Here is a 53,704-nt window from a genome sequence, read left to right on the forward strand (position 1 = left end):
GGTCTTGGCCGGGTTCCAGGTGACGGTGCACGTGTAGTCGGGGGTGGCGTCGCCGGAGACGAGGTCGTCGGCCTGGTCGCCGAGGGACCGGGATTCCCACCACAGCGACTTGTGGGGTTCGGTGGGGGTTCCGACGGTGGACGTGGAGGTGGTGGCGTCGACGGTGACTCCGAGGTCACCGTCCGGGATGGTCTGGGCGTAGGCCCAGATGTCGCGTAGGATCTTGCAGCGGTCGGTGTAGGTGTAGGGTCCTCGGCCGCCGAGGTTTCCGTCGAGGTCGTAGCGTTTTTGCAGGTAGGACGACCAGGAAGCTGCTTCGAGGGTCAGGTCGCTTCCCTTGGTGCGAACGTCCCAGACGATGCCGCCCCAGCGGAGTTCGCCGGCCGATTCGACGTAGATCAGGGTGGTGCCGGGGTCGATGAGGTCCGGGTTCTGGGACAGGAGTCGGGGTGAGAGCTTGCCCGTCAGGCTGCCGGGCCCGTTGAGTTCGGGCCCGTATTGGACGTCCGCGAGGGGCAGGGCGAGGGACAGCCACTGGCCGGTCAGGGCGTGCTGGGTGAGGATCCGGTCCGGCACGGCTGTCATCGGGGTGCCTCGGTGAACTCGACGTCGGCGATGAGAGTGGTGGAGGAGTCGACGCCTACGCGGCCGGTGGTGTTGGAGGGGTACCCGGCGGCCTGGAGGCGCAGGGTCTGGCTGGTGCCGCGGTAGGAGCTGGGGACGGTGAGGGTGTCAGCGGCGGCGACGGTGCCGCGCCGGATGCCGGTCTGGTTGTCGTCAAGATTGACGGGCTGCACGGTCAGGGATGATCCGAAGGTGGCTCGGAGCCCACCGTAGAACGTGTTCGTGGAGTAGCGGATCTGGGCAACGGTGAGGACGATCCGTACGGTGGAGGCCCAGGAGGGGACGGCGATGGTCCAGCCGGCCGCGGTGGAGAAGTTCGTGAAGGTGCCGGAGCTGCCGGTGATCTCCGTGGACAGGGCGGTCGGGGACTGGGTGGACAGGGTGCGGTCGCGGCGCGGGTTGGCTATCTGCCGAATGTCTTTGATCATTGCGTCGGTGATGGTCGACGTGGAGGCGGGGATGTCAATCCTGGCGAGAGGGATCCCGGTGCGGCCGTCGGGGATAGTCGTCGCGGAGCTGGACACGTTGGAGATGACCTGGAAGTAGGCGACCTGGTCGACGGCCGGGTTGAGGGATCCCTCGTATTCGGGGTCTTCGACGCGCAGGATCACCATGTCGGAGCGGGCCGTGCCGCCGGTGGCCGCGATGGGCACGGTGTCGGCGCCGATGTTGCACACCGAGTACGTGCCCTGGAAGGCGGAGACGCGGCCGCGGACAACGCCGGATCCGTCGCTGATCTGCACGCTGGTGCCGGGCGTGGACAGTTGGGTGACCTTCAGGTCGGTGCCCTGGGTGATGCCTTCTGCGCCGCGCGCGAGGTCGCGGACGAGCATGCGGAACTGCTGGGCGGAGTGGGTGGCGCCGTCGGTGAGGATCGGCGCTGGGAATAGGGCCATCGGTCGTCTCCTCAGAGGGCGGTGTAGGCGTCGCGCCAGGTCAGGCGCATGCGGGCGGTGTTGGTGTTGTCGAACGCGGTCCAGCGCATCTCGGACTGTCCGGGCGGCAGGGAGAACAGGTCGATGCGGGAGGACGCGGCCAGGTAGGCGGAGGCGTTGCCGCCGTTCTCGCGGGTGATGGTGCGGTAGCCGGGCCGGGTGTCGATGTCGATCCACTGGCTGGCGTTGAGGTTGAGGGTGGGGAAGGCGAGCTGGCGGCCGGATTCGGCGTGCGTGATGGTGACGGTGGCGCACGGGCCGGTGATACGGATGATCGGCCATGCGTCGGTATCGCCCTGGTTGTAGGCCCAGCCGGGCCGGTCCGCGGCCACCGTCCCGGACTGTACGTAGATCGGTGCGGTGACGGGGGCGGCGAATCCGCCGCCGGTGAGCCAGCCGAGGGGGATCTCGGTGGTGGTTTCGGTGTCGGCGTAGAAGGTGGGGTCCTGCGCGGTGAACTCGACGTCGAGGGGCACGTAGCCGTGGATGACTTGGCTGTACTCGGGGTCCAGGCGGCGCAGGCGGCCGGTGAGGCGTTTCACGGGCCGTCCGGGCCGTTTGATCCGCAGCACCATGCCGACGCCGCCGGTGAGGCGTACGGCCGGGTTGGCGGCGGCCTGCTGGAGAACGGAGACCATGTCGTGGCAGGCGTTCGGGTCGCCCGGGATTCGGATCGCGGCATCGATCTGGACCTGCCGGGCCGACCAGTAGTCGGGGCCGGCGAACATGCCGTCCATGGACGGCTGGTCGACGTCGCTGTCGCGGACCGGTGGCCGGCCCAGGCCGGAGGTTTCGATGACGTCGACCGGGGTTCCGGCGCCGATGAGGACACCGCCGAGGTCGTACTGCCAGTCGGCCAGGTCAAGCTCTGGCACGGGCTGCCACCCCTCCCCTGTTGGCGCGCCGTACGGAGCGGCCGACCTGCGCGGCGATGTCCGTGGCGGATGCTTCGGTACGGACCGGGTTGAGGGTGACGTGGGTGTCGCCGCTCTGCCGGATGATGACGACGGGTCGGCCTGTGGAGGCGTCGGTCAGGCCGACGCCGAACCGGCTGGCCACATCGGCGAGGACCCGGGTAGCCGGGCCTCGCTTGTTGCGGCCGAGCGGGATGAGCGCTTCTCCGTGCGTCTCGGGTTCGGCGAAGCGGATGATGCCGCCCTGCGTGGCGTACATGCCGGCGCGGATGCCGCCGTCCGCGTACGACATGCCTTTCTGGCCGCGCGCCAGGTCGGCCAGGAATTTCGTGGCGCGGGAGCCGAGGGCGGACTTGATCTGCGCGGTGGCCTTGGAGGCGACGGCGATGATGACGTCCTCACCGAGACCGGTCGTGCCGGCGACGTCGTGGATGCCGGTCTTCGACGTTTTCACGGCGGCGATGATGGCCACCAGGTCCTGCACTTGGTCGTTGGTGAGTGCGTTGTTGGCCTTGCTCGCGGCGCTGTTCGCGGAGGCGGCCTTCTTCTTGTCCTTGACGGCCGCGGCGGCGAGCTGCTGGGCGGCGGTGTCATTCTGCGCGGCCAGCTGCTTGGCGAGTTCCCCGTAGCCCTGCCCGGCGAGCTTGGCCAGGTTTGCGGCGAAGGCGTTGTCGGTGGCGGTGGCCTTGGTGACCTGCCGGGTGTAGTCCGACAGGGACGCTTTCGCGGTGGTGGCCAGGTTACGCAGGGCGGCGGCCATGTCGTTGATGTACTTCGTGGAGCCGTTGGCCATCTTCTTGGTGAGCGCGACACCGTCCTTGCCCATCGCGGCGAGGGCATCAGCGACGTCACCGCCAACCCGGTCGGCGACCTTCTCGAGGTCTCTGTTCCACGCGCGGGTCGCGGCCGACGTCGACTTCAGTTTCTTCTCGACCGCCGCCAGGTCGAAGTAGGAGACGTCCTTGCCCTTCACCTTCTTCGTCTTGTTGCCCGCCGCGCCGGCGTCGCTGGGGCTGTAGAGGGAGCCGGTGGTGGGGTCGTAGCGCCAGTCCGTGACGGATCCGGCGGCGTTCCACTGGATGCCGTCGGGGTCTCCTCCGAGGCGGCGGACGATCTCCTCGGTGATGGCGCGGGACCGGGTGCGCTTCGACCGGGCGAACGGCACGTAGCCTTCGCCGTCGGTTTCGGGCTCGGCCCACACCCGCCAGGCGCCGGCGGGGGCGATCTGCGCGACGTGGTTCTCGCGCCGCCCGGCGCGGTTGGTGCCGCCGGCGGCGTAGAAGTCGAGGATGCTGCCGCGGGCGTTCTTCCGGGGGGCCTGCACCATGTCGGGGACGCCGTTGGCGTCCGTGTCGTACACGGTGCGCTTGACGTAGGTGGTGGTGATGGTGATGCTGCGGTCGCTGAGCCGGTCGCGGGCCGCTTGCACGGCGCCGATCCCGGCCAGGGCGCTGCCGGTCTTCGCGGTGACCACGACTCGCCCGTCGGGCAGGGTTTTCGTCTTGTAGCCGAGGCTGTTCAGCAGGGATATCGCGTCGGCGGTGAGGGCTTTCACGGTGACGGACTTCGCACCCGGCGTCGCCTTGATCTTCGCGATGACCGCGTCCAGACCGGCGATGGCGTCCTCGCGGCGCATCTCGATCGTGGTGGTCTTCTTCTCCGGCACCTGGAGAAGCTCTTCGGTCAGGGCCTGGGCCTGGCCGCGGGTGAGGCCCATCTGGACGGCGGTGTCGACGAGCTTTTGCCGGCCGCGTTCGTAGATGCCGTTGACGGACTCCCATGACTGGCCGGACTCCCGGGCCGAGGTCGCCGCCTCGTCCGTCTTCGTCGCGAGGTCTTGGAGGGCGGTCGCGGCGTTGCGGGACTTTTCCGAGTTCAGGTCGAGTTCGCCGTGCGACATGCGCAGCGAGCCCGCGTTCTCCTGGGCGGCTTTCGCCGCGTCGTCGATTGCCTGCTCGAAAGCGATCATCCCGCCGAGGCTGGCCCGGTTCGCCTCGTTCAGGGCGACGATGGCCTGCCGGAGCCCGTCGGCGGACGCCTTCTGTGCGTCCAGTTTCGCTTTCGTCGCCTGGGCCTGCTCGCCGAACACGCCCATGCTGCGGGCGGCGAGTTCGTTCTCCGCTTTCAGTGAGGTGACCGCGGCTTGGTACTCGGGGAACATCTTGTTGATGTCCTTCGTGGACCAGCCGGCCGCCCGCAGCGCGTCGGCGAACCTTCTGAACTGCTCGGCGGCCAGGTCCGCGTGCCCGCCCGACACCAGCGACGCGAAGCTTTCGTCGAACGCCTTGAAGTCTTCCTTGGTGGCGCTGAGGCTCTTGGTGCCGCGGGTGAGTTCGTCCAGCTTCTGTGTGACCTTTGCGACGCCGTCACCGACTCCGGTGAACTTCAGCAGGTCCTGGGCCTTGCCGAGCGCTTCGGTTTCTCCGCGCATCCGGCTGGCCTTCTCGACGAAGCCGTCCATGTCACCGAACGTCTTCTTGAGTTCGCCGCCGAACTTTCCGGCCGACTCGAGGTTCTTCAGTGACGTGGCCAGCTTGTCGATGTCCGGCGGGGCGCCCTTGGCCTTGTCGGCGAGCTTGCTGATGCCCATTGCCACCAGGGCGAGCGCTGCGAGGACGATACTGGCCTTCTGCATCGCGGTCAGGCTGGCGGTCACGCTCGAGATCGCGGTGGCGACGCCTCCGAATCGGGCGGAGCGGATGAACCGGGTGGTGTTGGTGGCGGCGGTGGCCATCACGGGGCCGACGATGGCGAAGCCCGCCATCGCGAGATTCACGGCCTTGACGGCGACAGCTACTTGCAGGAGGGCGGAGATGAGGCTGGTGGGGACGGCGTCCACGAGCTTCGCGAACACGTTGACGGCCTGGAGCATGCCGACCCCTACGTCGGAGGCGGCAACCAGCAGGTGCACCAGGGCCTGGGAGAGTGCCGTGAGGGTGTCCCCGACGAGCGGACCGTTCTCCTTGGCGTAGCGCATGAACTCAGCGACCGAGCCGCCGATCTCCCCCGTGTCCAGGGACTGCGTGAAGCGGACGAGGCCGCTGTTCGCTTTCGCCAAAGATTCTTCGGAGAACTCGGCGAAGCTGGCCATGAACCGGTCGAAGCTGTCGGTGTTCATCCCGCCGGCGACGATGTTCAGGAACCGGTCCAGTTCGCGGGAGGTGCCCTTGACCAGGGGGGTCATCTTCGGGAACAGGGCGGCGAGGATGGAAAACGACTTGTTGGCCAGCGGCATGGTGTCCCCGGCCAGCGCGTTCGACCAGCCCGTGTACTCGTCCTTGAGGACGGACAGGCCTGCTGCGGCCCGGCGGGTCGCCGGAGGCATCTCCTGCATCTGCCGGACGAGTTCCTTCTCGGCTTTCGCCGCTTCCGGGGATGCTTTGCCGTGCTCCCGTACCGCCTTGTCGTAGGCGTCTTGGGCGTCGGTGGCCTCACTGAGTGCGTTGATCTGACCCGCGACCGCTACGCCGAACGCGACCGCGCCCGCACCGGCGGCGGTCAGGCCGGCGGCGAGCGGCGCGATCGACGCGGCGACCGGGATCAGGGCGGTCGCCAGGGCGATCACTCCGGCGGCCAGGTTTCGGGTGCCGCTGCTGGCGCTGGAGGTTGAGGAGCCGAGGCCGCTGACGGTGCCGCGCAGGCCGCCCATACGCCCGTGCACGCGGGTCAGTGCACCGTCCAAGTCGTCCATGTCGGAGCGCAGTGTCCGCGTGCGCCCGGACAGCGTGTTGAGGTGGCCGTCGGCGCTGCGGGCCGCAGTGTTCAGGGACCGCAGCCCAGTGGCGGCCAACAGTGCACGGTTACGCAGGTCGTCCAGGGCGTCGGCGGTTGCGGCGGCTCGCCCTCGGAGGGTGCGGAGCGCACGGGAGGTGTCCTGGGCTGCGTCCGTGACCTGACGCAGCGCTGCCGCGGCCGCAGCAGCGTGACCGGTGAGGGTGGCGAGGGCGGTTCCGGCGCGTTCGGAGTCGCTGTGCAGGTCCCGCATGGCCGTGGCTGTGGCAGTAATCTGCGCGGGATCGCCGTCGAACGCGACCGAGAGGCGTACGGGGCTGAGGCGCTGGAGGTCGTTGACGGCGGCACGTACGGCTGCCGTGCCGGGCCCGGTCCGGTCCTCGAGCCGGGCCGTGATCCGTACGTCGCTTCCGGCCGCACGCAGCTGCGCCTCGGCGAGGGCCGCCGCGGCGGCGAGGTCGCGCATGTCGCGGGCTGCGTCACGGGCCTGACCGGCCATCCGGATCAGCCGGGCCCGCGCCATGTCGGCGGCACCCCCGACTCGGGTGATATCGCCGGTGGTGGAGCGGGCGGTGGAGCCGAGCCGACCGACGTCGCGGCGTGCGGCGGAGGCCGCCGTGCCCAGGGACCGGACGGTTCCGGCGGCGCTGCTGGTGGTGCGGCTGAGGGTGCGGACTTCGCCAGTTGCGGCGCGGGTCGCGGCGGCGAGGGTACGAGCGTGCGTGGCGTTCTGCCGCAGGGTGCGCGCCAGGCTGGCCCCCTGGCCGCGCAGGTCCACGCTCAGGTTCCACTGCGCCACCGGACCGCCCTCCTCTCATCGGCTTGAGTTTGTTCTGCTGGTCAGGTCAGGGATTGCTGCACGTCCAGGGCCGCAGCCACCGACGCCGGAAGCAGCACGACCTTCAGCCCGGCGCCCGCCGCGCCCTCCGGGATCTCCTTCTGCCGGGCCTGGAGTTCTTCGCAGCCCCAGCACTTGTGGACTTGGGCGACGTAGGCGTAGGGGTCGCCGCCGAGGTCGGGGTCCCAGTCGGATTCGCGGGTGCCGCACTGCGGGCACACGGTGCGCTGGTAGGCGCGGTAGGCGAGGGCCTTCTCGCGGTCGCGGGCCGTCCACCGGCCGGTGCCGGCGCCTTTGAACTGGGAGTGGGGGATGCCCCACCGGTCGCACAGTTCGAGTTCGGCGCGGAGCCGCTCATCCGCGATCAGCCTTTTCCCACGTCGAACCGCACCTCGGACTGCACGTCCCACGCGGTCTGGAACAGGCGGGCGGCCTCGCCGGCGGACCAGGTGTTGAGGAAGTGGCGGGCGTCGTCCTCGGTGATGCCGTCGAGAGAGGAGCGGGAGATGAGGACGGGGCCGAGGGTTTCCGCGTTCGCGGTCGCGCCGTCGTCGGCCTGCGTCTCGGTCGGCGGATGCGCCGCTTTGAGGTCTTCGAACTCGGTCCGCTCGAGTGCCTGAAAGACCAGCACGTCGGCCACAGCGTCGAATGCTGCCTGCGCTGCTTCGGCCTCCGCGTCGGCGTGCTCGGCGGCTTCGGTGAGGTCCTTGTTGGTGGGGTCGGCGGCCAGGCGTTCCCGGAGGCGGGTCTGGGTGTACAGGACGGCGTTCAGTGCGTCCTTGACCTGGTGGTCGTCGCAGATGGTCATCTTCGCGGTGGGCCGCTGCCGGGCCCGGAGCCGTTCGCGTTTCGCGGCCCAGTGCGCGTCCTGCGCGACCGCGGCGGCGGGCGGGGCCGGCTTGGCCGGAGCGGTCTTTTTCGCGGTGCTGCTCATGGGATGTCTCTGTCTCCGTCAGGGGAAGGGGGACCCGGCCGGGCACCGTGGCGGCGCCCCTTCCCAGTGCGTGCCGGGGGCCCGGCCGGGAGCTGCGGGCGGAAGGGGTGTCAGGTGGCGGCCGGGACGGCGGCGCCCTGCACAGGGCGGGAGGTGATGGAGCAGGTCACCATGAACTTTGCGGCTTCGTTGTCCGCGGTGTACTGGGGTGACTGCGATGCGACCCGGATCGGGAAGATGTCCATCGACTTGTTCGTCGGGACGTCCCCCTTGCGGAAGATGGCGATGTAGCCGACGGTGCCCTTCGCGAGGAGTTCCTCGACCTCGGACTCTTCCTCGTCCTCGTAGAACGTGAAGCTGGAGGACTCGGCCTTGTCGCTGCCGGGGATCGTTCCGTCGTAGGTGTCCGCCATGTTCGGGGTTTCGATCTCGTTGTTGGAGACCGTCCATCCGTCCATCGCGGCGATGAACTCGGAGAACTCCGTGCCGCTGGTGATCTCGGCCCGGGTCGGAATCATGGTGGTCGCGGCGATCGTCGGGAGGAAGAAGAACTTCGACGTTCCTCGCCGCATGTACTTCTTGACAGGCATCGGGGCCCCTTGTCCCGGGGCTGCCCCGCGCGGCGCGGAACGAGTCCCCTTTTTACACGGTGGGTGTGTGGGTGCGGCCACCTGCGTGGTGGCGTCCGCGTGGGGTCCCGCCGCGGTGCGGTACTACAACCGGCCCCAGGGGCTGGTCAGGAGGTCAGGTCCAGCCTGATCCTCAGCGCGTAACTCATGATTCCATCGGATGCGTCCGATGCTGCCCCCGCTTCGACGTCGAGGTTTCGGCCGATGACGCGGGCGCCGGGCACGGTCAGGTCGTGCAGCCAGCGGCCTGTCGTCGGGTCGCGGCCGAGGATCGCGGTGCGGGCCCGGTCGGCCATCAGCTCGGCCTGGTCGGCGACTCCGTAGGAGCCGGGCCGGGCCGGATCGGGCCCGGACACGGCGGTCAGCTGGTAGACGAGCGAGGAGTCCTCGCCCCGGTCGGCGAATGGTGCCCCGGAGACCTGCGCGTGGATGGAGTGCAGCAGGTAGTACGGCGGGTCCTGGCTCGGCTTCTGCCCGCGGCCCACGGGGAAGCCGGTGGCTGTGGTGACGAGTTCGGCCAGTGCTGTGGTCACCGGAAGCCGGGCGATCACGAGAGCACCTCGCTCACTGCGCTCAGCATGCCTGCACGGAGCGCACTCTGGATGGCGGGGACGGCGGGCCCGACGTGCGGGAAGGGCGGCTGGTAGTAGTGGCGGCCGAGGCTGTCGGTCATGTCGAAGAATCCGAACTCCAGGCGCCGGCCCTGCGGACGGTCGGTGCCGATGGTGCACTGCGCGCCGTGGGGGATGGCCCGGGTCTGGGTCTGCCAGGACGCCCAGTACTGGCCGGTGATGATATTCGGTCCGGGCCGGCCGGAGGCGTTCGCGCGGATCAGAGCACGGCCGAGCTCACCGGCATGCTGCACGGCCCGTTCGATGGCGGGGCCAAGGTCGGTAGCGGCGCGGTCGAGGCGCGAGGCGAGTTCGTCCGGGGTCACGGGGCGTCCGCCGAGACACGGTCTTGGTCGAGGACGGTTTTGCGGACGACTTCGACGGTGCTGACCATGCCGGGAGCCGCGCACGTCCAGGTCCGGCCGAGGAGCGAGGTCCGCTTCGGGTCGTGCACGGCGGTCACCGTGACGACCGCGTGTTCTGGGGGAATCGGCGCGGTCAGGGGGGTGAGGAGGAAGTAGGTGAGCTTGGTCTGCTGCACCCACTGCTGGACCGCGTCGGGGATCGCGGCGTGCTCGGTGGTGCCGCTGGCAGAGACGACCGCGCCCGGCCCGTCGTACAGCACCGTGCCCAGCGGGTACTCGAGCTCACCGGTGTCGGTGTTCAGGACCGGTGCGCCGACGCCGGGCAGGGTGACGCGGACGGTGTCGATGAGCAGGTTGCCCTCAAGCCATTGGGTGACGCCTGCGAGCGCGCCATCGAGACCGGCCATCAGCTGCTCCCCTGCGCCCAGTCGGCGAGCTGCGCCAGGATCGCCCGGGTGACCTCGTGCTTGCCGCCGCCGAGGTCCGGCCGGTCGAGGGCTGCGCGCTCGAGCTGGGCAGGGTCGATGCTGGCGAGGAAGTCGGCGACAGTCTGCCCCGAGTCCCTGTCTTGAAATTGGCCGACAGCGACGTGCGCGAGGCCGTCGAATACGGTTGCGGCGTTGGGGTGCGCGTAGAGAACGACGACGGGCGGCTGCATGGCCCGGTGCTCGATTGTGTAGCCCTGAAGGTGGCGGCTGACGTCGACCTCGTCAAGGAGGAATCGAGTACTGACCGGGTCACTGGTGATGGAGATTCGGTGCTGCCCGTCGCTCATGCTCGGCTCGGTCATGCTTCCGCCCTCTCCCGTACCTGCCCGACCGCTGCCCGGACAAAGCTCCAGTCCAGCCGGGCTGGCTCACGAACGCTGGTGTCTACACCGTTCTCCTTGGCCAGCGCTTCGCACCTCTGAAGCTCGCGGAGCGTGTGGTGCGCGTTAGCGAACGCATGATGCCGACGCGACTGCTGCGCCCCGTACCCGGCCTCACCCGTTGCTCGTAGCTGGTGAAACAGATCAGGATCCCGATACCCAATGGCGTCTATGACTCGGGCGAGCTGTTCTCGCGCGCTGGAGATCCAACGGGGAAACCCTGGTGGGTAGAGGCAGTCGGTGTAGTAGCCGAATACGTCACGCAGGTCCCGGAGGTCACCGTTGCCGTAGGCGGACCAAAACTGAGGGTTGTCCGTTCTGGCGATGAAGGCTTCGAACAACTCTTTGATCTTCTCCATGGTCATCACTTCGGAGTCGTCCCAGTCAAGTCTGAGAGGGTCCTTGGCGACAGGAAGGGCCTCGATGGCCTCCCAGGGGAGAGATGCCGACGCCTGATGGAAATCCAACTCTCGGTTCACCGCGTAGAAGCAGCGCCCGTCATCAGCGGCGATCCCGACGCTGACCAGAGCAGTTCGACCCCCTTTACTAGTTTTTGTGATCTTTTCGGCACGCTGTGAAAAAGTCTTCAGCTCAAGGCAAAGCAGAGTCATGCGAGGGCTCCAGGGGTGAGCGTGGGGCGTGCGAAGTGGGGCAGGAACTCGCGGACACAGTGCGCGTGGGCCGTGGGGTGTGTGAGCGCGTCGTGGATGTCGCGGATGGTGCCGTCGGCCCGGTCCGGGTCCCGGTGGGAGGTCCATCCGCAGTCGGCGCCGTCCCGGACCTTGACCTGGGTACAGGCGAGCTGTTCGTAGGCGGTGGCGACCGCACCCGCATTGGCGGTGGTGACGGCCTGCCAGGACAGGGCGGCGCCCGCCCACGCGTCGACCGGGTGGCGGGCGTTGTTGGCGTAGATGACGGTGTCGAGTGGGTGTTCGCGGCGCAGTGCGGCCCGGTTGAAGGCGCCGTAGGTGTAGCGGTCAACGCGGTTGCGGGAGGCGGTCATGGCGGCCCGGAGGAACGCCTGCGCGCGCCGTACGGCCTCTTGGAGGCGGCCCATCAGGTCGGCGTAGTACTGGGCGGTGATGCTGGTGATGGATGCTTGGTGCCGGGTGGTCCAGGACCAGAGGCGGTGGGGCCGGTCCGCGCGGTCGAGCATGGCCAGGGATCCTTCCCGGTAGGCGAGGGGGAGGTCGGTGGCGGCCCATCGTTCAGCGAACGCTCCGACGGTCCGGTTGAAGTCGGCGATGCTGCGCTGGAACGCGGTCTGGGCGGCGCGGATGCGGGCGGCGGCGTTGCGGCCGGGCCGGATCGCGGCGAGCGTGTCGAGGAGCCGGTTCTGGGCGGTAGTGAGGATCCGCCAGGCGGCCGTGAGGCGGCGGGTAGCGTCGGTGATGAACGTCAGGAGGCGGGAGCGGAGGGTGCGGCGGCCGCGTACGGGGGTGGTCATCGGCGGGGCCGTTCGACGAGTTGGATCACGCCGGGGCCGCTCGTGGGGCTGTCGGTGTCCGGGTCGTCGGGTGCTGACGGGATCCCTTCCTCAAGGAGGGCGATCTGCCTCTCGAGGGCGGCAATGTTCCCGGTGAAGTTGACGGAGACGACGCTGGTCACGGTGACGCTGCTGGGCTGCCCGATCAGAGCGGCCTTGCGCTCATAGAGGACTTCGAGGGCGACCGCGCGGGCGTTGCCGAGGCGCTGGTAGCGGGCGGCCAGGTCGACGAGGTCGGTGCTGGGGCCGAGCTGCGAGACGAGCCAGGCGCGTACGGCGGCGTCCATGCGGCTCCTCCAAGGGTGGGGGTCGGGGTGGGAAGGGGAGGTGAGCGGGTGCGGGCCCGGCCTGGCGCCCCCACCAGGGGGTTCCGGGCCCGCACGCCGCTACTGGCCGCCGGTGCCCTCGTCGGCGGCCGTCCGGCCCCTCGCCGGTTTCTTGGCCGCGGTCTTCCGCGCGGCCGGCTTGGTGTCCCCGGTCTCGGGGGTCGGGTTGTCGGGGTCAGCGGAAGCGCCGGAGACGTCGCCAGAGGCGCCGTCCGGGCCGTTTCCGGTAGGGCCCGGCGGGTCGTCCTGCTTCGGCTTCGGCAGGCGCGGCAGCTTCCCGTCGACCCACGCGGCCGGGTTCGTCACCAGTGCCGCCAGGCGCGGCTCCGGGCTGGTCCCCGGGGCCAGTTCCACGGTCTGGTGCGTGTCCGGGTCCGTGACGTACACGGTTGCTGCGAGCTGGGCGGTCATGGGTCACCACACCGTCGCGGCGATGTGGATGTCCGGGACGTACATGACCGGCAGCGCGGCGGCGGATCCCTTGGTCCACACCTGCGGCGGGTCGTCCTGGTAGCCGCGGGTGACGACGATGCCGGGTGCCTCCTCACGCACGATGGCGGGGTTGCCGCCGCTGGAGAGGATGAGGCCGTCCGCGGTGAGTCCGTACTGGGTCTCGGCCCACTGGGTCGGGTTGGGCGGCAGCAGGAAGAACATGTTCTCGGGCAGGGCCCGCACGTCGGTGCCGTTGTCCAGCTCGATCTTCACGTCGTACGGGGTGATCGGCGGGAGGCCGTAGCGGGAGCGGACGACGTTGACCTCGTTGGGTGCGAGGACTGCGGTGGGGATGGTCGAAGCGGAGTTCACCGAGCCGTAGTAGGCGGCACGGTAGGAGTCGTTGCCCATGGCCAGGGCCATCGTCTTGTACGAGGTAAGCCCGCGGGCCGGGGCGGGTGCGCCGCTGGCGCGCAGGACCTCGATCCACCGCATCTCGTCGCCGAGCATGTCGGCGGTCGGGTCGGTCCAGGGGATGGGGGCGGTCGGCATGTTCGCGGCCGGCACCTTGTAGTCGGCCTCCAGTGTGAGGCCGTTCTCGCCGGTGAGGCTGAACTTGCCGTCGGTCAGGAGGTCTCCGACGGCGAGCTCGAGCCGCTTCTTGACGGACAGGAAGTGCGCGGCGACGTCGTCGTAGACGGCGTTGACCAGGTCGCGACTGTCCATGCCGCGGTCGAGGTTCTCGAGGATGGTTTCGAACTCGCCGACGATGTACTTCTGGCCGAGCGGGAGGAGCTTGCCGGAGGTCGCGAACTGCGTGATCTCGCGGGTGGCGACCTTCGTCTGCGCGTCCCACGCCCGGTAGGAGGCGGCGGCGACCCGCCGGCGGGTGCCGTGGGTCTCCCACTTGACGGAGTCGATGGTGCGTTCGGGCATGACCGACAGGGTCAGGGCGTAGTCGGCGGGGGTCTGGAGGGCCCGGACGAACGCCTGGATCTCGGTCGGGCTGATGTCGCGGAGCAGGAGCTCCAGCATGTCGTTCGGCATGGTGGCGTCTCCTGGTCAGATCTTGTAGACGAACTGGGTGTTGGATCCGGCCGGGACGTCGGCCGGGTCGAAGGCCACGGGGAGCTTCGGCACGTCGATCTGGCCGTGGACCATGAGCGGCGCGGCGACCTTCGTGGAGCCGGGGTAGAAGGACACCTCGGTGAAGAGGAATCCGGCGAACTTCTGGGTGCCGTCGGACGCGGTGGGGGTGCCGCCGGCGGTGGTGGTGGCGACGGTGACGCCCGGGGTGGTACCGCCGGTGAGGGAGGCGGTGGCGGTCATCTGGGCGACGTTGTCGCCAAGGTAGGCGCCGCCGAAGGTGACCGCGTACGGTCCGCCGGCGTTGCCGGTGACCGCCAGGTCGCCCGGGTTGATGTTCGACAGGGCCTCGAGGGCGGTCTGCACCGTGGCGGCGGTCGCGTTGTAGGCGATCGCGCCGGTGGTCTGCCCGGAGAACGTGAGCGTGAACGTTCCGCCGGTCGGGCCGCCGGTGATCGTGACGGACTGAACTTCGTTGGTGACGGCGGCGTACGGCTCGTACAGCTTGGTCGTGGCGTTCTGCCCGAGGGGGATCCCGGACTTGAGCTTCCGCTCGGGCTGGTACTTCGACGCCTCGGTCCAGTGGAGGTTCTCGTCGAACGCGGTGAGGTCGAGGGTGACGCTGATGTTGGCTTCGATGCCGAGCATGCTCATCAGCCACGGGCGGCCGACGGCGAGGGTCTCGGTGGTGGTGTACGGCTGGATGTCCACGCCGTAGCCCCTTTCGCGAGTACGCGGTATGTGAGGGCACCTGCGTGGTGCCGTCCACGGGGGTTCGGGGCGTGGTCCCAATGGTGGTGCGGGTGGAGCGTGGTCGGTCAGGCTGCGTCGTTGGTGCGCAGGCCCATGGCGATGGCTCGCTGGCGGGCGGCTTGGGTGATGGCGTCCTTGCCGCCTGCGGGGGTGCGCTGCGGCGGTCCGCCGGCCGGGGCCCCGCCGGGGGCGGGCGGCAGCGCGGGCGGCGCGGCGGGCGTACCGAAGAGGACGGGGCGTCGTTCCTTCAGTTTCTCGGCGGCTTCGGTGATGGCCGTCGAGTCGGCGTCGTCGGCGACGCGGAGGAGTGCGGCGGCGTCGTCGAGGTCGTCTCCGGTGGCGCCGAGGCGCACGAGGGCGGCGCGGATGAGGCTGTCGCGGTCCCGGCGGGCGGCTGCTGCTTCGCGTTCGGCGGCGGCGGCCTCGCGGGCTTCGGCGGCCTTCTCCCGTTCGGCGGCGGCTTCGGTGCGGCGCTGCTCCTCGCTGAGCTGCGCCTGGCGGGCCTGTTCCGCGTCCTTGAACATTTGGCCGAACTTGCCGGCGTCGAAGCTGTCGGGGTCGAAGGGGATGCCGGCGGCTTCGGCGAGTTCCCGGTAGGCGGCGTTGCGGCCCTTGGCGTTCTCCCGCGTCATGATTTTGCTGAAGCGGGCTTGGGTCATGGCGAGGCCGGTTTCGCGGTCGATCAGCGGTTCCGGGCCTCCGCTCGGCGGGGCGGGTGCGGGGGGTGTGGTGCGTGCGGCGAGGTCGGCGGGGCTCGGCACCTGGGGCGTGTCGCCGGAGTTGTAGAACACGGCGAGGCCGGTGATGCCGGTGTAGGGGCGGGTCCAGGCCGGGTGTGCGGGGGTGGTGCGGTGGTGCTGCGCGGGGCGACGCATGAGGGCAGATCCTCCCAAGGAGAGTTCAGGCCCCGCGCCTGAGGTCAAGGAAAGCACGGATCGTCTCACTCGTTGCCCCCGCTCCCCTGCCCGGCGGATTCCAGGGGTCGTTGCAACACCGGTGGTGAACTGGCTGGTTCGCCAACATATCGAGGCCCTGGCCGGGAATCCCGGCCAGGGCCTCGATTGTGTCGGCTCAGATCTTGGTGAGCATGGTGCGCTGGATGCCGGTGTGGGAGCCGCGCGCCCATCGGACGGCCTGGAAACCCTGCTTGCGGAGCCAGGCGGTGACGTCGGCGCCGGTCATAGCCGGGGTGATCGGGAGGCGGGCGGCGGTGGCGTGCTCGGGGTAGCCGCAGTTCACCCGGGTCTCAGTCGTGATCTTGGCGACCCGCTTGCCCCACTCGGTGACGATCTCGGCGCGGTAGGTGATCTCAGTCATTTCCGTCTCCCCTGCTTGCGTCCCGTTTCGGTGCGGGTTTCCCGCTCCCTCGTGACTTCAGTATGCCTAGACAGTCTTGACATTGTCAAGCCCGTCTAGGCCAAGACTGGGTGGTAGCCTCTGGGTATGCCTATGAGCGATGACGAGATCCTGAAGATCCTCACCGACTACGACGCCGAGCTCGCCGAGGCGACCGCCGGGCTGCGCAAGCGCCGAGCCGAGCGGCTCCAAGCGGCCCTGGACTCCGGCCGGAGCCAGGCCGACATCATCCGAGTCACCGGCAAAAGCCGCGAAGCGGTCCGCCAGTTCCTCGATCCGGCGGCAGCGGATGCAGCAGCCGCGGCCAAGAGGAACGCCCGAGCGGCCAGCCGCGCCTCCTAGTCCGGCGAAGCCGCCGAAGCCAGAAGCGCGGCCGAGCTCGGCGGCGATAGCGCGGACCGTGGCTTTCTCCCGCAGCCGGTCGGCTATGTGGATCCGATCGGCCTCTGACAGGAAACGCGATGAAGCGCCCGAGGGCACCTGCGCGATGTGCGCTGGCCTCGGGCGCTTCTTGCGTCCCTCGGGCCGGCCGTTGCGCCACTCACGACCGGTCCGAGGGTTGATGCCGACGAGCTTGCTCGCCTCTTTGTTGCCATAGCCCAGCTGCATGAGCCGGAAGTATTCCTGCCGCTCCCGGCTCAGCTTGCTCCCGGAGTGCTGCTTGGCGGGTCGGATCTCGAAGGACATCGCATCCCCTGAACAGGGGTGTTGCGACGACCGCTAGAACGGAAGGGGCGGTCCGGCGGGGTCGTCTTCGGTCTGGCCGGCCTGCCCGGGTAGGCCGGGGAGCTGGACGACGGGCGGTTCGGGGTCGGGGGTGATGTCGATGCCGAGGAAGTCGCCGACGGCGTCGCTCGAGCCGGTGGCGTCCGCGAGGTCCTTGGCGTCGGCGAACGCGCGGGACTGAATGCGTTTGATCTCCTCGTCGATGTCGTCAACGGGGTAGCCGGCGTCGGCGAGCATCCGTACTGCGGTTTCGAGGGAGAGGACCCCGGCTTCGACGCCCTTGACGGCCTGGTCGAGGATCGCGGCCCGGTCTGTGGGGGTGTAGGGGCCGCGGACGAGTTCGGCGGGCAGTGGGGTGATGCCGGCCCAGTCGGGGTGCTGGCCGGCGAGGTTCAGGCGCTGCACGAACTTCAGGAGCAGGGCTTCCTTGTCGGCGCGGGCGAGACGCATTCCGGCGATGAGGGAGTCGAGGGGGCCGAGGGAGAGGGCGAGGGCGTAGCCGGAGGGCACCTTGGACGGGTCGACGGTGCCGAGGGAGACGGGCGGGAGGCGTACGACGTTCGCGGCCTGGTCGGCGAGGTCGTGGCGCTGGTTTCGGAGTTCGGCGAGCTGCGGGGCCGTGTTGAGGGTGTCCATGCGGCCGCCCTCCCCGAGTTCGAAGACCATGCCGGGGCTGACGGACAGTTCCCGCTTCCCGGAGGTCTCGAAGCGTTTCCCGGCCAGACCGAGGATCGGAGAGCCGGTCGTGGCGGACGCGCGGCTGCTGTCGGTGTCGGTGCCCTGAAGGTCGTCGAACACCTGCAACGCCTTGGCAAGGGAGGACTGCCCCCAGTGTTCCTCGGCGGGCGGCACGGTGTTGGGGATGTGGACGACCGGCAGGAAGTCGATGTACAGGTCGAGGCGGTCGAGGACTTCGCCATCGGCGCGGGTGGCGTAGCGGGCCTTGTCCAGCGGGAGGGAGTCGACGTCGACCGGGCCCTTGAGGTCGCCGAGGTCCCAGGTGGCATCGGTGAGGTAGCAGGTCTGCGCGGACGGGCCGTCGTTCCACGCGTACTGGCGGGTGATGACGCCAGTGTCCGGGTCCGGGGTGTCGCCGAGGCCCAGGAGCGGGGCGGGCGGTTCGCCGTTCTCGCCGGGGTCGGACATGAGGGGCGCGCGGACCGCGCGTCCCGTGCGGTCGACGCCGGGCGCGGTCGCGGGCCGGATCCAGTCCAGCTCGTAGGTGATGCGTCGTAGCCGCGGCTTGAGGCCGCGCTTGGGGTCCTCGGGGAGTTCCCACGCGAAGTGGACGCGGTCGGGGAACTCGCCTCCGTCAGCATCTTCGCCGAGGACGGGGAAGTAGAAGCCGGGGTCGGTGACCCGGACCGTGACGCGCTGCTTGGCCGGGTCCCAGGCGAGGCGGTAGACGCCGTCTCCGAGCGCGACGGCCTTGCGTTCGCACTGGAGCATGCGCATGGCCAGCCGTTCGGTGGTGGCCCAGTCCCGCAGGAGGTCCTGGACGCGCGCGGCGGTGGCCTGGTCGACGGTCGAGTCGCCGGTGCCGGTCTGCTCGGCGCCGGGGACAACGATGGTCTGTCCCTCCCCCAGCACCTTGGACACCAGGGTGTCGATGAACATGGAGGGGTCGCCGAACTCGCGGCGTTCCCGGGCGGTCGCGCCGTCGCGGATCTCGGCAAGCTCGGCGGCCTGGTTGTTGTCGTAGGCGGCCAGGAGTTTGTACGCGGCGAGGCGGCGTTCGTCGGCGGCCGGCACCCAGGAGGCGTGTGCTTCGGGGAACGCGCGGCGGTACGGCATGCCGAGGGTGGGGTCGCTGTAGATCGGCTTGTAGTTCAGCCACGACCAGGCGTCCACGATGACGGACTTGAGGCCCACCAGGGATCCCTTCGGAGTAGGCCCCGCGCCTGTTGATCAGGGTACGTGCTTGGTCCGGTGGGGATGCCTCCGGCTTTTCCTTGGTGACCCTCCTTGTTTGATCCGAATGGAAGATCGAAGAATCTCCTTCGGTTCTCGTTCGAGGCGTTTTCGGAACGTTTCCGCAGGTCAGCCACATCCGAATTCACCCCAACGGGTGAAATTGATATCAAGAACAACGAGTTGGTCGCGAATCGTCGTTCCAAGGGGGTGTCTGACGCGCCGTAGAGTGTCCCCCACGGACGTCTCACTCAGTCTCACCAGTCCGCTCACTCCGGTGCACGTGCCCGGATGGGGCAGCTCCTCGCGTCGTCCGGCGCGAGGGGTACGACGGACTGGAGGAGGTGTGATGGAAGACGATGAACGGCCGGACTGGGCGTTCTGGGCCCTCGTCATCGCGGTGATCGAGTTGCTGCTCGACATCGCGAGTCGCTGACGAGGCCCGGCCCCCAGCCGGCCGTCCGTACCTGGGCCGTCCCCGTGAGGGGGCGGCCCACCCTTATGTACAACCTGATACATGTACCTTTGGTTGCGCTAGCCAATGTCTCATGCTTATAGCGATGCAATCCACTTTGCTCCAAGCATTTCGCGGGCCCTGGCATAGTCGGCCTAGGATCCTCGAACCTGCCTCAGCAGCGGGAACGTTGAACTCATCCGTCATCATCTGCGTCCTGAAAGTCTCAGATCCTGGTACGGACTGGAAGCGACAGATGCCGCTGCTGGATCTGCCAGTTCGGTGAGTCCGTGTACGCAGGCGTCCATGCGGTCTGGGGAGTCCATGCCGGGGATCCAGGTGACAAGCTGTCCCTCCAGGCGGGGGAACTCGCCCACATGGTGGACGAGGCCCTGGGCGTAGAGCTGTGCGATCGGTTCGGCGCGGAGGCGTTTTCCCTGCTTAGCGTGCACTTCGATGATGGCAGGCATCAGCATGCCGCCGGTCTCACCTGCTTCGGAGAGTTCCTTCCATGCTTGCCGGAGGATCTGCTTGGCCATGTCGCCGCCGAAGTTCGACTCCACAACGATGGCGTCTGCACGTAGCTCGATGGCGAGGCGGCAGGCCGCGTGGCCCCAGGTGTCTGCGCCCATCCGGTCGGACCTGTCTGCAAGGACGTACAGCTGTCCTGCGTGGTCGCGTCCGCCGGCCCACAGGCCGGTTTCGTCGTTGACGTCGTCTGCTCCGCCTGCCGTGTCGACGGCGACGATGACGCGGGTCAGGTCGACGCCACGGAACTGCATGGGGGTGAGGCGGTTGTCGGTGATCCATGGCCACTCCCAGATGCCGCCCTCGAGGGGGCGTGGCTTCTGCATGTAGAGGGACCACCAGACGCGTTCTCCGACCGCGCGGCGGATCTTCTCGAGGGCTTTGCGGGCGTAGCGTACGGGCCAGAGGGGTTCGCCGATCTTCCGGCCGAGTGGGTCGTCTTCGGTGTCGCAGATGGCGGGCAGGTCGAGGATGGTCCAGTCGGAGGCGTCTTCGCCTTCGAGGATCCGTCCGGCGAGGTCCTGTTCGTGCCACCTGGTTTGGATGACGATGATCGAGCCGCCGGGTTCGATGCGCGTGTTGAGGACGGATGTCCACCAGTCCCAGAGTCGGCGGCGCATGGTTGGGGATTCGGCATCGGCTGCGTCCTTGATGGGGTCGTCCACGACTGCCAGGTGGGCGCCTTTGCCGGTAAGGCCGCCTCCGACGCCTGCGGTGACGAGCCCGCCTTCGAGGCGGTCGCCGGTGTCGGGGGCGGCGAGGTCGAAGCGGTTGGCGGCTTTGGAGCCGGCGTGGAGGGCGAGGCTGAGCTGGGTGCCGTAGGTGTTGATGGCGTCGCGGATCCACCGGCCGTGGTCGTCGGCGAGGTCGGCGGAGTAGGAGGCGATCATCACTCGGTGGTCGGGGTGCCGGGATAGGTACCACAGGGGTGCCCAGCGTGCGGCGCGGCGGGACTTCCCGTGCCGCGGGGGCATGGTGATGAGGACCTTGCGGGGGCGGCCGGCGGCGATGTCGCGGAACACCTGGTCGATGAGGTCCAGGTGCCGGGCTTGTTTCTCCTTGCCGTCGGTGAGGATCGCGGACATGGCGCCCGGGGACCGCTTGAGGGCCATGTCCCGTTCGACGCCGGCGAGCAGGGTCCGTATTTGGGGGCTGGCGGCGATTGCGATACGGCGTCGCTGGGCACGGTTCAGACGCCGGTACTGCGTAACCAGTTCGAGGAATTCCTCCGCCTCGTCTACGACGTCGGCGTCGGCGTCGGCGTCGGGCTGGTGTTTTGCCGCGTCGTGGGCCAGGGGCGGGTCAGTCGTCTTCATCGGTGGTGTCGCCGTCATCAGCGTCGTACGGGTCCTCGAGGACGTCGTCCTCGAGGTCGGGTTCACCGGCGGTGCGGATGAGGTTGCGCAGCTCGGCGATCGCGACCGGGCCGACAGGGACCGCTCCCCCGTCGGGCCCGGACAACTCGGTCCTGGCGGGCATGTCGAGGCCGTTCAGCTTGGCCTGCCGGTCCATGAGCTTGAGGACGAGCTCGGCGGCCTTGGTGTCGCCGCCGGCGGTGGCGTCCTCCCAGTGGGCTTCGAGGAGCGCTTCGAGGCGTTCGTTCGCCTCCTGCCGGTACACGCTGGCTTCGGCGGCCTGCTCGTCTCGGCGTTCCTCGATGGCACGGATGAAGTCTTTGCTGGCGGCGCCGCGGCTGGTGTAGCCGAGGCCGAGGATGCGGGGGTCTTCAAATCGGACGCCGGCGCGGCGCAGGCGAATCAGTTCTGCGCGGCGGGCGGCGACTTCGGCTTGTTCGGATTTGGAGGCTGGCATGGCGGTGGGGGCTCCCGCTCGATATTGGTGTGGCCCCGCGCCTGTAACCGATGATCCACGATGCGGGCGGGATTCTTCCCCCGGCGGTGGGCGGGCTGTCACGATGCGCGGCATGAGACATGTGAGCGGGGTGGGGGCCGTCGTGGTGGCGGCGGTGTTGTTGGTGTCGGGCTGCGGGGGCTCGAGCGGGGGTTCGGAGGGGCCGGGGCCGGCCGGGGAGGAGAGTTCGCCGGCGGCGGTGCCGGAGTCGTCGGGGCCGGCGGCCGAGGAGTCGGAGGAGGAGTCGTTCCCGGCGACGCCGGAGGGGGATGTGGACCGGCTGGCCGCCGAGAAGGGCTGGGTGGTGGACGACCTGTATCCGGCGGCGTCGGACTTCGTGGCAGATATATGCGAGTCGCTGCCGGAGAGCGCGGCGGACAGTTCGTCTCGGCCTCAGTGGCTGGCGGAGAGCGGCGTGCTGGACGGCGACGGGGAGGCGGTGCTGCTGGCGGGGGTTCCGAAGCTGTGCCCGGAGTGGGAGGCCGTGGTGAAGGAGGCGGTGTCGGGTGACTACGAACGCTGGGTGGGGTCCGGGGAGTACGAGGTGAAGGGGAAGCCGGGCCCGGCGGACGCCGAGTCGGATGTGCTGGTGATGCCGGCGGGCACGTACCGGACGGTGGGTGCGCTCGCGGACTGCTACTGGGAGCGGACATCGGAGGACGGGCAGATTATCGACAATCAGTTCGCGACACAGGCGCGGCGGATCACGGTGACGGTCCGGGCGGGTGAGCTGTTCAAGTCGGAGCAGTGCGGGACGTGGAAGCCGGTGAAGAAGCAGTAGCCGCGGGTCCCGGTGGGGGCCGGTCCGCTGGTGCTGGGGTGCTCGGCGGTCGTGCACCTCTGGCACTTTTGACGCGGCCGGCTGGTCGGAGGCGGGTTTCCCGTACGGCGGGACACGACGGGCGCAGTCGCGGGGGTTCTTCGGACGGGTCGGCCCCGCCAGCTCGGGGGATCTGGCGGGGCCGAGGGAACCCCGTACGGCCGGGGGTGCCGTGTGGGGCTCGGGTGGTGGTCTTGTTGCACGGCCCGGGGTTCTTGCTGGCGCGGGGACGCAGGAAGAGTCGGAGTACTCGGAGTAGAACACCGGTCCCGGGCCGTGCTCTTCCATAGTGGTACAGGATCGGGGGTTTGTCCGGGCTGCCTTGCCCCGGCCCCAGGGTTACTCGTTGGGCGCTGGTGTCGGGCCCAGTCCGTATGTGCCGCGGGTCCCGTCCTGCGGCCGGTGGATCTTCTGCTCCTTGACGAGGCGGGCGAGGGTGTTGGACAGCGTCGTCTCCTTGAGTCCGGTCTGCTGGAGCAGCGTGGTCTTGTCCATGTACTGGATCTCGTAGTCGTCCGGCTCCAGGTCGGCGCCGTCGAGCGCCTCGAGGTGCATGGGGTCGGAGTTCTCCCGGAGGGCCTGGATGACCTTGTCTTCCGCGCTGGGCTCTTTCTTGGGCAGGTCGATCCCGTTGATGTACTTCGGCGCGGAAGAGTCGTCCGGGTCGTCTCCGTTGCCGTCTTCATCGAAGCCGGGGACTGGGGTGTTGGCGATCTCCTCGAGGGTGGCGTCGTCCCAGTTGGGAAAGTCTTCGGGGACGGCGATCTGGTCGGTGTCGATGTGCGGGGTGGCGTCCTCGAGGGTGAAGATGCGCTGCATGGCGGGCCGGCCGCCGGGGGCGGCCATGAAGCCGAGGCCGAAGGTGCGGCGCGGGTCGTGTTCGGGGATGTCCGGGTCGTAGATCAGGGAGTCGTTGTCGGACTTCCATACGGCGGGGATGTCGGCGGGGTTGATGCCTTCGAAGCCGGTGGGTAGATCGGCGAGGTTGGTCTGTCCGGAGTCGGTGCGGAGGATGAGCCAGGCTCCGCCGTTGATGAGGTTGGCGCGGATGGCCTGCTCGCTGCCGATCTGGTCGAGGTTGACGACCTGGTTGATCAGGACGAACGGCATGCCGATGAAGCGTCCCTCGCCGGTGAGTTTCTTGACGATGTGGACGGACTCCTTGCGGTTGGGCACGTTGGGGCCGAGCAGTTGGTTCGCCTCGTCCAGGATCGTCGGGCACCAGGGGCGCATCTTGGAGGGCTGGAAGTTCTTCAGCTCGTACTTCGCGGCTTCGTGCTTGCGGTGCTGGTAGACGGCGTAGGAGACGCGGAGCGCGCCCAGGGCGCCGTACTCCTGGAGGCCGGAGTATGCGGCCATCTTGGGGATCGCGGGGTTGGAGGCACCCTTCGGGTCGCCGTAGATCATCGCGGCGCCGTTCGCGTGGTAGCCGAGCGCGACGACCTGGACTGCGCCGCCTTTTCCGGAGCCGGTGGTCCCGGCGATGACGAGGTGTAGGGCGCCGAGGACGGGGTCGAACATCGGGAAGTAGGAGGGGTGCCCGGAGATGATCTTACCGATGGGGACGCGGCCGCCCTTGGTGGCCTTCAGCGCGTCCAGGCCGGGGAAGTCGAATCCCTTCTCGAGAGGGTTCTCCTTCATGGTGCGGATGATGGCCTTGCGGGGGTTGGTGGAGAGCGGCTCGTAGGAGATCAGCAGGGGCGAGGTGCGCATGGCGCCGGCCAGTTCGTTCCGGTCTGGGGCTTTGAGAATGTCGAGGTCTTCGTCGGCAACGATGTACGCGGCTTGGCCACCGGTGTTCGGGTCGTCGGTGATGTTCTCCAGGTGGGTCTTCGCCATCAGGCCGCCAGGGCGGGCCACGTACTTCATCCAGGAGCCCTCCAGGGTGGAGGGGTCCAGCTTCGCGGGGGCCTTCATGCTGACCTCGATGCGGGCTTCTCCCGCATGGTCGCCGGGGATGATGTCGACCCATCCGGGCTGGACCTTGTACACGGAGGAGACGGTGTCTTTGGAGACGGAGACGCTGCGGCTTGCCGGGGCCAGGATGGTGCCGGTCCAGCGGACGGTGTTGCCGGTCGCGGGGTCGGTGTAGGCGAGGACGTTCGCGAGGACCTGGTGTTTGTGGGCTCCGTTGGTGGGGTTGGAGATGTGCCGTCCCCATGCCATGACGATGGCGTCAGCGATGGTCGCGGGCTTGCCGGGCGTGTCGGCTGTGCCGGCGTGGGGGTGGGTGGTGCGGCGGGTCTGGGTTTTGCGGGCCAGGACCTTGCGTAGCTTCCAGGGGACGAGGGCGACGGCGGCCCACCAGCCGATGGAGACGATGCCGGGGATGGATGCCGGGTTGAGGATGCCGGCCATGAGGGCGTCCGTCCCTTCGAGGCCTCGGAGGGTGCCGAGGCCGAGGGACATGCCGGTGGTGAGGGTGGAGATGAACATCGGGGAGCGGTGGGCGTGGACGATGTCGCCGGCCGGGAGGTTGTCGGTGAGGCCGGGCGGGAGGCGGTTCATGTAGTTCGCGGCCATGAAGCCGGCGGCTCCGCCGTAGGCGATGGCCGCGGTGAACGCGGCGCCGCCGTCGAGGAACGGGGCGATGATGCCGGTGGCGATGGGGGCGGCGGAGGTGACGAACGCGATGCCGCGTTCGGTGCTTGCCGCGCGGCGGGTGGTGGTCGTGGGCGTGGTCATGGGGATACTCCTGGGCGGGTTGTGTATGGCCTGCGGATAAGAAGGGCGGGGCCGGGGTGCCTCCTGGCCCCGCCCTGCGAGGGGCTATGCCTGCTCGAACCAGTCGCGGGAGACGTTTTCCAGGCCGTCGACGGTGGACCGGTCGAAGGCTTCCTGGAAGCCGCCGTGGGTGGACTTGGCCTGGTCTCCTGCTGCTTTGGCCTGCTTGGCGGTGTCCAGTGCCTTGGCGGCGTAGGTCAGGATCCCGTCGGACAATCCCTTGATGACCTTGGAAAGTTCGTGGGAGTCGGCCACCGTGTCCCTGTCGACGGACTTCGCGGCCATCTGGTCGGACTCCCGGCTGGACTCTGTGGCCTCCGCGTCGATGACCTTTGCTGCCGTCTTGATGTCGTCGGCGTTTCGGGAGACCTTCTTCTCTAGCGTGGTCACCTTCGCTTGGAGGGCCTTGTACGTGAGGTCGCTGCTCATGGTGATCGGGTTCCTTCGGGTCAGGCCGCGAGCGCGGTGCTGGTCGGGGTGACGCCTCGGTCGGCGTAGAACTTCAGCTCGGCCGGCTTGGTCTCGTCGGAGTCGACGACTGCCTGGTACAGCGGGGCGTAGCGGGTCTGGACGTTGGACAGGACGGCTTTCGCGAAGTCGTGGGCCTTGGCGGCGCGCTTGTGGACTTCGTTCGCCTCGTCGGCCTGGGCTTTCGCCTGGTCGGCCAGCTTCTGGAGCTGGCCGACGACTTTCTCTCCGCCCTTGACTCCCTTGGCTTCCTCTGCGAGCTTCTGGCAGTCGCCGGCCTGCTCGCGGGCCTGGGCGGCCAGGGTCTTGGTCGCTTCCGCGGTCCTGGACAGGCCGTCGATCCGGGCCTCCAGTCGGCCTTCGTAGTCCTTGAAGCGGCGAAGCTCTCCGCGCGTGACGGACGGCTTCAGGAAGCCCTCCCCCAGGGTGATCTTTTTCGCGTCGATGCCTTGCGCCTGGATCGGTGTCGCCTGCGACATGAACGGGTCCTCCATCGGTTCGTTGTCGTCTTCGATCTGGACCGCCTGGCCCTGGGTGCTTCCCTGGAGTTCGGCCTTGCGCGTTGCGTGGGCCTTGTCGAGGCGGTCCTTGTCCCGTTCGGCGGCCTCGCTGGTGTCGTCCCAGCCGTCCTTGACGCCGTCCTTGTACGCCTTGACGTGGGCGACCGCGCGGGCGGCGCGTGTCCCGTCGCGGTATCCGGCTTCGCGGGACTCGCGGGTGGAGAACGGCTTTCCCTTGTGCTCCTTGGCGTGCTCTCCGGTCGGCGGCCGCGTCCCGGGCGGGTCCGGCTTGCCGGTCTTGCTGTCCTTGCTGCTGCCGGACGGGCCCGTGCCGGTTCCTCCCGGGCCTGCGGCGCTGGCCTTGCCGGGCGATCCGTCCGCGCCGGGGCCGCCCTTCGCCCCGGGGGTCTTCCCGGACGGGCCGTCAGACGGCTTGCTGTCCTTGCCGGTGCCGCCCTTCGCGAGGGGCCCGTTGCCGCTCTTCCCGTCCTTTCCGTCAGAGGCCGAGCCGGAACCGGATCCCTTGCCGCCCGCACCGGCACCGTCCTTTCCTGCGGCCCCGGACGGCCCCGCAGCACCGTTCTTCCCGCTCCCGGAACCGCCGCCGGACGAGCCGCTCGCCCCGGCCTTGCCGTCGTTCCCCTTGGACAGCTTCGGAGACCCCCCGTCGCCGCCATTCTTGGGGTTCTTCGGGCGCGGAGATCCGTTGCTGTTTCCGCTGCTGGATCCGCCCCCTCCAGACCCACGGCCGTTTCCGCCTCCCGAGCCTGACGCCCCGTTGGCCCCGGACCGTCCTGACGAGCCCTTTTGCTGGTTCCCGTTGGAATTGCGCGGCTCTTTCACAGGCCCAATTCCGGCGCTTTTGCTGCCCAGGGATTTTCCGCCCGCTCCGTTCGCTGCTGACGGCTTCCCCGGCAGTCCGCCGGAGCGGTTTACCGTGACCTGCCGGGTCTCTTTCACCTGCCGCGCCTGGGCTTTCGCTTTCGCCAGGTCGAGACGCTTGTTATGGGCTCCTCCGCCTTTCCCCCAGCGGGCGGCCCCGGCCAGCAGCCACGCCCGCCAAATCCCTTTCTTCTCGATGGTTCGCGCGCCAGTTCCGTCATTTGCCGTTGCTTCGCTGTCGCCGTGGTAGGCCGCGCTGGAGGCGTCGGAAGTGCTCGGCGTGGAAGCGTCCCCGCCCGTGGTGCCAGCGGTGGGGGCGGAGAGGTCGAAGGCCGGCCGGGCGGGGTCGACGGGGGCGAGCATGGAGGCCAGCAGACCGGGCTGGGGGCTGCTGGGCATGTTCGGGTTGGGTGGGTCTTCCGGGGCCGGAACGGCCGCGGGGATCGTATCGGTCGCCATCAACGCTCCTCACTGTGTGGAGTTACCTACTACTCACCTCCCAGCCCGAACGCGCCGTTCAGGCGGCGCCTGGGGGTCAAGATCGGGCTCTGTTGAGCTGGGAGGTGAGTGGTAGGTAACTACGCAGGGTTACTGCGGGTGGCCTTCTTCGCAGCGATGACGAGGCCGGCCGCGAGGACCGCGCCGCCGAGCAGGAGGCCGTTGTTGACGCCTCCGCTGTCGGCACCGGTGGTGGCGGTCTGGGTGGAGGCTGCGGCCTGCATGCTGCTGTTCTCGGTGGTGCCGTACTGGGTCTGGCAGTCGTCGACAACGCTCCGGTAGGTGACGCCGGGCTGGTTGTTGACCAGGGGTTTGTTGGATTTCACGCACGCGTCGATCTGCTGCTGGCGCGTGTTATCGGCGGTGTGCCGGGCTTTCTGGCTGGCCGCGTTGACGCGGTTCATTTCCTTGAGTTCCTCGAGGCGCAGTTCCTGCTGCTTGAGGGCGATTTCCTGCGCCTTCGCTTCGCTGGCGGCCTGCTGGGTGGTGTAGTGCTGCCAGCCGAGGAGTCCGCCTCCGGCGATGACGGTGGCGCCGATCGCGAGGGCGGCCTTTCCGCGTTTGGTGAGGCCCGGGTTTATGGGCTGCTGGGGGGCGCCGTACGGGTAGGGGTCGATGGTTTCCGCAGGCTGCGTATGGAATTCGCGGGCCATGAGACGGTCGAATTCGTCGTCGTGGGCGGGCATTTGCTTATTCTCCGTTCTTCTGTGCTTTGCGTGCGGCGACGTTGAGGAAGGCGCGCACGTTGGTGAATTCCTGGTCGGGGAGGTCGTTCCACACGTAGAACGGCAGGGTGATGTCGTGTTCGGCGAGCGTGTCCTGCATGTAGCGGACGGCTCGGGCTCGGGCGTCGGGGGTGACGTGGCCGGTTGCTTCGAGGAGGGCCTGGGCGCCGCGGATGCACATGCGGCCGGTGGGTGAGAAGTCGCTGATCCGGCACCAGCCGTAGTGGTTGAGGACGGCGATGGTCTGTTCGAGGTGCGCGGACGGTGCGCGGGGTACGGGTTCGTGCCACCAGCCGAGGCCGGTCATGAGGGTGCGGAGGGTGCGGGGCAGGAGGCGGTGGCTGCGCGGGGGCATGTCGGGCACCGGCACCGGCGCCACGACCGGGCGGGGGGCCGGTGCCGGGCGCTGTACGGGGTGGGGGCGGCCGAGGAGCCGGGACGCTGGCGGCGTCCCGGTCTCGGCGATCTGGTTCTGGGCCACGTGCTGGCCGCTCCTTCCGGAAGTTTCCACTGGTCGCAAGGGGGTTAGCCGCCGTTGACCTGCTCGTCGAACAGGCTCCGCTCGTTGGCGATCTGGTCGAGGTGGGTGGGGTCGAACGTGATGGTCAGGCCGACCGGGGTTTCGCGGGCGGGTCCCAGGCGGGCGACGGGGCCACGGCCGGGGTAGGCGGCCTTCATGCCGGACTCGAGGCGGTCCTTGACCGCGTCGAGGAGGTCTTGGGCCTCGGCGACGGTGCGCGCGGTCCAGGTGGTGGGATTGGTCTTCAGGGGGCTCCTGCTCGCGATGTCGCGGAGGCGTCCCAACTGCTGCTCGATCAGGTCGGCGTTGCCGGTCAGGTAGCGCGCTTGGTCGGCTTGGTCGGCGGTGACGACAGCCTGCTCGAGGTGGAAGAGGGCGGCAGCCATGTGCGCGACCGGGGCGGTCTCCTGGACGGGGAGGCGCTGGTAGCCCTCGCAGTTGGTCATGTGGCCGGTGTGAGGCCGGGCGGCAGCGTTGGGGTTCTGGGTGTTCATCGGGAACTCCTTAGACGGTTACTGGTTGTTACCGGTGACGCGGGTGTGGATGTCCTTGTAGAGGGCGCGGATGTCGTCGGTCTTGAGCCCGTATCCGGCGTCGCGCCATGCCTTCTCGAAGGCGTTCTGAGAAGGAGCCGGGCCGGTGCCCCGGAGGTCGAAGTAGAGGTCGAACGCGAGCCTGCGCCGGTCCGTCTCGCCTGCCTCGGGCCTCTTGCTCGCCTGCGCCTCGCCCGGGTTCGCCTCGGGCGCGCCTTCCTCGCGTCCCGTGGTGCGCCCTGCTGCGCCCTCGCTGGTCAGAGCGCTTATGTCGTCGGGCGCGATGCTGGGTGCGCCCTGGGTTCCGATAGTGGGGCGCAGGGAGCGGAGGACGTAGTCCTCGTCCCGGTCGGGGAGGTTGGCGAAGGCGCCCATGCGGTCGATGCGCGAGGTGATGCGCATCTCGATGCCGAGTTCGTCGAGAGTGTCGGTGAGTCCCTGGAAGGAGGCGTCGCCAGCGCGCATGAGGGCCTTGGTGTAGCGGCGCTTCGGCATGTACCAGGGCTTACCGAGCGTGGCGAGGGCAACGAGCTTGTCCTGGGCGTTGCGGCGGCTGATGGAGTGGGCGTCGGCACCGCGGGAGCCGATGCCGAGTCGGGATTCGAGGCGCTTCATGCGGTCGCGCCAAGCGCGGGCCAGCATCCCGTCGGACGTGATCTCGATCTTCTTCAGCTTGGTCTCGAGACCGAGCATCTTGTGCAGGCCGTACGCGAGCATCACGGGGCCGACGATCCGGACGGCTGCCGTGCCGATGTCCTCGTGTTGGAACCTGACGACCTCCAGGGCGCCGATCGCCTGTGCGATGACGAGCAGGTACGCGGCGCGCGCCGTGCCCTTGTCCTCGAACGCCCACGAGTACAGCGTCAGGCCGAGGACAATGCCCTCGAGTGCGAGACCGACTGTCAGAGTCCACGGGGCGACCATGTGCAGCCGGGCCTCGGCGAAGACGATTGAGGTGTTCGCGGAGAGGCCGAAGCCGAGGAGGACGACGAGTCCCATGCCGGTGAACCCGATGAGGGTGCGCCGCTTCTTCTTGTCGCGGGGCTTCCGGTCGGCGGAGCGGATGCGGGTTTTGGAGGCGATCCGGTAGCCGAAGACGAGGGTGGCCAGGGCGAGGAGGGCGGCCCATGCTTCCACGGGTGTCTGCTCGACCGCGTGCTGTACCTGGGAGAGCATGGGCGGTTTTTCCTTTCGGGTCAGGAGGCGGGGGTGCCGGTGCAGGTGCTGGAGTGGGTGCCGTTCGGGAGCTGGGCCAGTTCGGCGACCTGATCGCCGGTCAGGTGCAGCTGGGTGGCGAGGACGTCGGCTACTGCGGTGATGGCGTCCCAATGGCGGGTGATGAGCTGGTCGGCGAGATCGTGGACGACGCGGTAGTCGTTGTGGTCGGTGCCGAATCCGAAGTGCGGGTTGAGGGCGAAGAATCGGCGGCGGTCGCCGTAGGCGCCGAGTTCGACGCCTACGGCTCGGGTGGGGGTCCACAGGTTGTGCTGGTGGAGCCAGTGGTCTTCGGCTCGTTCGCCGACGGCGAGGTAGACGGCGACGGCCTGGCCGTCGGTGAAGTTGCAGCTGAAGACGGCGCCGCTGACGATGCCGGTGTCGGCGAGTGCTGCGTTGACCAGCTCGCAGGTGGGGGTGATCTTGGCGTAGTGAATGTGGCCGCCGGCGATGAGGGAGGCGATGGCGTGGGCGGCTTCGTGGGTGGCACGAAGGTGGTCGCGCTGGGGGTGGGTGATGTCGCCGAGGTAGGCGCGGCTGTCGTCTCCGTAGTCGGGTACGGGGTGGCGGGTGGGGTAGGGCTGGCCGTTGATGTTGATGTCGGTGTGCCAGGGGAAGGTCGTCGCCGGGGTGGTGGTCACGGGGATCGGTGTCCTTTCACGGGTGGGCGGGAGCGGGCCGGGGGGTGGCCGGGTCAGGAGGCCCGGTATCGGGCTTCCATGACGGAGGTCTCCAGTTCGGCTCGCAGGGAGTCGGGGGTGGTGATGGCGCCGTTTTCGATCTGTGTGGCGATGCGGTCGGCCTCGACTGCCAGTTCCTGGTCGATCGCTTCGTGCTTGTCGCTGCTGGCCATGTGGGTTCCTTGCGTCGTGGGCTTCGGCTGGTCCGGGCCTCTCTGCCGTCACCAGCCGTGGGGGCCTGGTGGCGACAGGGCGGGCCGGGTCAGAGGCCGGTGGCTCGCTTGAACGCGGCGACCAGGCGCTCGGCGTCGGTGACGTCGCGGTTGATGACCGGGTCGCCGCCGTTCTGGTCGGCCTTGGCCTTGTTCGCGCGGACGGTCTCGAGGTACTGCTGGGTGGCCTTCTCGGCCTTCTCTCGGCTGGTCACGAGGGTTCTCTTTCTGGTCAGTGGTCGACGGGGGAAGGTGACGCCGTGGCGGCGTTGAGGATGCTGGCGTGGTCGAACGCCAGGGGCGGAACGGTGTCCATGGGCCACCAGCGGGCGGTGCGAGCATCGGTCCCGGCGACGATTCGAGTGTTGGCGGGGACGACAACCGCGTAGGCGACCGTGACGTACCTGCCGCGCGGGTCGCGGTCGGGCTGGTCCCATACGCCGATCTGGCGCAGGTGGTCGGGGTCTACGCGGACGCCGGTTTCTTCCAGCAGTTCCCGTACGGCGGCGGCCCGGGAGGTCTCCCCGACGTCTACGTGGCCGCCTGGCAAGGCCCATGCGCCCTGGTGCGGGGGCCAGTCCCGTTCGATCAGCAGGACGTGGCCGTCCGGTGTCGTGGTGACCACGTCGGCGGTGTAGCGGATGGTCTCGGAGGTTTCGGTCTCGGTCGGCTCGGCGCCGGTTCGGCGGGTCTCGACGGTGGGCATCAGGCGGCGTCCTTGAGGTGGAGGTTGGTCCAGGTGTCGTAGTCGGTGCTGGTCCACTGCTCGTGGGGGATGCCGGCGTGTTCCTGGTCGAAGTGGTCGCGGGCTTGTGCGGTGGTCCAGTGCCAGTGGCTGGTGTTCGCGGCGTTCTTCCGGTGGTCGAGTTCGGTGAGCATGGCGTCGATCTCGGAGTGGCCGGCGTCGGCGATGTCGTGGCGGCCGACGCTGCGGGCGGTCTGGGCGGTCTTCGCGTAGTCGGTGATCCGGGTCTTGAGGGAGGCGCTGCTGAAGGTCTGCCAGGGGCGGTCAGGGGTGGTGCCTTCGGGGAGGTTGCTGGCCACGGTGGGCTCCTTCCGGAAGTGATGGGGAGGGTGGTCTGGTCGTGCTCGGGGCGGCACCACCGCGGGGGTGGTCGGTGGTGCCGCCCCGTAGCGAGGCCAGCGCCGGGGTGGGGCGGTGTCCGGCCGTCTGTCGGCTCGGCGGCCGGACACCGCGCGGGGAGGGTGGTCAGCGGCGAGGCTTCCTGGCGTTCTGCAAGCTCTGCTGGTTCGCGGCCACCTGCCGGACGTCGCTGCCGGACTGGTAGTCGCGCTGGCAGGCGGCGTTGGTGGCCGGGGTGTCGGTGATCGGGTTCGGGCGGGGCTTCCTGTCGTCGGGCATGGTCAGTTGTCCTGGTCGATGAGGCCGATGGCGTCGGCGAGGGGCTGGCGGTCGGGGTAGTTGAGTTCGTGGCTGTGCTGCTCGCCGAGGTGGCGGACGGTCTTCTGCAAGGCGAGGGGCAGGCCACGGAGAGCGGGGTTGGTGTCGGCGTCGGTCAGGCGCTGCACGAGGAGCGCGAGGCCGGTGAGGATGTCGGCACCGTCGGATCCGGCGAGCGCGGACAGGATGATCTGGGTCTGGTCGGCGGTGAGCCGATCGAGGGCGAGGTGACGGATGCCGTCGCGGATCTGGTCGAGGCCGGCGTGGATGCTGCTGATGTCCTCGAGGACTCCGTCGAGGTCGTCGTCGAGCGGGGGCACTGCGTTGCCGGGGGTGTGGACGGGGCCCATGGGGTTACGCATCACAGCTCGCCGTCCCATTCGCCGGTGACCATCTGCTCGAACGCTGCCTGCGCGGCGTCGGGGCTGTCGGCGGCGAAGACGTCCGCCAGGTACGAACCGGGGTCGACCCCCTCGAAGTGGTCCTCGATCTCGGCGATTCCGGCCGGGTGGAGGTCCGTCACGGTCTCGTCGAAGATCCGAAGGTCCGAGCCCCCGGCCGGGAGGTCGGCGATGTCGAGTTCCGGGGCGGTCCCGTCGGTGCTGCCGGTGAGCGTGTACGGGATCGGGGGGTTGGCCTGCCGGTAGTCGGCGATGACCTCGGTCGCGTCGGTCAAGGACTTCACCGCGTCGGCGGGGAGCGGCGCTTCGCCGATGTACTCGCCGGCCGCGTTCCGGAGGGTGATCCGTACGGCGGTCTCCGTGCCGTCGGTGAGGCGCTGGAGCTGGGCCAGGAGGCTGAGGGCGTGCAGGTCGTTGACATCCATCACGCGACCGCCTTCAGGACGGGGCTCACCGTTCCGTCGTCGGCCAGGGTCTTCCGTCGCGCCTTGCACGGGTGGCAGACAAGAACCATCCGGTCTCCGTTGTCCCACACGGCCGCCCGCGACTTGGAGATGATGACCTCGCACAGCTGGCAGGCCGGGCCATACATCCGCAGGAGACCCTTCCGGATGCGGGCGGCCTCCGTGACGGCGTCTTGGCCGAGGACCATCAGGTCCTCGCGGCCGGCGTCCGGCACGTTCCACTCTTCGCGGGACGCGGCCCGAATGAGAGTGAGCACGAAGTCGTTGGCGCTGGTGAAGAAGCCCCGCACGACGGCCGGAACTCCGGTGAACAGTTCCTCCAATGCGTCCGCGTAGGACGCGGCGGTGGTCCACCGCACGTCACGGCCGGAAGCGGTCGTCAGCAGCCCGGACATCTTCGACGCCTCGGTCACGTCGTCGACCCGGACGATGCGGGCCAGACCTTCGTGGAGGTCGGGCTGCTCGGGGTTTGTCTTGACGATCTGCAAGTCGTCGGCCGGCGGCGGGACCGGCTGTTCCTGGTCCATGGTGGTCATGCCGGTGAACGGGACGGGCGGCGGGCAGATCACGACATGTGTCGTGGGTGCCAGGAGAAGGGACTGGCGGGCGCGGTCGACGCGGTCCAGGTTCTGCTGGTGCTGCCGGTAGGCGTTCTCCAGCAGCAGTGCTGACGCGGCGGCAGCTGCTTCGGTGTCGGCGAGGAATGTGAGTGCGTCGGAGCGGGGGTGCAGGCTGCGGGTGCGGCGCAGAACGTCGCCGCGGGCCGGGGCGGTGAACACGATCTCGGAGCGGAGCGTGCCGTCGGTGTTGTCGTAGACGACGCCGGCCCGGCGCGGTCCGGCCTGCTGGGCGACCACTCGCCTCAGCGCTTCACCCATCTCGCACCCGGCGGACGCGGTGATCGAGTTCATGGCCTGGTTGGAACCGGCCGGGTGTGCCTGGCGTGTACCAGTGGCACTGTTTGTGCGATCCTTTGACATCGTGGATCGTCCCTCCTGATTGCGCAGGTAGGTGGGTCTGCATTGGGGCCCGGTGGTAGGACACCGGGCCCTTTCTGCTGCCGCTCTCGTGGCGACGAGACCGACAGTACGCGCACTTTTACTGCTAGGTCAACCCCAACTGAAAGTTGTCGTGTCAGCTAGCACATTTAGACTTAGTGTGAGACTGTGCGCATGACGAAACAAGGAGGAGCCTTGACGAGCGGATACGCACTCGCGGTGCGGTTCACCACTCGCGACGCCGACGCAGCTCAGCAGTTCGACGCCCTCGTGAACCGAGCCTTGGAGGGCATCCGCAACGAGCCAGGAACCCTGGTCTACGTCGTGCACGTCCCCGAGGACGAGCCGCTGGTGCGCGTCTTCTACGAGCTGTACGCCGACTACGACGCGTTCCAGGCCCACGAAGCGCAGGAGCACACCAAGCTCATGCTGCGCGAGCGAGAGCAGTACCTGATCAGCACTGAGGTGGAATTCCTGAACGAGATGACCGGCAAGAGGCCGGCTGCGGAGGCGACATGAGTAAGCGAACCGGCAAAGAAGTCGACCAGAGAGACCGGGCGTTCGGTAAACGTGTCGCTGACCTGCGTAAAGACCGTGGCCTGACTCAACAGCAGCTGGCCGCCATGCTGAATGGGCGAACGTCAAGTTGGATGTCACAGGTCGAGCGCGGGATCCAGCCTGTACAGCGCATGGATGTGCTCCAGGAGATCGCCGATGCTTTGGGGGTACCGACACAGGCTCTGGATCCCAGCGCGCCGGTTCCCGTCGCACCGCCCAGCCTTGCGGAGGTTGAGGCCAACGACCTTGATGCCGCACGGCTTGTGATCGCCGGTCACCCTGCGCTGGACAGTCTGCTTCAGCCGGACGAGTCGGCGTGGGAGCGCATAGATCTCGAGGAACTCGACAGACGAGTCGATGAGATCTGGGAGCTGACGCACCAGGGTCGGCATGCAGAGATCAGCGAGCTGGTAACTGCTCTGATCCCTGATCTGGAGCACTCGGTACGCGCCGCGCCTTCTGGGGATCGCGCGAGGGTGTACCGGCTGCTGGCAAGGTCTTACCAGGCGCTGGCGGCGGCGTTTGCCAGGCAGGGCGACGGTCGTTCTGCCTGGGTGTCTGCCGACAGGGCTGTGGCCGCGGCGGAAATGTCTGGAGACGCGTACCTGGTTTGCGCAGGCGTGTACCGGATGGTTCACGCGTTCGTCCGGCTGGGGTACACGGGTGAGGCCGAGCATGCGGCAAGCACGGCAGTCGACGCGCTGAGCCGGCTTACGGGCCTGCCGCCCGAAGGGCTGTCCGTGCTGGGTTCCCTCCACTTGGCCAAGGCTCTGGTGCACGCACGGTGCAGTCAGCGCGCCGAGGCGAAGAAGGAGATCGAGAAGGCCCGAGTAGTGGCCGAGCGACTCGGCGGGAACCGGAACGACTACAACCTCGAGTTCGGTCCCGCCAACGTGGAGATCCAGGCTGTCTCTACAGCCGTCGATCTGGGAGACGCGGGGGAAGCGCTCGAGATCGGACAGAGCATCGACGCCGAGGCCCTGTCACCCGAGCGCCGCGGGAGGTTGTTGATGGACCTGGGGCGAGCACACGCGCAGCGGCGCCACACGGGCGACGCCACCCACTGTCTGCTGCGCGCAGAAGAGATCTCCCCGGAGACCGTTCGTACCCATACCGCTGTCCGTGCCGCCATCAAGGAGTTGGTCCTGGTGGCGGGGCCCAGTGCCCCGGCGGACCTGATGGCCCTGGCGGAAAGGACGAGTGCCATGGAGTAGACGTCTGCCGTTAGCCCTACGTGTATGACGGCCGGCCGGTTTACCAGACCGACCGACCGCCCTCATGGTCGTTGCCCTGCGAAGACGAACGGCCATGTGAACCCCCAGCTAGGAGATTCGTTATGAGCGTACCCAAACTTCGGTTCAGTCGAAGTTTTGCCCGGCGGGAGGCCGTCTGATGGCGTGCGACCTGCCCCCATTCGTGACCTTCAGAACCGGAGCCGAACTACTGGTCAAGCTCGGCCTTGCCGACAGCATCACGGCTGACGGCCTGCGGTACATCGCACGCAATGCAGAGGACTGGCCCTTCGGAGACGGCCCCAAGCAGATGCCCTACGTGATGGCCGGCAAGACCAGAACCATGGAGACCGGCGTCTTCTTGGCGCAGTTCCAAAACCGCCCGCGACCTGGCGGGCGGGGGCGCAAGCCGACCGAGAAGAACAGGCATCAATGAGGCGGCCAACCGGGGCAATACCGCACCAATCACCCAGTAGCGTGCTCTCGAAACGCACGAACGGCCGGTGACGAATCACCGGCCGCCCAAGCGCCACAGCGGGTTCGCGGCCCGCTGGATCGAACAAGTCCCACCTCTCGAAAGCAGGTCTGTTCTCAGTGAGCAGCGTACCCGTAGTCACTGCCTCCCTGACAAGTACACGCAGCGTGATCATCCGCGCGGCGGGGGTGACGGTGTGACCGAGGATCCGCGCCAGGACGAGGGTGCCGCCTCGATCACGCGCGCTCAAGCGCTTCGCCCCTCCGTACCTCTTTACCGCCACATGGTCTACGGCTCGGGCCTGTCCAACCCGCTCGACTTCCTGATCATCATGCATGTCCAGTTCATGTGCGAGGACGGCAAGGAGTTCACCGTTCAGGACTTGGTCGGCGCTCTGCGCGCCGAGGGCATTCGCAACGCCAACGGCAAGGGTGACGGGCTGGTGGGCAGCAAGGCCGTCTATGAAGCGGTCGCGCGGCTACGGGGAGCCGGCTTCCTTCATCGGACTCAGGGCAACGGCGGGAGCTTCGGCAAGGTGTCCTACACCTTCCACGAGTTCCCCGCCGCGGACCCCGGCTGGACCCCGCCGCCTATGCCCGAATCACCCACAGACCTACCGGTTCCCCTCACAGACGAAGCGGTACCAGTGAGTAACAGTGTTTCCGCAGGTCAGACCGCTTCTCCTCACAAGGCAAGCGCTGACAAGGGAAGCGCTGACAGGCGAAGCGGGAAAACGCGCGTTCCCGCAGGTCACACCGCTTCTCCTCACAGGGAAAGCGGAAAGCCGTCCCCCCCACACCCCCCGGAGGGGGAGGTAGGAACTACCTCCCCCAGCCCCCTCAAGCCCGCGACTCCGTCGCGACGGAACAAGCAGCAGCGGCCGGACGTCGCCCCCGAAGCCGCCGCTGCTGCCCGCGAGTTCCTCATGAAGCTCCCCGGCCCGTGGGCCGCCGGAGCGCAGCGAGCCGCGAACCTCGCCCCCTGGCTGGTGCAGAACGCCGAACTCACCGGCTGGAGCCTGGACCTTGCGCTGCGTATGTACCTGACGCGCCGAGAGTCCGGGAAGAGGCCCGTCGAGAACTACGGAGCGATGCTCGCCTACCGCGTGAAGGAGATGCAGTCCCGCGAGGCGGTCGTCCAGGCCGCGCGTGAGGCGGAGGAAGCCAAGCAGCAACCCCAGCCCGTACCACCGGCCGCCGATGCCAAGCCCGGACGGATCGAGTGGTGCGGGAAATGCAACAACGGCGAGAAGCCCCTCGAGGCGTTCATGCGGGTCATCCCCTCGCCGGACCCGGCCGACGACTCCGTCACCCGGTGCCCGGAGTGCCATCCGGCGGAAGTCGCCCGACGTACCGCACGCTCCTGACCGTCCAGCGAAATGCCGCGGCGGCCGGTACACCCCTTGCCAGGGCCGGCCGCCACTCAGACCCCCGAAAGGGCCGCACCGTGAGTATCCCCCAGCAGACCGCCGACCGGGCGGCCGCCGAGCACGACTATCCCGACACCGACCCGTACGAGACGCAGGACCTGCCCGGCCGGCCGGAGGCGTTCGACCGTGTCCCCCCTCAAGACCTGGAAGCCGAGGAGTCCGCCCTGGGCAGCATGCTCCTGTCGAAGAACGCCATCGGCGACGTCGTCGAGGAACTGGCGGGCGCGGAGGACTTCTACCGACCGGCCCACCAGATCATCTACGAGACAGTCCTCGACCTGTACGCGCGGGGCGAGCCCGCCGACCCGATCACCGTGGCGGCCGAGCTGACGGCCTCCGGGCAGCTCGCCCGCGTCGGCGGGGCCACCACCCTGCACGCACTCGTCAACGCCGTGCCCACCGCGGCGAACGCCAGCTACTACGCGGGCATCGTCGCCGAGCGCGCCGTGTTCCGTCGCCTCGCCGAAGCTGGAACGAAGATCACTCAGGCCGGGTATCGGAGCGAGGGCGAAGCGGCCGAAGCCGTCGGCAACGCCCAGTCCGCACTGTTCAAGGTCCTGGGTGACCGCACCCAGAACGACGCCCTCCCGCTGAGCGCCACCAGCCACTCCCTCATCGACCGGATCCAGCAGCGCAAGAACCAGGGCACCGGCCTGCGTGGCCTGTCGACCGGCTTCATCGACCTGGACAACCTGACCCGCGGGCTCCTCGGCGGCCAGTTCATCGTCATCGCTGGCCGACCCGCCATGGGAAAGTCGACATTGGCCGTCGACATGGTCCGCGAGTGTTCCATCAACAACAAGATTCCCTCCGTGATCTTCTCGCTCGAGATGGGCCGCAACGAGATTGAAGAACGCATCCTGTCCGCGGAGGCCCGCGTCGGCCACCACCACATCAGCTCGGGCGACGTCACCGACGAGGACTGGACCCGGATCGCCCGCCGCATGGGCGACATCAGCACAGCCCCGCTGTTCATCGACGACAACGAGAACCAGAGCTACGTAGAGATCGCCGCCAAGGCGCGTCGGCTCAAGCAGAAGCACGACATCCAGCTCATCGTCATCGACTACATCCAGCTCATGAAGTCCGGCAGCCGCGCCGAGAACCGCCAGCAGGAAGTCTCCGACATCTCCCGGAACCTGAAGCTCCTCGCGAAGAGCCTGAACGTCCCCGTGATCGGCCTGTCCCAGCTGAACCGTGGGCCCGAGCAGCGCACCGACAAGAAGCCGATGATGTCCGACCTGCGCGAGTCCGGCTCCATTGAGCAGGACGCGGACATGGTGATCCTGCTGCACCGGGAGGACGCGTATGAGAAGGAGTCGCCCAGGGCCGGCGAGGCTGACCTGATTGTGGCCAAGCACAGGGGCGGGCCGACAGCAACGATCACGGTGGCGTTCCAGGGGCACTACAGCCGGTTTACCGACATGACACAGACCTGAATGTATTGCGCGAGCAATACATTATTGCTACTGTCGGCGCGTCGGGTACCGGGACGCCCAGCCGCCAAGCATACAGGCGCCCCGGTGACCTGCTCCATCGCAACTAAGGGTCCGCAGCAGGCTGTTTCACAGCCTGACCGCCCCGCACCATCCACACTCCAAGAGCGGACCCTCGTGACTGACATGCGCCCCCAGAACGGCCAGATCCCGCCCTACGGCGTCGTCGTGCTGATTCTCGCGTTCGGCATCAGCACGCTCGACCCGGAACAGGTAGCCCACCTTGGCGCCAGCATCGGCCTGGCCGAAGTGATCGCCCGCCTCATCAAGGTCGGTGGCGCCGACTCGTGGCCCGCCAACCGGCCTTGAACCACACGCAAGGAGCAGTACATGGTCCGCACCGCTTACCGAGTCCGCGCCATTCGGACGATCTCGCGCGTTCCCGGGTCCGTTGTCGGTGGCGTCCCTTATATTTGTGTGCACGGCCACGCACAGGCCCAAGCCAGCCTCAGCCCATGACTGGGAGCGATCTGAGGCGAAGGTGCCAGGACCGGAGAAGGTCCCAGCGCATCAGTGCGAAGAGAGCAACACCGGTCCGTCCCGACGGATCTTCCGTATGCCCGCGCAGCTCACCACGTTCTTGCTCGCGTGCATCGGGTCATGGGCAACCGCTGCACGCCGACGAGGAGAACTCGTGGTCAAGAAGCACGGGAAGAAGCAACGCGCCAAGAAGCGCCAGGACCGCACCGGAGCCGCGTACAGCTCCGCGGCCGCCGGCACCACCCACACGCACACCCCACTCCCCGACCTCAGCGCCCTGCCGCTCGTGCCGCACGGCAGCTGGAGGGTCCTGGATCTCGACCTCGCCGCCCGGCTGGTCGCCGCATGCCGGGCCGGGTGCCAGCCATGCCAGCAGACGCTCATCACGAAGATGGTGAAGGAGAAGCGGGCGACGCTCGCCGCACTCGCCGGAGCCGTCTACGGCACGCTGCCCACCGTCGGGTTCGTGGCCTCCGAGGCGACCCGGCAGTGGGCGCCCCTGGCCCGCACGGCCATGCAGGCCGGGACCGGCGAGGAGGCGTTCGCCGCCGTCGACGCGATGGACGAGGCCGCCGCGACCGCACTCCTGAACGACGCGCTCGACCACTGGGCGATGGGGGACGGCCCCGTCCTGGCGGAAGCCGTCCGAAAGGTCGCCGAGGGCGCGTCGCGGCGCGGGACCGCCGACCCGATGGACGCCTTCCGCGAGGCCGGGATGAAGGTCTTCACGCTCGACGACCTCGACCTGGGCGACGTCGACACCTACCACCTGGCCCCGAACTACGGCGTGACGCTGATGAAGACGACCACGCCCGACGACCAGCCCATGCCGATGCTCGTGCTGTACCCGGAGACCGAGAACGCCGGGATCGAGGACCTAGAGGCCCGCACCGACTGGGAGCACTGGGGCCTGCACGGGATGCCGGACATGGACCCGCACTGGCGGGTGCGCGCCCGGATCGCCGACCGGTCCCTGCAGGGCCTGGTCCACGTCGGCCCGGACGGCGAGGACGACATCGAGCTGTGGCGGGCCGCCGAGACGGTCAGTCTGCCGGAGCACTGGTGGGACCTGCTCGACCGGGCCCAGCACGTCCTGGTCGCCGGACCCGTCAAGGAAACCGACCACCAAGCCCTCCAGGCCGCCGGCGACGCGGGCGAGCTGCTCGCCGTCATCGCCCGAGTGAGCTTCCACTGATGGCCCGCCGTGAACGCCGCCCCCGCCAGCACTTGCCCGGGATCGCCGACATCCGCATCGCGGCCGACGAGGCCACCGTCGCCCTGGTCGTCGAGGCCCTGCGCCGGGAGTTCAGCATCACCGACCCCGAGCCGTACGACAGCGGATACAGCTACCTCCGGGTCGACACCGGCAATACCGCCGCCGACCCGGACGACGACTGACCGCGCCTCATCCCCGGTCGCAAAACAGGAACTTGCCCAGGCCAGAGGCACACAGCCCCGGCACCGCCCAGCGCGCACGCACCCGCACCACGGGAGCGCTGCCCGCGCCGGGCGGTGCCGGGGCCCGGGGGCGGCGAAGCCCCCGGCAGCCACCGGCCCCGGCCCCGGGCGCATCAAGGAGACCCGCAGATGCACCAGGAAGCGAAGCCCCCAGAGTCCCCGCCCGATGCCAGCACCGACGGTGTGGTCTGGCTCCGGCCCGAGTACCAGGGCCGTCACGGCGAGCTGGTCACCCTGGCCGACGGCGCCCGGCTCGTCGGCGTCAGCAAGTCCGCGATCTCGAACTGGCAGAAGTGCCACGCGAACTTCCCCCGGCTCGTGCTCCTCACCGGCTCGTTGCACAAGCGGACCAAGTGGGTCGTCGCGACGGAGCTGGTCGACTTCGCCCGCCTCCAGCGCGCGAGGAAGCCCAGGACCGGCCGCAAGAGCCCGCAGCGCCCCGGCGCGCAGATCGCCGTCGAGAAGACGGCGCACTACGAGGAGGTGGTGCGGGCCCTGACCGAGCGAGAGAAGCGCCAGACCCAGGCCCTGGCCCGCACCCGGGCCGCCAAGCGCGCGGTCGGCGAAAGGCTCGCCGAGGCCCGCGCTCGACTCACCGCCGAGATCGACGCCGTCGCCCGGCTCGGCACCCAGAAAGACCACCGCACCACGACCACCGACAAGGAGCACCGCCCGTGACGGACACCATGCAGGACACGACGACCGAGACCGCCACGACCGAGACCACTCCGGTGGTCCCGCAGCAGGAACCGTCTCTGCCCGAGGCCTTGGGCGCCCGCCGGATCGCGAGCCTGCTCGCCGAACACACCGGTGAGCCGGTCACCGCCGCCGACGTCGACGACCTGGTCGCCGAGGAGCACCTGAAGGCGGTCGACCACTACAAGGGCTGGCCGATGTACTCCACGGCGGCCGCGCGCGAACTCGACATCGACCTGGTGCGGTCGGTGGTCGCCGACCGGTTGGCGTGGGAGGCGGCGAGCCTGCCCCGGGACGCGGCGGCCGACCGGATCGGCTGGCACTGGAGCGACCTGGTGCGGATGGGGGAGGAGGGCCGTATCACCACCGGGCGCGGCGGCCGGTATCTGATCGCCGACCTGGACACGATGGCCGCCGAGGCCGACGGCGAGCAGTACGTCACCGCGCAGGCCGCCGCCACGGACGTGCTGGAGATCCGGGCGAGCGACTGGAAGTACGTCGAGGCCGCCGGGTGGATCCGCCCGGCCCTCGTCTACGAGAAGGAAGTCGGCCGCTACCGCACGGTCACCGTCTCGCTCTACCGGCTCGGTGACGTCCGCGCGCTGCTGGAGCTGCCCGGCGTCGACTGGGAGGCGGTCCGCGGACTGCCGAAGGGCACGCCGTCCCCGCTGCGCGAGTACGCCCGGCTCGCCCCGACCCGGGCCGCCGCTGTCCGCGGCTTCGCGCAGGGCCTCGCCGACCGGCACGGCGTGACCGTCTGGGCCTGGCACTCGCCGTACACCGACCGCTGGGAGCTGGACTGGGAGCGGATCGACGGCACGCCCACCGAGGCCACCGTGCGGCGGGAGCTGGCCGAGGACCCCGAGGCGGGCGCCTACGCGGGCGAGATCGAGCTGTGCCCAGCGTGGGGCGAGATCACCCGGGAGGCGCGGGACCTGCTGGAGCCGGGCCGGGCGGTCGTGCTCGACACCGAGACCACCGACCTGTCCGGCTACACCGTCGAGATCGCCGTGATCGACGCGGCCACCGGCAAGAAGCTGATGGACACCCTGGTCAACCCCGGCGACGCCGAGATCAGCGACGGAGCGCGCTGGGTGCACGGCATCAAGGACGAGATGGTCGCCGACAAGCGGCCGTTCGAGAAGGTGCTCCCCCGGCTCCGCAAGGTCACCAAGGGGCGCGTCGTTCTGGCGTACAACGCCGAGTTCGACAGGTCCATCGTCCTCCGCGACATCGCCCGGGCCGGGAAGAAGCCGATGCACCTGGAGCCCTGGGACAGCTGGTACTGCCTGATGAACGCTTACGCCGACTGGCTCGGCTCCCGTCGGTGGCTCCGGCTCGGGGGCAGCCACCGTGCCGCCGGCGACTGCGAGTCCGCCCGACAAGTTCTGATCGAGATGTCGAAAGGCCGCGGCACCACATTCACCCCCAGGCAGCCGACGCCCGGCGATCCGGTTACCGGGCCGCCTCCTGAAACCGTTCTCGCCGGGGCCGGCCTGCCGACTGGATAGGCTGTCCCGCATGGATGGCTTCAAGGTCACGTACACCGTTGAGTGCGCGCGGGCGGTCGAGGAACTGTCCCCCGCGCGCAGGGCGCTCCTCGAGCGCGGCCTCGCCGTCCTCGCACGCGACCCATACCACAAGGCCACAGCGCCGATCGGCACCCACGAGGACAACCGCAAGGCGCAGGTCGCCCCCGGCGTGCTGATCGAGTACGTGGTCGCGCACGCGGTGATGGTCGTCGTCGTCCTGACCGTGTTCGACGAAGACCTCTACCTCCTCGCGGACGACGAGTTCGGCAGCGGCGGAGACGCCTGAAGATGGCGGCCCAGCCCGCGCCAGCGTCCTGAACCCTGTGGGCGCCCTGGGCCAGCCGCCGCCAGAGGCCGTTACGCGGCGCTGCCGTGCCGGTGTGCGGCCTCGTCCGGGTCCCCCAACGGCCGGGTGAGCGTGTCGTCCGACACCGGCGCCCGTTCTGGGATCAGGAAGTCCTCGAGGTGCCGTTCGTGGCACGACTCGCACTGATGGTGGTCGTCATCAATCTCGACCATCGACTCGGTCGGCGCCCGTGCCCCGCAGCTTGTGCAGGCTGTCTCCCTGGTGTCGCCCATGGTTCCGACGGTCCGTCAGCATTCCGGTGGCCGGGAGGGTGCTCGCAAGGGCGCACAGGCGCTGAAACCCGGCGCACCGCCCGTACCGCCTGAAAAGCCCCAGTCGGTGCGGCTCCGTTCGTGCAACTGCCGGACGCCCGGCAAGCCCGAACCGACACCGCTACTCAACGGTCCGCGGTCGCCCACCGGATCCACGCCATCAGCCCCTGCACGGCCGCCGCCTCCCGCGTCGGCCACGTACCGGCCGCCGGGCTCACCCCCAGCCGGTACGTCCACCCCGCCCGCCGGCCACCCCGGTACGCCGGGACGACAACCAGCAGCACCTCACCGTCCCCTGCCACGACGTTCCACGCGCGGGTCTCCGACCACGTGTCCGCTTTGACGAGTTCGGCGGTGTCGGCGATCGCGCGGGCTTTCGCCGCGGACAGTTTCCGGGGGCGGGCAGTCATGCGGGGAAGTCTCCCACCGGCCTCTGCGCGACGTCAGTGCCAGGGCCGAGCCAAGCTCCGTTAATGTATTGCGTCCGCAATACATTAAAGATAGGGTGGAGCCTCCACCGAACCCCACCAGGGGCAAGGTTCGCCCATCCTCGGGCCACGCTGGCATAGCCCCCTCCACACAGGAGCCGCACCATGCCCGACACCACCACGCCCAACACCAGCCCACTGGACCGGCTCCTTGCCGAGGCGATTCCGACCGGCACTTTCGGGGACGCGCAGCCGGCACGGCCCCGCCAACGCGAACGGCGCCGCTGGACAACGGCGGAGCAGGCCCGGCATGTCGCCGAACTCGAGGCCGAACTCGACCTGTACGACGGGCGCGGCACGGGCAAGCCGCAGCGTCACCTCCGTGCTGTCAGCGAGGCGGCGTGACCCGGCCGAGCGACCGGGACCGGCCGACCTCACCACCGCGCTCTCGTGAGTGCCCGCCGGGCCCACACCGGCTCGTAACGGCGCCTCTTGCCCCCGAACTCCCCGGCCCCGCCGCCAATCCCGCACCCCTACCCGAACGGCCGCGAGAAGCCCGCACAGCGATTCCCGACCTGAACCGGCCACCCGCCCCACACATCGACGGCCAGACCGAACTACCCCTGACGAACCACCAGCCGACCCTCTGGAGCCTCTGATGCCCGACCTCCACCTGACTCCCGTGCGAAGTCGTGAGGCGCGTTCCTACTGCGCCATGTGGCATCGCCACCACCCGCCGCCTGTGGGGCAGATCTTCGCCCTCGGGGTTGCCGACGAGCACGGTGTTCTCCGAGGCGTCGCCGTTGTCGGCCGGCCGGTGGCCCGGATGCTCGACAACGGCCAGACCCTGGAAGTCACCCGCACCGCGTGCGACGGCACACCGAACGCGAACTCGATGCTCTACGGAGCGGCGTGGCGGGCGGCTAAGGCGCTCGGCTACACACGGCTGATCACATACACGCAGGCAGGAGAGAGCGGCGCCACCGACCCGGCCGAACGAGTCGATGCCGCCCTGCGCCTCCTCGAAGCTGTCCACCGCGCCCGGGGTCTCGGCTGGCGCACCATCACCGTCGACCGCCTCGTGCGCATCGCCAACGGGGAGGCCACGGCGACGCCGCCGGACCCCGCTATCGCTCCGAAGTCGGCACGCGGCACCTATCACCGCTGACCCACCCCGTGACCACCTCACCGAAGGAGAACCCCATGACCGACACGACACCCACCCCGCTCACCGAGCAGCAGCTCGCCGAGATCGGCACCCGAGCCGCCCACCTCTACGAGTTCGTGCCCCTGCCCACCAAGGCCGACCAGCTCGCCGGGGCGGACGTGCCCGCGCTGCTCGTGGAGGTCCGCCGGCTCCAGCACCAGAAGAAGTTCCTGCTCGGGCAGCTCAAGAAGAAGGACGCCGCGTCCGGCGACGGCGACCGTGCCCTGGCCGAGTTCCTGGGCGCCGAGTCCGACATCGCGGCAGCCGACAACCCCACACCCCTGCGCTGGGGCCTGAACGACGTCCTCTGGGGCGACGACGACAGTGTCACCGTCATGATGTCCGGCCCGGCCGGTGAGCCGTACTGGCTGGAGCTGGACCCGGAGCGCGCCGCCGTGCTCCGCGAGGACCTCGCCGGGCCGCCTGCCGAGGAGACGCACGTCGTCGCCGACGGCAGCGACACCCCGGAGCACGTGGACGACTGCCCCGGCTGCGCCACCGCCCCGTGACACGCCACGCGCCCGCCCCGTTCGACCCGGGGCGGGCGCCCACCCACCGTACCCACCACCAGGAGAGGAACATCGTGAAGTCGCCCGTCCCGTACTTCGGATCCAAGCAGCGCGTCGCCGACTGGATCGTCAACCTGCTGCCCGACCACGAGCACTACGTCGAGCCGTTCGCCGGCGGTCTGTCCGTGCTGTTCGCCAAGCAGCCGTCCCGCATGGAGACCGTCAACGACCTCGACGCCGAGCTTGTCACCTTCTGGCGAGTACTGCGCGACCGGCCCAAGGAGTTGCTTCGTGCCTGCATGCTTACCCCGCACGGTCGCGCCGAGCATGAAGCGACGTGGGAGCAGACTGCGGATGACCTCGAGCTGGCCCGCCGCATCTGGTGCCGTCTCGCTCAGGGCCGCTCTGGAACCCTCCGCAAAACCGGCTGGCGGCACTACATCGACCCCGCTGGATCCTCGACGTCGATGCCTGGCTACCTCGAGGCCTACGCGGTCCGCCTCGCTGCTGCAGCCGAGCGCCTGCACCGCGTATCCCTTGAGGCCCTGCCCGCGCTGACACTCATCGGCAAGTACGGGGCACAGCCGGACGTGTTGCTGTACATCGACCCGCCGTACCTGGGATCGACGCGAGGGTGGGGCCGGAACTACCGGCACGAGATGAAGGCCGCCGAGGAGCACCGCGAACTGGCGGCCGCGCTGGCTGACTGCCGGGCCGCAGTCGTCCTGTCCGGCTACCACTCGCCGCTGTACGCCGATCTGTACGCCGGGTGGCACCGGTACGAAAAGCCAGCCACCACCGGTAACGCCAAGGGCGACCGGAGCCGCACGGAAGTCCTGTGGTCTAACCGGCTGCTCGAGGACCAGCTCGATTTTCTCAGCCTTGCCGACGCCGGGTGACCACCCGCGTGACGGCCGCCCGCTGCTGCGTCTATCAGCGGCGGGCGGCCCACCCCGACCCTTCCACACCACCCTGGAGAAGACCATGAACCTCGGTGACTTGATCACCACCCTGGAAGCCGCCAGCCCCGACCAGCCCGTCGCGCACGGCTTCGGCAACCCGCACTCCTACCGCGGCGACTACATGGACCTCGCCTTCGAGCCCGTTGACGACACGACGGTGGGCGCCATGCTCGCCGCGGCCCGGTCCGCTGTGGACGCCACTTTCCAGGGCTGGAAGGGCGGCGACTTCACGATGAGCACCGACACCTGGTGCTGGCTGTCCGTGCAGGGCGACGTGTCCGGGGAGTCGATCAGCCCGCAGACGCTGGCGTGGATGCTGCACACCCCAGAGCCTGCCGCCGGAGCGCTTGCCGACCGCGCCGCCCTCCGCGACCGCATCGCCGAGGCGCCCGTCGACTGGATCGACGGGCACCCTCAGCTGGAGGCCATCGCCGCCGCCGTGTGGGAGCAGTGCGGGCGTAGCGACAGCGGCGCATGCGTCGAGGACGACCCGCGCACCATCGCCGCTGTGGCGGCGGCCACGATCCGTACCGGCGGCGGGCAGACCGAGCCCGGTGCCGACCGGGCCGCGATCCTCCGCGAGGCCGCCGACCGGCTGTGGTCGTTGGCGAACCGGACCACCGAGCGCGGCGCGGGAGTCCTGTGGGCGGCCGACCAGCTGCGCCGCATGGCCGCCGAGGCGCAGCAGCCCGAAGCCGAGGCAACCGTTGACCGGGCCGCCGTGCTGCTGTGGGGGGCCGACCAGATCGACGCCGCGACCCGGCAGGCGAAGGCGGACGGCGTGCTGGAGTCGGACAAGTTCCGGCCGTGCCGCGACGCATCCGCTCAGCTTCGCGCCCTGGCTGGCTGTGCCGCCTGCGAGGCCGGGGTCGAGCACGACGTGCACTGCCCGATTCCTGAGACGCACAACTGGGGCTGCGGCTGCCCCACCGATCCGGTGCCCGCCGACGGGCCGAGCCCCATGGCCGCCGAGGCGCGCGGGACTCGGTGCGCGCACTGTGGGCTGCAGATCGAGGACCGGGGCGACCCCGGGTTCGGTACGTATACACCGTGTTGGGTCCACATCCCCGGCCGCTACACCGTCTGCTACCCGCAGCAGGGCGGTGCCAGCTCCCGGGCCGAGCCCGCCGCGTCTGCTGTCCCGGCCACACCCGAGACGGAGGCGTGATCATGACTGACTCCACCCCCGACGTCCCGTGCCCCCTGGCAGTCTTGTCTGCGCTCAGCGCCCCACCCCGGCCGCACGCCGGGCACGAATGGGAACCCCAGCCCGGCATGACCCCCGTCCACTGCCCCGGAGTCGTGGATGAAGCCGTCGCCGAGCCTGCCGAGGAGGCGTGGCGGATGGACACCTACGACCCCGGGGCCGACTGCTGGACACCCGGTCTCCCCATGCGTGACCGGGCCAAGGTCGCCCGGCGTCTGGAGCGGCTCGCCGAGGAGCATCCGACGTGGGCGGACGGGCAGCCGGTTCAGCGCTGGCTGGTCCGCGTGACGACGACGTACATGGTGGTCTCCGTCGCCGGGGAGGCGCCCCCGCAGCATGTCGGCAACCGGGTCAACGCGGAGGACTGCCCGGCCTGCTGCGCCTCCGAGGTCCCGCCGCCGTACCCGTGGATCTGCCCCGGCGAGCCGGGGTCCGAGACGGACGGGGAGGAGCAGTGACCGCTGTGCTCACCGTCGCCGCCCTGGCCGCCGGGTACGGCCTCGGCCGCTGGCGGCCCTGGCTACGCCTCGGCGACTGGGCCAACTGGCAGCTCCGTTTCCACCTCAACCGGTGGACCAGCCGCCCCCGTCAGGCCGCCCTGTTCGGGCTGCTGCTGGCCACCGACCCAGCGCACACCATGCGCGCCTGGCGTCGCCGCAACGAGCCGTCCCGACCGCTCGCGCCTGCCATGCGCTTTCGCCCCACTGAGGAGGAACAATGAGCGCCGCTCCCGAACAGGTCGAGTACCTGTATGAACTCTGGGACGCCAACTGGGATGACGGCCCCCTCGGTAACTACCAGATCCTCGCCCACCCGATCACGAAGAAGACCCCTAAGCGGATCTACTTCACGTACCTCAACGGCCGGACCGGGTTCGTGGACCGTCAGAAGATCGAAGCCGACGGGGAGATCTACCACGGCTACACCATGTGCTTACTCCACTTGGCCCGTCCCGAGATTCCGCAGCGCCCCCAGCGCCCGACGCTGGCCGCCCTGAAAGCCGAGATGGCCGCCGCACACCCGGACCGTGGCGGCAGCGACGAAGCGTTCATCGCCGCCCGCCAGCGCTACCAACGCGCCCGCGCATCGGCGGAAGGAGCCGCACGATGACCGCCGTGATCCTGTCCCGGCTCCCGGGCTACCGGGGCGCCGAACTCGCCCTCGACATCGACCCCGCCGAGCACGAGCGACGCCGGCCCTTCCCTCGGCGCCACCCCCCACAAGACAGGAGCCCCCATGTCCCGTCGTACCACCGCCCGCGAAGTCGCCGACGCACTCGCCGGGCACGGCCACGCCGACTCCGTACACCGAACCGCTTGGACCCCTGGCTACCGCACCCAGCAGGCCAGCCCCCGCACCGTCCGTTGCTGGCACGACGGGCCCGACGAGCAGCAGCACCTCGACCAGTACGCCGCGATCCTTCGTACCGCCGGATACGCGGTCACCCCCGAACGCCCGCCCGGGTCCCGGCCGCGGCTGCGGATCACCCACCCCTAAGCGGCAGACTGGCCTCACGCCCAGATCAGGGCCGCTGACATCCGCGCCGCACTCGACGCCTCGGCCGCCGAGCAGCCGCCCCGCCAGCACATCGGCGGACGAGCCAACGCCGAGGACTGCCCCGCCTGGCGCGCGGCACCGGCCGCCCCGGGATCACCCACCGCCTGACTGTCCCGTCCTGTGGCTGGCGGCCCACCCCGCCGCCAGCCACACCACCACCCTTTGGAGGAACCCCGTGTCGTACCCGAACCTGCTCACCCCGGAAGACATGCTCACCACCGCGAAGGAGCGACTGAACATCCCGACGATCGTCTGCATCTGCGGCAGCACCCGCTTCATGGCAGAGATGGCCGATGCCGACCTGGAGGAGACCGCGGCCGGCCGGATCGTCGTCCGCCCCGGCGTCAACATGAAGACCGAGCACCCACTGTGGGCCGACCCGGTCGAAGCCGAAGCGCTCAAGGTCCGCCTGGATGAGTTGCACCGGGCGAAGATCCGGTTGGCCAGCGAGGTCCTCGTCGTCGGGGACTACATCGGCACCTCCACCACGGCCGAAATCCGATATGCGAGGTCGCTTGGCATCCCTGTCCGGTTCACCCACCCCGAGATCGACCCCGACGGTACCCCGGCAGCACAGGAGGCATCGTGAGCATCTACGCCAGCATCGAAGGCATCGGCGACCACGGCGACCCCGCACACCTCGGACAGCTCTGGACGTACAAGGGCAGCCACCTCACCCCCGGCCACGACGACCCCCGCGACGGCAGTATCGGACTCGCCGTCATCCCCTCCCACATCACCGCCGACGGCCGCGACGACCAGCCCGCGGACGGTACCCCCTGGCCGTGGCTGCGGATCTCCCTGCACGTACCCGTGGACGTGTTCGGCGGTGATCCGTGCGCCCTCATCGACCCCACACAGGCCCGACACCTCGCGGCCCAGTTCACAGCGTGGGCCGACCGCGTCGACCCCGACCCAAAGGAGCAGCAGTGACCACCAGCCTCGAAGCACGATGCGCAGCAGCCCTCCGCGCACTCACAGAACGCACCACCCGCGCCCCCGTCGTCAACCCGGCGGCGCGCTTCCCCGGCGAGACCCAGCCCTCCGACGGGCTGCCCGACGACCCGCTCCTCGCCGCCGACATGCACGAAGCCCGCCACGCCACGTTCAGCGACCTGGACTGACCCCGGGCAGCAGAAAGCCCCCGCCCAACCAGGCGGGGAGGTGAACGGCCGGTACCGAGGCCGCGCGTGATGGCGAGTGTCGGCACCGGCCGTAATCACAACCAGCCGAGCACTGCCCCGGACCCGAGGAGCAGCAGTGACAACGCCCGACACCCCGCCGACCTGCCAATGGTGCAAGCAGCCCGTCCAAGGCGAGCCCACCTGGTGGGACGGGAATCCGCAATGCCGCAACCCATTCACCTGCGACAAACGCATCAAGGAGAACTGATGCCCGACCTCCGTGCCTCCCTCACTCAGGCCCTCGGCTGGCACATTGCCGGACGCCTCGTCACACCCGAACAGCAGACCACCACCCGCAACGCGTTCCAGACCATCGCCACCGCCACGGACCAGAACACCGCCCGCGCGTGGCTGGTCGGCCTCAACCCGCTCCTCGGCAACGTGTCCCCCATCTCCGCGATCCGCGCCGGCCGCCATACCGCCACCCTGACCGCCGCCGAGCACTACGCCCGCCGCACCGACTTCACCGGGGAGCAGCACGATGTCCCCTGAAGAAGAGATCGCTCACCTGGAAGCGCTCTTCGAAGCGCCCGCCTACTGGCGCTGCGCTCACTGCGGCGATCCCATCACCGGAACCGGCTACACGTGGATAGGCCCCCTCCGTCAGCCCGGAGAGAGCATCTGGGACCAGCGCCGATACCACCTCAACCGGCCCGAATGCCGCCAGGTCGGCGAGGGCGCCACCACCACGGAGGAGACCGACCGTGCATGACCCCGCCGACACGGCCGTCACCACCACCGACGGCCCACCGAAGAGGCCCATCGACAACGAGCCGCGCTACACGGCCAGCACGATCACCGACGACGCCTTGCGCAACCTGTACAACGAGAGGGCGCTCCTCCGGCAAGGCGCGGCCGAGAGGTCAGCCCTCCTCGAGGAGGCCCGAGACGCCCTGGAAACAGCTGGCATCCGCGGACCGCACGGCGACCACTGGCCGCGCCTCGCGCCCGGCATCAAGCAGTTGGCATCCAAGCTCACCCATGCTGAGGACGAGCTGGACCGGCTTCACGCCGCCGAGTCCGCCGACGCGGCGGCTGGCTCCTATGCCGGAAGGGTCGAGGAACTGGAGGCCCGAGTGCGCGAGCTGGAGCAGCTACTGGCCGAATCGGACGCCGAGACGGCGGAACTTGCGGACCACTCCGACCGAACGTGCGAGGCCGTAGTCGCCCGCGATCAGGCAGAGGCCACCATTGCCCGCGTGCGCGTCGAACTGGACGCCATCGACCGAGACGTACACGGCAAAAGCCCCGTCGCGCTCGCCGGGCTGCGGACCGCTACCTCCCGCATCCGCGCCGCACTCGACCAGCCGGCCACCGAGCATTCAACCCTTGCGCAGGAGAACTGATCCACGCGACAGGGGCCTCCGTGGCAGGGCAGCCGGTACCGAGGCCGCGCGTAGTGGGGAGTGTCGGTACCGGCCGCAGCCTGGCGTGTGACACGGCTTTGGTGGGTGGGGGCGAGAGCCGCGCTGCGAAATCCAGGCTCCCCTGGATCGCGGCCGTCGCCCCACCGCACCTTCTGTCACGGTATCCATCCCGAAAGCAGCCTGACTAACGTTCAAAACGTGCATTCCGAACGCGTCGGGACAATTACCTCCCGGGTCGAGCATCAAGGCCACCGATAATCGAACTTGGCAGGTCAGCGGCCCAGCACGATCATCCTGGCCCAACCCGCCCCACATATCTCCGAACCATTTTTCCACCCAAAACCCGCATGAATATTTACACTCCACAAGCCGATAGATTCACCCTGCACGGGAGAGGGAACGTGAAGCCGGACTCGCTGCGCCAACTCCTCAACACATGCCGCGCCGCCATCGAACCCGAAACACACGGCCTGACCCGCCCCACCGGCCAAGGCCGCCGCGCCGCCGGCCTCTCCCAACACCAAGTCGACCAACTCACCGACCGCGCCATCAACACCTACCAGCGCCTCGAATCCGGGAACTACCCCAACCCGCCCCTCGACTACCTCCGCGACATCGCCCACCTGTTCGGCATGAACGAACACCAGTGGATCGCCCTCCACCGCTACGCCCGCGGCGAAGACCCGCCCGGCCCCCTCCGCGCCGACTCCGGCTACCACGTCGCCGGATCCTGGCGACACGCCGTCGACTCCATCAGCGAAATGGCCTACCTCACCGACGCCTCGTGGAACATGCTCACTGCGAACACCCGCTGCGCCGGCCTGTTCCCCGAAGGCCGCGTCCCCGACAACACGATGCGGTGGATGCTCCTCAACCCCGACGCCCGGCACGTCCTGACCGACTGGGAA

The 53,704-nt window shown here is 69.2% G+C and carries 67 protein-coding genes and 2 pseudogenes (2 of these 69 running past the window's edge); 28 read left to right on the forward strand and 41 right to left on the reverse strand.

Features of this window, described 5'->3' with window-relative positions; all coding sequences use genetic code 11:
- From ACU6P3_RS32705 to ACU6P3_RS32815, 23 genes and pseudogenes are all read right to left on the reverse strand, one after another.
- On the reverse strand, positions 1-585 hold the 5' portion of the coding sequence (locus ACU6P3_RS32705) for a hypothetical protein (RefSeq protein ID WP_447198280.1). Its footprint begins 519 nt before the window's first position; only the first 585 of its 1,104 coding nucleotides appear in the window; the start codon lies at positions 583-585; its stop codon lies beyond the left edge, outside the window.
- The gene (locus ACU6P3_RS32710) at positions 582-1,520 is read right to left on the reverse strand and encodes a hypothetical protein (RefSeq protein WP_447198281.1); all 939 of its coding nucleotides are present in this window, start codon (positions 1,518-1,520) and stop codon (positions 582-584) included. The genes ACU6P3_RS32705 and ACU6P3_RS32710 overlap by 4 nt, the downstream gene beginning before the upstream one ends.
- 11 nt (positions 1,521-1,531) lie before the next feature.
- Entirely contained in the window at positions 1,532-2,434 is a 903-nt protein-coding gene (locus ACU6P3_RS32715) for a phage tail family protein (protein WP_447198282.1), read from the reverse strand.
- Positions 2,421-7,004 (reverse strand): hypothetical protein, encoded by a 4,584-nt coding sequence (locus ACU6P3_RS32720; protein WP_447198283.1) that lies wholly within the window; start codon positions 7,002-7,004, stop codon positions 2,421-2,423. The genes ACU6P3_RS32715 and ACU6P3_RS32720 overlap by 14 nt, the downstream gene beginning before the upstream one ends.
- Positions 7,005-7,045: 41 nt before the next feature.
- A complete protein-coding gene (locus ACU6P3_RS32725) occupies positions 7,046-7,453 on the reverse strand; it encodes a hypothetical protein (RefSeq protein WP_447198284.1) in 408 nt (135 codons plus the stop codon).
- A complete protein-coding gene (locus tag ACU6P3_RS32730; protein WP_447198285.1) occupies positions 7,408-7,977 on the reverse strand; it encodes a hypothetical protein in 570 nt (189 codons plus the stop codon). The genes ACU6P3_RS32725 and ACU6P3_RS32730 overlap by 46 nt, the downstream gene beginning before the upstream one ends.
- Before the next feature lie 110 nt (positions 7,978-8,087).
- The gene (locus ACU6P3_RS32735) at positions 8,088-8,567 is read right to left on the reverse strand and encodes a phage tail tube protein (RefSeq protein ID WP_447198286.1); all 480 of its coding nucleotides are present in this window, start codon (positions 8,565-8,567) and stop codon (positions 8,088-8,090) included.
- Positions 8,568-8,713: 146 nt separating this feature from the next.
- Entirely contained in the window at positions 8,714-9,157 is a 444-nt protein-coding gene (locus ACU6P3_RS32740) for a hypothetical protein (RefSeq protein WP_447198287.1), read from the reverse strand.
- Positions 9,154-9,543, reverse strand: coding sequence for an HK97 gp10 family phage protein (locus ACU6P3_RS32745; RefSeq protein ID WP_447198288.1), 390 nt, complete (start codon positions 9,541-9,543; stop codon positions 9,154-9,156). The genes ACU6P3_RS32740 and ACU6P3_RS32745 overlap by 4 nt, the downstream gene beginning before the upstream one ends.
- Complete coding sequence (locus tag ACU6P3_RS32750) at positions 9,540-9,989, reverse strand: DUF6093 family protein (RefSeq protein WP_447198289.1); 450 nt, start codon at positions 9,987-9,989, stop codon at positions 9,540-9,542. The genes ACU6P3_RS32745 and ACU6P3_RS32750 overlap by 4 nt, the downstream gene beginning before the upstream one ends.
- Positions 9,989-10,372: a hypothetical protein gene (locus ACU6P3_RS32755; protein WP_447198290.1), complete on the reverse strand. Its 384-nt coding sequence runs from the start codon at positions 10,370-10,372 to the stop codon at positions 9,989-9,991. The genes ACU6P3_RS32750 and ACU6P3_RS32755 overlap by 1 nt, the downstream gene beginning before the upstream one ends.
- Positions 10,369-11,061 carry a hypothetical protein gene (locus tag ACU6P3_RS32760; protein ID WP_447198291.1) on the reverse strand — a complete coding sequence of 231 codons (693 nt, stop codon included), beginning with the start codon at positions 11,059-11,061 and terminating at the stop codon, positions 10,369-10,371. Before ACU6P3_RS32760 ends, ACU6P3_RS32755 begins: the two co-directional genes overlap by 4 nt.
- Positions 11,058-11,897, reverse strand: a complete 840-nt coding sequence (locus tag ACU6P3_RS32765; protein ID WP_447198292.1) for a hypothetical protein — start codon at positions 11,895-11,897, stop codon at positions 11,058-11,060. The genes ACU6P3_RS32760 and ACU6P3_RS32765 overlap by 4 nt, the downstream gene beginning before the upstream one ends.
- Positions 11,894-12,223 carry a hypothetical protein gene (locus tag ACU6P3_RS32770; protein ID WP_447198293.1) on the reverse strand — a complete coding sequence of 110 codons (330 nt, stop codon included), beginning with the start codon at positions 12,221-12,223 and terminating at the stop codon, positions 11,894-11,896. The genes ACU6P3_RS32765 and ACU6P3_RS32770 overlap by 4 nt, the downstream gene beginning before the upstream one ends.
- A gap of 99 nt (positions 12,224-12,322) precedes the next feature.
- Positions 12,323-12,673 (reverse strand): hypothetical protein, encoded by a 351-nt coding sequence (locus ACU6P3_RS32775; RefSeq protein ID WP_447198294.1) that lies wholly within the window; start codon positions 12,671-12,673, stop codon positions 12,323-12,325.
- A gap of 3 nt (positions 12,674-12,676) precedes the next feature.
- Positions 12,677-13,741 (reverse strand): major capsid protein, encoded by a 1,065-nt coding sequence (locus ACU6P3_RS32780; protein ID WP_447198295.1) that lies wholly within the window; start codon positions 13,739-13,741, stop codon positions 12,677-12,679.
- A gap of 15 nt (positions 13,742-13,756) precedes the next feature.
- A complete protein-coding gene (locus ACU6P3_RS32785; protein WP_447198296.1) occupies positions 13,757-14,491 on the reverse strand; it encodes a hypothetical protein in 735 nt (244 codons plus the stop codon).
- Between the two features lie 107 nt (positions 14,492-14,598).
- Positions 14,599-15,408: a hypothetical protein gene (locus tag ACU6P3_RS32790; RefSeq protein ID WP_447198297.1), complete on the reverse strand. Its 810-nt coding sequence runs from the start codon at positions 15,406-15,408 to the stop codon at positions 14,599-14,601.
- Between the two features lie 196 nt (positions 15,409-15,604).
- Complete coding sequence (locus ACU6P3_RS32795; RefSeq protein ID WP_447198298.1) at positions 15,605-15,850, reverse strand: hypothetical protein; 246 nt, start codon at positions 15,848-15,850, stop codon at positions 15,605-15,607.
- Positions 15,851-16,255: 405 nt separating this feature from the next.
- A pseudogene (locus tag ACU6P3_RS32800) lies at positions 16,256-16,576 on the reverse strand (IS30 family transposase); the annotation flags it as partial.
- Between the two features lie 33 nt (positions 16,577-16,609).
- Positions 16,610-18,487: a hypothetical protein gene (locus tag ACU6P3_RS32805; protein ID WP_447198299.1), complete on the reverse strand. Its 1,878-nt coding sequence runs from the start codon at positions 18,485-18,487 to the stop codon at positions 16,610-16,612.
- A 699-nt stretch (positions 18,488-19,186) separates the two neighbouring features.
- Entirely contained in the window at positions 19,187-20,824 is a 1,638-nt protein-coding gene (locus ACU6P3_RS32810; protein WP_447198300.1) for a terminase large subunit domain-containing protein, read from the reverse strand.
- The gene (locus ACU6P3_RS32815) at positions 20,811-21,320 is read right to left on the reverse strand and encodes a hypothetical protein (protein WP_447198301.1); all 510 of its coding nucleotides are present in this window, start codon (positions 21,318-21,320) and stop codon (positions 20,811-20,813) included. The genes ACU6P3_RS32810 and ACU6P3_RS32815 overlap by 14 nt, the downstream gene beginning before the upstream one ends.
- 112 nt (positions 21,321-21,432) lie before the next feature.
- Between ACU6P3_RS32815 and ACU6P3_RS32820 the strand changes: the two genes are divergently transcribed.
- A complete protein-coding gene (locus ACU6P3_RS32820) occupies positions 21,433-22,140 on the forward strand; it encodes an Rv1352/Rv1906c domain-containing protein (protein WP_447198302.1) in 708 nt (235 codons plus the stop codon).
- 378 nt (positions 22,141-22,518) lie between these two features.
- Here the strand turns inward: ACU6P3_RS32820 and ACU6P3_RS32825 are convergent, their stop codons facing one another.
- From ACU6P3_RS32825 to ACU6P3_RS32900, 16 genes are all read right to left on the reverse strand, one after another.
- Entirely contained in the window at positions 22,519-24,864 is a 2,346-nt protein-coding gene (locus ACU6P3_RS32825) for a type IV secretory system conjugative DNA transfer family protein (RefSeq protein ID WP_447198303.1), read from the reverse strand.
- Between the two features lie 84 nt (positions 24,865-24,948).
- Complete coding sequence (locus ACU6P3_RS32830) at positions 24,949-25,332, reverse strand: hypothetical protein (protein WP_447198304.1); 384 nt, start codon at positions 25,330-25,332, stop codon at positions 24,949-24,951.
- A gap of 20 nt (positions 25,333-25,352) precedes the next feature.
- Complete coding sequence (locus tag ACU6P3_RS32835) at positions 25,353-27,212, reverse strand: hypothetical protein (protein ID WP_447198305.1); 1,860 nt, start codon at positions 27,210-27,212, stop codon at positions 25,353-25,355.
- A gap of 119 nt (positions 27,213-27,331) precedes the next feature.
- Positions 27,332-27,937, reverse strand: coding sequence for a hypothetical protein (locus ACU6P3_RS32840; RefSeq protein ID WP_447198306.1), 606 nt, complete (start codon positions 27,935-27,937; stop codon positions 27,332-27,334).
- Positions 27,938-27,941: 4 nt separating this feature from the next.
- A complete protein-coding gene (locus ACU6P3_RS32845; protein ID WP_447198307.1) occupies positions 27,942-28,457 on the reverse strand; it encodes a DUF6197 family protein in 516 nt (171 codons plus the stop codon).
- Between the two features lie 44 nt (positions 28,458-28,501).
- Positions 28,502-28,990, reverse strand: a complete 489-nt coding sequence (locus ACU6P3_RS32850) for a hypothetical protein (RefSeq protein WP_447198308.1) — start codon at positions 28,988-28,990, stop codon at positions 28,502-28,504.
- 18 nt (positions 28,991-29,008) lie between these two features.
- Positions 29,009-30,205 carry a hypothetical protein gene (locus tag ACU6P3_RS32855; protein ID WP_447198309.1) on the reverse strand — a complete coding sequence of 399 codons (1,197 nt, stop codon included), beginning with the start codon at positions 30,203-30,205 and terminating at the stop codon, positions 29,009-29,011.
- Positions 30,206-30,225: 20 nt separating this feature from the next.
- On the reverse strand, positions 30,226-30,885 hold the full coding sequence (locus ACU6P3_RS32860) for a hypothetical protein (RefSeq protein WP_447198310.1): 660 nt from the start codon (positions 30,883-30,885) through the stop codon (positions 30,226-30,228).
- A 53-nt stretch (positions 30,886-30,938) separates the two neighbouring features.
- Positions 30,939-31,097: a hypothetical protein gene (locus ACU6P3_RS32865; protein WP_447198311.1), complete on the reverse strand. Its 159-nt coding sequence runs from the start codon at positions 31,095-31,097 to the stop codon at positions 30,939-30,941.
- Positions 31,098-31,186: 89 nt separating this feature from the next.
- Complete coding sequence (locus ACU6P3_RS32870) at positions 31,187-31,351, reverse strand: hypothetical protein (RefSeq protein ID WP_447198312.1); 165 nt, start codon at positions 31,349-31,351, stop codon at positions 31,187-31,189.
- Positions 31,352-31,368: 17 nt separating this feature from the next.
- The gene (locus tag ACU6P3_RS32875; protein WP_447198313.1) at positions 31,369-31,842 is read right to left on the reverse strand and encodes an NUDIX domain-containing protein; all 474 of its coding nucleotides are present in this window, start codon (positions 31,840-31,842) and stop codon (positions 31,369-31,371) included.
- A complete protein-coding gene (locus ACU6P3_RS32880; RefSeq protein WP_447198314.1) occupies positions 31,842-32,180 on the reverse strand; it encodes a hypothetical protein in 339 nt (112 codons plus the stop codon). Before ACU6P3_RS32880 ends, ACU6P3_RS32875 begins: the two co-directional genes overlap by 1 nt.
- A 166-nt stretch (positions 32,181-32,346) precedes the next feature.
- Positions 32,347-32,499, reverse strand: coding sequence for a hypothetical protein (locus ACU6P3_RS32885; protein ID WP_447198315.1), 153 nt, complete (start codon positions 32,497-32,499; stop codon positions 32,347-32,349).
- A gap of 2 nt (positions 32,500-32,501) precedes the next feature.
- Entirely contained in the window at positions 32,502-32,900 is a 399-nt protein-coding gene (locus tag ACU6P3_RS32890; protein ID WP_447198316.1) for a hypothetical protein, read from the reverse strand.
- Positions 32,900-33,364, reverse strand: a complete 465-nt coding sequence (locus ACU6P3_RS32895; RefSeq protein ID WP_447198317.1) for a hypothetical protein — start codon at positions 33,362-33,364, stop codon at positions 32,900-32,902. Before ACU6P3_RS32895 ends, ACU6P3_RS32890 begins: the two co-directional genes overlap by 1 nt.
- Entirely contained in the window at positions 33,364-34,314 is a 951-nt protein-coding gene (locus ACU6P3_RS32900) for a hypothetical protein (protein ID WP_447198318.1), read from the reverse strand. The genes ACU6P3_RS32895 and ACU6P3_RS32900 overlap by 1 nt, the downstream gene beginning before the upstream one ends.
- Before the next feature lie 282 nt (positions 34,315-34,596).
- Here ACU6P3_RS32900 and ACU6P3_RS32905 point away from each other — a divergent pair, with 282 nt between their 5' ends.
- From ACU6P3_RS32905 to ACU6P3_RS32955, 11 genes are all read left to right on the forward strand, one after another.
- The gene (locus ACU6P3_RS32905; protein WP_447198319.1) at positions 34,597-34,920 is read left to right on the forward strand and encodes a putative quinol monooxygenase; all 324 of its coding nucleotides are present in this window, start codon (positions 34,597-34,599) and stop codon (positions 34,918-34,920) included.
- The gene (locus tag ACU6P3_RS32910; protein ID WP_447198320.1) at positions 34,917-36,173 is read left to right on the forward strand and encodes a helix-turn-helix domain-containing protein; all 1,257 of its coding nucleotides are present in this window, start codon (positions 34,917-34,919) and stop codon (positions 36,171-36,173) included. Before ACU6P3_RS32905 ends, ACU6P3_RS32910 begins: the two co-directional genes overlap by 4 nt.
- A gap of 178 nt (positions 36,174-36,351) precedes the next feature.
- Positions 36,352-36,627, forward strand: a complete 276-nt coding sequence (locus ACU6P3_RS32915) for a hypothetical protein (protein ID WP_447198321.1) — start codon at positions 36,352-36,354, stop codon at positions 36,625-36,627.
- A 235-nt stretch (positions 36,628-36,862) separates the two neighbouring features.
- Positions 36,863-38,032, forward strand: coding sequence for a hypothetical protein (locus ACU6P3_RS32920; RefSeq protein WP_447198322.1), 1,170 nt, complete (start codon positions 36,863-36,865; stop codon positions 38,030-38,032).
- Positions 38,033-38,112: 80 nt separating this feature from the next.
- A complete protein-coding gene (dnaB, locus tag ACU6P3_RS32925) occupies positions 38,113-39,534 on the forward strand; it encodes a replicative DNA helicase (protein WP_447198323.1) in 1,422 nt (473 codons plus the stop codon).
- A gap of 174 nt (positions 39,535-39,708) precedes the next feature.
- Positions 39,709-39,900, forward strand: coding sequence for a hypothetical protein (locus ACU6P3_RS32930; protein ID WP_447198324.1), 192 nt, complete (start codon positions 39,709-39,711; stop codon positions 39,898-39,900).
- Positions 39,901-40,225: 325 nt separating this feature from the next.
- Complete coding sequence (locus ACU6P3_RS32935; RefSeq protein WP_447198325.1) at positions 40,226-41,266, forward strand: hypothetical protein; 1,041 nt, start codon at positions 40,226-40,228, stop codon at positions 41,264-41,266.
- Positions 41,266-41,469 (forward strand): hypothetical protein, encoded by a 204-nt coding sequence (locus ACU6P3_RS32940; RefSeq protein WP_447198207.1) that lies wholly within the window; start codon positions 41,266-41,268, stop codon positions 41,467-41,469. Before ACU6P3_RS32935 ends, ACU6P3_RS32940 begins: the two co-directional genes overlap by 1 nt.
- A gap of 189 nt (positions 41,470-41,658) precedes the next feature.
- Positions 41,659-42,207, forward strand: coding sequence for a hypothetical protein (locus tag ACU6P3_RS32945; RefSeq protein ID WP_447198326.1), 549 nt, complete (start codon positions 41,659-41,661; stop codon positions 42,205-42,207).
- The gene (locus ACU6P3_RS32950; RefSeq protein ID WP_447198209.1) at positions 42,204-43,736 is read left to right on the forward strand and encodes a 3'-5' exonuclease; all 1,533 of its coding nucleotides are present in this window, start codon (positions 42,204-42,206) and stop codon (positions 43,734-43,736) included. Before ACU6P3_RS32945 ends, ACU6P3_RS32950 begins: the two co-directional genes overlap by 4 nt.
- A 10-nt stretch (positions 43,737-43,746) precedes the next feature.
- The gene (locus ACU6P3_RS32955; RefSeq protein WP_447198210.1) at positions 43,747-44,043 is read left to right on the forward strand and encodes a hypothetical protein; all 297 of its coding nucleotides are present in this window, start codon (positions 43,747-43,749) and stop codon (positions 44,041-44,043) included.
- A 71-nt stretch (positions 44,044-44,114) separates the two neighbouring features.
- Here ACU6P3_RS32955 and ACU6P3_RS32960 read toward each other — a convergent pair whose 3' ends face one another.
- On the reverse strand, positions 44,115-44,336 hold the full coding sequence (locus ACU6P3_RS32960) for a hypothetical protein (protein ID WP_447198211.1): 222 nt from the start codon (positions 44,334-44,336) through the stop codon (positions 44,115-44,117).
- Between the two features lie 164 nt (positions 44,337-44,500).
- Entirely contained in the window at positions 44,501-44,785 is a 285-nt protein-coding gene (locus ACU6P3_RS32965) for a hypothetical protein (protein WP_447198212.1), read from the reverse strand.
- 183 nt (positions 44,786-44,968) lie between these two features.
- Here ACU6P3_RS32965 and ACU6P3_RS32970 point away from each other — a divergent pair, with 183 nt between their 5' ends.
- From ACU6P3_RS32970 to ACU6P3_RS33045, 16 genes and pseudogenes are all read left to right on the forward strand, one after another.
- Positions 44,969-45,208, forward strand: a complete 240-nt coding sequence (locus ACU6P3_RS32970) for a hypothetical protein (RefSeq protein ID WP_447198213.1) — start codon at positions 44,969-44,971, stop codon at positions 45,206-45,208.
- 253 nt (positions 45,209-45,461) lie between these two features.
- Positions 45,462-45,916: pseudogene (locus ACU6P3_RS32975) on the forward strand (XF1762 family protein); the annotation flags it as partial.
- 90 nt (positions 45,917-46,006) lie between these two features.
- Positions 46,007-46,519, forward strand: coding sequence for a hypothetical protein (locus ACU6P3_RS32980; RefSeq protein WP_447198329.1), 513 nt, complete (start codon positions 46,007-46,009; stop codon positions 46,517-46,519).
- 74 nt (positions 46,520-46,593) lie between these two features.
- A complete protein-coding gene (locus ACU6P3_RS32985) occupies positions 46,594-47,418 on the forward strand; it encodes a DNA adenine methylase (RefSeq protein WP_447198214.1) in 825 nt (274 codons plus the stop codon).
- Between the two features lie 85 nt (positions 47,419-47,503).
- A complete protein-coding gene (locus tag ACU6P3_RS32990) occupies positions 47,504-48,649 on the forward strand; it encodes a hypothetical protein (RefSeq protein ID WP_447198215.1) in 1,146 nt (381 codons plus the stop codon).
- A 134-nt stretch (positions 48,650-48,783) separates the two neighbouring features.
- A complete protein-coding gene (locus ACU6P3_RS32995) occupies positions 48,784-49,146 on the forward strand; it encodes a hypothetical protein (RefSeq protein ID WP_447198216.1) in 363 nt (120 codons plus the stop codon).
- Positions 49,143-49,409 (forward strand): hypothetical protein, encoded by a 267-nt coding sequence (locus tag ACU6P3_RS33000; RefSeq protein WP_447198217.1) that lies wholly within the window; start codon positions 49,143-49,145, stop codon positions 49,407-49,409. Before ACU6P3_RS32995 ends, ACU6P3_RS33000 begins: the two co-directional genes overlap by 4 nt.
- Entirely contained in the window at positions 49,406-49,798 is a 393-nt protein-coding gene (locus ACU6P3_RS33005) for a hypothetical protein (protein WP_447198218.1), read from the forward strand. Before ACU6P3_RS33000 ends, ACU6P3_RS33005 begins: the two co-directional genes overlap by 4 nt.
- A gap of 126 nt (positions 49,799-49,924) precedes the next feature.
- Positions 49,925-50,185, forward strand: coding sequence for a hypothetical protein (locus tag ACU6P3_RS33010; protein WP_447198219.1), 261 nt, complete (start codon positions 49,925-49,927; stop codon positions 50,183-50,185).
- A gap of 235 nt (positions 50,186-50,420) precedes the next feature.
- Complete coding sequence (locus ACU6P3_RS33015) at positions 50,421-50,834, forward strand: hypothetical protein (RefSeq protein ID WP_447198220.1); 414 nt, start codon at positions 50,421-50,423, stop codon at positions 50,832-50,834.
- Entirely contained in the window at positions 50,831-51,178 is a 348-nt protein-coding gene (locus ACU6P3_RS33020) for a hypothetical protein (RefSeq protein ID WP_447198221.1), read from the forward strand. The genes ACU6P3_RS33015 and ACU6P3_RS33020 overlap by 4 nt, the downstream gene beginning before the upstream one ends.
- Entirely contained in the window at positions 51,175-51,369 is a 195-nt protein-coding gene (locus ACU6P3_RS33025; protein ID WP_447198222.1) for a hypothetical protein, read from the forward strand. Before ACU6P3_RS33020 ends, ACU6P3_RS33025 begins: the two co-directional genes overlap by 4 nt.
- 267 nt (positions 51,370-51,636) lie before the next feature.
- The gene (locus tag ACU6P3_RS33030; RefSeq protein ID WP_447198223.1) at positions 51,637-51,921 is read left to right on the forward strand and encodes a hypothetical protein; all 285 of its coding nucleotides are present in this window, start codon (positions 51,637-51,639) and stop codon (positions 51,919-51,921) included.
- Positions 51,911-52,141: a hypothetical protein gene (locus ACU6P3_RS33035; protein ID WP_447198224.1), complete on the forward strand. Its 231-nt coding sequence runs from the start codon at positions 51,911-51,913 to the stop codon at positions 52,139-52,141. The genes ACU6P3_RS33030 and ACU6P3_RS33035 overlap by 11 nt, the downstream gene beginning before the upstream one ends.
- Positions 52,134-52,775, forward strand: a complete 642-nt coding sequence (locus tag ACU6P3_RS33040; protein WP_447198225.1) for a hypothetical protein — start codon at positions 52,134-52,136, stop codon at positions 52,773-52,775. Before ACU6P3_RS33035 ends, ACU6P3_RS33040 begins: the two co-directional genes overlap by 8 nt.
- Before the next feature lie 422 nt (positions 52,776-53,197).
- A protein-coding gene (locus tag ACU6P3_RS33045; RefSeq protein WP_447198226.1) for an MmyB family transcriptional regulator crosses the window boundary here: on the forward strand, positions 53,198-53,704 show its 5' portion. 306 nt of this gene lie beyond the right edge of the window; only the first 507 of its 813 coding nucleotides appear in the window; it begins with the start codon at positions 53,198-53,200; the stop codon falls past the right edge of the window.

The sequence above is a fragment of the Streptomyces hebeiensis genome, from assembly GCF_052983195.1.

Bases quoted from the DNA above. Each gene is read 5' to 3' on its own strand.
- ACU6P3_RS33030 (WP_447198223.1), top strand. From the start codon at position 51,637: ATGCCCGACCTCCGTGCCTCCCTCACTCAGGCCCTCGGCTGGCACATT.
- ACU6P3_RS32795 (WP_447198298.1), bottom strand. From the start codon at position 15,850: ATGACTGAGATCACCTACCGCGCCGAGATCGTCACCGAGTGGGGCAAG.
- ACU6P3_RS32770 (WP_447198293.1), bottom strand. From the start codon at position 12,223: ATGGACGCCGCCGTACGCGCCTGGCTCGTCTCGCAGCTCGGCCCCAGC.
- ACU6P3_RS32840 (WP_447198306.1), bottom strand. From the start codon at position 27,937: ATGCCCGCCCACGACGACGAATTCGACCGTCTCATGGCCCGCGAATTC.
- ACU6P3_RS32825 (WP_447198303.1), bottom strand. From the start codon at position 24,864: ATGACCACGCCCACGACCACCACCCGCCGCGCGGCAAGCACCGAACGC.
- ACU6P3_RS32960 (WP_447198211.1), bottom strand. From the start codon at position 44,336: ATGGGCGACACCAGGGAGACAGCCTGCACAAGCTGCGGGGCACGGGCG.
- ACU6P3_RS32815 (WP_447198301.1), bottom strand. From the start codon at position 21,320: ATGCCAGCCTCCAAATCCGAACAAGCCGAAGTCGCCGCCCGCCGCGCA.
- ACU6P3_RS32915 (WP_447198321.1), top strand. From the start codon at position 36,352: ATGGCGTGCGACCTGCCCCCATTCGTGACCTTCAGAACCGGAGCCGAA.
- ACU6P3_RS32755 (WP_447198290.1), bottom strand. From the start codon at position 10,372: ATGACCGAGCCGAGCATGAGCGACGGGCAGCACCGAATCTCCATCACC.
- ACU6P3_RS32865 (WP_447198311.1), bottom strand. From the start codon at position 31,097: ATGGCCAGCAGCGACAAGCACGAAGCGATCGACCAGGAACTGGCAGTC.
- ACU6P3_RS32980 (WP_447198329.1), top strand. From the start codon at position 46,007: ATGACCGACACGACACCCACCCCGCTCACCGAGCAGCAGCTCGCCGAG.
- ACU6P3_RS32735 (WP_447198286.1), bottom strand. From the start codon at position 8,567: ATGCCTGTCAAGAAGTACATGCGGCGAGGAACGTCGAAGTTCTTCTTC.
- ACU6P3_RS32790 (WP_447198297.1), bottom strand. From the start codon at position 15,408: ATGCGTCGCCCCGCGCAGCACCACCGCACCACCCCCGCACACCCGGCC.
- ACU6P3_RS32940 (WP_447198207.1), top strand. From the start codon at position 41,266: ATGGCCCGCCGTGAACGCCGCCCCCGCCAGCACTTGCCCGGGATCGCC.
- ACU6P3_RS32750 (WP_447198289.1), bottom strand. From the start codon at position 9,989: ATGGCCGGTCTCGATGGCGCGCTCGCAGGCGTCACCCAATGGCTTGAG.
- ACU6P3_RS33035 (WP_447198224.1), top strand. From the start codon at position 51,911: ATGTCCCCTGAAGAAGAGATCGCTCACCTGGAAGCGCTCTTCGAAGCG.
- ACU6P3_RS32835 (WP_447198305.1), bottom strand. From the start codon at position 27,212: ATGGCGACCGATACGATCCCCGCGGCCGTTCCGGCCCCGGAAGACCCA.
- ACU6P3_RS32775 (WP_447198294.1), bottom strand. From the start codon at position 12,673: ATGACCGCCCAGCTCGCAGCAACCGTGTACGTCACGGACCCGGACACG.
- ACU6P3_RS32900 (WP_447198318.1), bottom strand. From the start codon at position 34,314: ATGAACTCGATCACCGCGTCCGCCGGGTGCGAGATGGGTGAAGCGCTG.
- ACU6P3_RS32850 (WP_447198308.1), bottom strand. From the start codon at position 28,990: ATGAACACCCAGAACCCCAACGCTGCCGCCCGGCCTCACACCGGCCAC.
- ACU6P3_RS32945 (WP_447198326.1), top strand. From the start codon at position 41,659: ATGCACCAGGAAGCGAAGCCCCCAGAGTCCCCGCCCGATGCCAGCACC.
- ACU6P3_RS32810 (WP_447198300.1), bottom strand. From the start codon at position 20,824: ATGAAGACGACTGACCCGCCCCTGGCCCACGACGCGGCAAAACACCAG.
- ACU6P3_RS33010 (WP_447198219.1), top strand. From the start codon at position 49,925: ATGTCCCGTCGTACCACCGCCCGCGAAGTCGCCGACGCACTCGCCGGG.
- ACU6P3_RS32910 (WP_447198320.1), top strand. From the start codon at position 34,917: ATGAGTAAGCGAACCGGCAAAGAAGTCGACCAGAGAGACCGGGCGTTC.
- ACU6P3_RS32965 (WP_447198212.1), bottom strand. From the start codon at position 44,785: ATGACTGCCCGCCCCCGGAAACTGTCCGCGGCGAAAGCCCGCGCGATC.
- ACU6P3_RS32730 (WP_447198285.1), bottom strand. From the start codon at position 7,977: ATGAGCAGCACCGCGAAAAAGACCGCTCCGGCCAAGCCGGCCCCGCCC.
- ACU6P3_RS32955 (WP_447198210.1), top strand. From the start codon at position 43,747: ATGGATGGCTTCAAGGTCACGTACACCGTTGAGTGCGCGCGGGCGGTC.
- ACU6P3_RS32710 (WP_447198281.1), bottom strand. From the start codon at position 1,520: ATGGCCCTATTCCCAGCGCCGATCCTCACCGACGGCGCCACCCACTCC.
- ACU6P3_RS32970 (WP_447198213.1), top strand. From the start codon at position 44,969: ATGCCCGACACCACCACGCCCAACACCAGCCCACTGGACCGGCTCCTT.
- ACU6P3_RS32885 (WP_447198315.1), bottom strand. From the start codon at position 32,499: ATGCCCGACGACAGGAAGCCCCGCCCGAACCCGATCACCGACACCCCG.
- ACU6P3_RS32895 (WP_447198317.1), bottom strand. From the start codon at position 33,364: ATGGATGTCAACGACCTGCACGCCCTCAGCCTCCTGGCCCAGCTCCAG.
- ACU6P3_RS32890 (WP_447198316.1), bottom strand. From the start codon at position 32,900: ATGCGTAACCCCATGGGCCCCGTCCACACCCCCGGCAACGCAGTGCCC.
- ACU6P3_RS32820 (WP_447198302.1), top strand. From the start codon at position 21,433: ATGAGACATGTGAGCGGGGTGGGGGCCGTCGTGGTGGCGGCGGTGTTG.
- ACU6P3_RS32780 (WP_447198295.1), bottom strand. From the start codon at position 13,741: ATGCCGAACGACATGCTGGAGCTCCTGCTCCGCGACATCAGCCCGACC.
- ACU6P3_RS33005 (WP_447198218.1), top strand. From the start codon at position 49,406: ATGAGCGCCGCTCCCGAACAGGTCGAGTACCTGTATGAACTCTGGGAC.
- ACU6P3_RS32765 (WP_447198292.1), bottom strand. From the start codon at position 11,897: ATGACCACCCCCGTACGCGGCCGCCGCACCCTCCGCTCCCGCCTCCTG.
- ACU6P3_RS32760 (WP_447198291.1), bottom strand. From the start codon at position 11,061: ATGACTCTGCTTTGCCTTGAGCTGAAGACTTTTTCACAGCGTGCCGAA.
- ACU6P3_RS32875 (WP_447198313.1), bottom strand. From the start codon at position 31,842: ATGCCCACCGTCGAGACCCGCCGAACCGGCGCCGAGCCGACCGAGACC.
- ACU6P3_RS32990 (WP_447198215.1), top strand. From the start codon at position 47,504: ATGAACCTCGGTGACTTGATCACCACCCTGGAAGCCGCCAGCCCCGAC.
- ACU6P3_RS32855 (WP_447198309.1), bottom strand. From the start codon at position 30,205: ATGCTCTCCCAGGTACAGCACGCGGTCGAGCAGACACCCGTGGAAGCA.
- ACU6P3_RS32830 (WP_447198304.1), bottom strand. From the start codon at position 25,332: ATGAGCAGCGACCTCACGTACAAGGCCCTCCAAGCGAAGGTGACCACG.